Source organism: Thermocrinis ruber, assembly GCF_000512735.1.
Lineage (GTDB): Bacteria > Aquificota > Aquificia > Aquificales > Aquificaceae > Thermocrinis > Thermocrinis ruber.
In genome coordinates this window covers 610286-663946 of sequence record NZ_CP007028.1, presented here as the reverse complement: position 1 = coordinate 663946, position 53661 = coordinate 610286, and the positions used below count along the sequence as shown (strand labels likewise).

Here is a 53661-nt window from a genome sequence, read left to right as displayed (position 1 = left end):
AAGCCCTCAGCTTTTACCCTGAAGACCCAAAGCTAACATCCAACTGGCTCTTGAACGACTTTTTGGGACAACTAAGAGACCGTGGGCTGAACCTTGAGGACTCGCCCGTAGACCCAGAAAAGTTTTCCAAATTAATAAAACTCATAAAGGAGGGTGTGCTCTCTTCCAAGCTTGCCAAAGAAGTGCTTGCCCAGATGTTTGAAACTGGAGAGGACCCAGATACGATCGTGGAAAAGAAGGGTCTCAAGCAAATAACCGATGAAAGTTCTCTTAGGGCAATAGTACAAGAGGTCTTAAACGCCCATCCAAAGGAGTACGAAAGGCTCAAAGCAGGAGAAACAAAGCTTATAGGCTTTTTTGTAGGACAGGTGATGAAGGCTACAAAAGGAAAGGCAAACCCTCAACTGGTAAATAAAATCCTCAACGAGGTGCTGTCTCAATGAAAATAGCCATAGGTTCAGACCACGCGGGCTTCAGACTAAAGGAAAAAATAAAAGAGTTTTTGCTATCCAAGGGCTATGAGGTTTTAGACTTTGGAACTAATTCCACTGAATCAACCCATTATCCCATCTTTGCCAAAGAGGTGGCAAGGGCAATCCAAAGAAAGGAGGCGGATTTTGGCATCCTCATCTGCGGAAGCGGTATAGGAATGTGTATAGTTGCCAACAAGTTTAAGGGTATTCGGGCAGCGTTGTGTCTGAACGAATACATGGCACGCATGAGCAGAAGGCACAACAACGCTAACGTACTCTGCCTTGGAGACCGAGTATTGGGAGAAGAGTTAGCCCTTTCCATAGTGTCCGCTTGGCTCAGTGAGGAGTTTGAGGGCGGAAGGCATCAAAAGAGGCTGGAACTCATACAAGAGATAGAAGAAGGTATGTGTTAAAATACCTCTTCAGGAGGCTAAGATGGAAATACAGCAAGCCCTTTATCCGAACGTAACATTGTTCGTGCAAGCTTTCCTTTTTCTAATCTTCCTGTTCATAATAGGGCAGATCCTTGTAAAGCCCTACAGTGCGGTAATAGAGGAGAGGGAGAGTATTACCGCAAAGAACTACGAAGAGGCAAAGAAACTCCAAGAGGAAGCCAGTAAGTTCTTAGAGCTGGCAAAGGAGGAGTTGGAAAAGGCAAGCTTGACCTCCAAAGAGATATTAAACTCTGCCAAGAGGGAAGTGGAAAAGATCAAGGCGGAAAGAATTGCACAGGTGGAAAAGGAAGCCCAGGAGGAGACAGAAAGGGCAGTGGAGGAAATAAGGAAAAAACTTGAAGAAGAAAAACAAAAACTTCAAGAAAGGGTAAAGGACATTGCGGAAGAAATCGTGAGAAAAATAGAAGAGGAGGCGGCGTAATGGCAGAAGGGCACCACACCATAGAGCTAGTTTGGAAGGGGCTCAACATACTGCTCTTTTTGGCGATAGTCTATTACTTTGGTAGAAAGCACATAAGCCAAGCCTTTGAAGGCTTTTTCTCCAAACTAACGGAAGGTCTGGAAAGCTCCGAGAGGGAACTGAAGGAGGCAAAGGAGACCTTAGAAAGGGCAAAGGCAGAGTATGAGGATGCCAAAAGACGCCACCGTGAGCAGATAGAACTCGCCAAGCAAACCGCCCAGCAGATGAAGGAAGAGGAGCTCAAAAAGGTAGAAGAGATTGCAAGCAGGATAAAGGAAAAGGCAAAAGAGACCATTGAGTTGGAGACCAAGAAAGCAAAGGAAGAACTCCTGCGGTTTGGAATGAGGCAGGCAAAGGAGCTTGCCCTCCAAAGGCTATTTCAAGACTTTGAAAACCCAGACATCCAGAAAAAATACGCAGAGAAAATGCTCAGGAAACTGGAGGTACAAAAATGAACAAGGAGCTTTCAAAAAAGCTGGCTAAATCCCTGCTGAGCAAACTTCCTAAAGAAAGGTCTGTTTTGATTCAAGTCAGCGAGTTTCTCGGCTTTGTTTATAGCCTATACCGGAAAGAGAGGCTCTTCAGGGACTTTATACTGAACCCACAAGTTCCCAACGAAAAAAAGGTGGAGTATTTAGTAAGTCTTTCTTCAAAATTTTCCCTGCCCTCGGAAGTAAGGGAGTTTATAAATTACCTGGTGGAGCTCAACGCAATGCCTATGCTGGGAGAAATTAAAAGGCTCTATGATCACGAAGTGGAAAAGCTCCTAAGGCTTTCCAAGGCTTTCATACTCGTTGCCAAAAAGCTTGATGAGAATACCTTAGAGTCCATAAAGTCAAAGGTTCAACAGATCCTCAACAGGGAATTAGAGTTTGAGGTACAAGAGGATCCATCCCTCATAGGGGGCTTTGTGGTGAAGACAAGCGGTTTTGTTTTGGATGCTTCAGTAAAGAGGGCTTTAGAAAAATTAACATAGGAGGTTCCAGATGGCGGTGGAGAGAACCTTGGTAATTGTTAAACCCGATGCCTTTGAAAAGGGAGCAACCGGTAAAATAATAGACAGGTTCCTATCAGAAGGCTTTAGGATTGTTGCCCTCAAGCTTTTCAGGTTCACCACAGAGCAGGCGAAGGGCTTTTACATAGTGCACAAAGACAGACCCTTTTATAGGGAGCTTGTGGAGTTTATGACCTCGGGACCTGTGGTCGCCATGGTTTTAGAAGGAGAGGATGCCATAAGGAGGGTAAGGGAGATCATAGGTCCCACCGACAGCGAGGAAGCAAGGAGGGTTGCTCCAAACTCCATAAGGGCACTGTTTGGAACCGATAAGGGTAAAAATGCGGTGCACGCCTCAGATTCAGTAGAATCCGCCCAGTATGAGATTCCCTTTATATTCTCAAGGTTGGAGATGGTAGAGTGATGTATGACTGGAAGAAATATAAAGAAAAGCTCTTGGCTTTGAGGGAGCTTATTGAAAGGGAAAGACCCTTTGGTGCGGATGTGGATGTTGAGCTTGTGCTTCCAGAGGATCCTCAGTTTAAGCTACATAAGGAAATTCCTTATCTCCTGGTGCGGTTTGAGGTTTCAGAAAACATAACCAAGGAGAGGAAGATAGAGCTCTTTGACTACTACCTGGAAAAGGACACGAACGAGCTTATAAAACTTATAACCGATATGATAGAAGAGTTTGTGGCTGAGTCGGAAAGCTCCGAATACGGCGGTGGCTAACATGCGCAGTATGACAGGGCTCGGAAGGGCTACCGCGGAGGATGAAGAGAGAAAGGTAACAGTTTTTATAAAGACCTTAAACGGGAAGGGACTTGACGTCTCAATAAGGTCCAACATAAACCTTTATGAGTTTGAGTTTGAGGTAAGGAATAAGATAAGGGAGTATCTGCAAAGGGGAACCGTTAGCGTCCTCGTGCAGGTAGAAGCAAAAAAGCCAAAGGGAAACGTGGTAAATCCTGACGCCCTGGTTAGCACTTTCCAGTTTTTTAAAGATTTAGCCCAGCGTTCTGGGTTCAATCTCTCCGATGATATGGCTTTTTACGCCTCTTTAAGGTATGTGGAGATAGCAGAGGAGGAGCTAGAAGAAGAGACCAAAGCACTCATTATTCAGGCATTGACCGACGCACTAAAGGAAGTTGTAAAGAGCAGGGAAGAAGAAGGGGCAAAACTAAAGGAGGACCTTCTTTCTAGGCTGAGGATTATAAGGGAGCACCTAAGAAATATTCTTGAAAACAAGGATAGCATTCTAGAAAGGACAAAGAAAAGGGTTTTGGAGAAGGCAAAGGAGTTAAACCTCCCGGAGGGAAATCCCACCGTTCTCAATGAGATCAGTCTTATCCTTTCAAAGATGGACATAGAGGAGGAAGTAACACGTTTTAAGGTTCATCTTGAGAGGTTTGAAGGACTGTTGGACGCACAGGGAGAGGTAGGAAGGAAGCTGGAGTTTTTGCTCCAAGAGATGCACAGGGAGATAAACACCTTAGGAAACAAAATGCCCGAGCTTTCCCAATGGGTGGTGGAGATAAAAACAGAGGTTGACCGGTTAAAACAGCAGGTGGCAAACATAGAGTAGTGTTATAATATATTCTATATTCTATAGCGGGCGTAGCTCAGAGGTGGAGCGGCTGCTTGCCATGCAGCAGGTCGCGGGTTCGAGTCCCGTCGCCCGCTCTTAGGCAACGTGGCCGAGTGGCTAGGCGAGGGACTGCAAATCCCTTCTACGGCGGTTCGAATCCGCCCGTTGCCTTAAGAAAAATCCACCAACAATGGAAACCTACCTAATACCAATCCTTGCCTCCATCGTAGCTGGTTTTATAAACGCCATAGCTGGCGGTGGAACCCTTATAACCTTTCCCGCTTTGGTCTTTGCAGGCTTAGACCCGCTCTCTGCCAACATAACAAACACCGTAGCCCTATGGCTTGGACCGTTTACCAGTGCCCTGAGCTACAGAAAGACTCTGAGGGAAAACTTCTCTACTCTTAAAACCTTTTTGCCTCCATCCTTGCTTGGTGCCCTGCTTGGTGCCTTTTTGCTCATACACACTCCGTCCGAGACCTTTAAAAAGGCTGTTCCCTTTTTGATAGGTTTTGCCACCCTTCTGCTTGCCTTCAGTGAGTTTATTCTCAAGTTCATAACAAGGCTTGGCAACTCCTCAAAGTTTCTTCCTATCTTGCTTCAGTTTCTCACAGCCATCTATGGGAGCTACTTTGGGGCGGGTATAGGCATAATGATGGCATCCTCTATAGTGCTTTCTGGTGTTTCAAACATGCAACTGACCATAGCCCTCAAGAATTTTTTGGGTTTTGTGATAAACCTTTTGGGTGCCCTTATCTTTTTGTTTAGTGGTAAGGTTGCCTTTAATTTTGTGCTTGTTATGATGCCAGCCTTTATGCTGGGTGGATACTTGGGGGCGGTGGTAGCCAAAAGGTTAAATCAGAGAACCGCCAAAGCGGTGATCGTCGCTTGGGGATTTTTGCTTAGCTTTGTGTTCTTCATAAAGGAATTTGGGCTTCTTTGAAGGCTTCTTCTCTCTCTTTGCACTTTATACATATTCCACAATGAAGGATCTTCCCATTTCGTAAAACTGGATTGACGCAGGAAAAGGTCCGATGCAGTGGAACCCACTTTGAAAATCTCTTTACAACCTCGCCCTTTTCCATGCCAAAAAGGGGAACCTCTACTTTTAACCTTTGCTTTGAACCTTCTGTGATCAGCCTTTCCACCTCTTTAAGGTAGGCAAGGTTGTTATCGGGAAAGGGATACAGTCCCAAACTGCCTATGCTAACGCTTTCTGCCCTCTTTGACAGGGCGTATCCTGCCACTGCAGTTAATAGTGTTAAGTTTCTCAGAGGGATAAACAATTCCTCTTCTGTCTCTATGGCTTTGTACTTTTTATGGTAAGTTTTTAGAGGCAGAACCTTTATAGGCATCAACTTTGAAAACTTTCTTTTTGTCTCTTGCCAGAGCTCAGTAGCTTTCACATACTCAAGCCTTTCCCAGGGCATTCCGCATTTAACATAAACCGGATAGACAACCTGCCCTTCCAAGAGCTTAAGGTATAGAACACACGTGCTTTCCACTCCTCCACTAAAAAGAACAACACTTTTTTTCATGGCTTAACCACCGCCAAATAGACCACCACTAAACCACCCACCAGCAAGGGCAGGGCTACGATGTAGTTAAAAAGGTCGTATCTTTTGTATGCCTTTTCTTTGTCTTGGCTCTTTGGGATGTATACATTCACAAACCAGAAGTTTAGGACCTCCAAGGGCAAAAAGAGGAGCAGTACAATAGGCAGTTTGTAGTTTAACCAGTTTATGTCAAAGCGATATTTAAGTAAATGTAGCATATAAAAGCCCATAGCAAGGGCAAGAACAAAGCCGGCTATCTCAAGGTTTGTCATCCATCGGTAAAAGTTTCTGAGAATGTGCTTGTCGCACTTGGTATCTTTAAAGTTTCCGTAGATCATAAAAAGCCCTAAGGAAGAGGAGGACGCAACCCACAAAAAGACGCCTATCAGGTGGAAGAACTTGGCTGTTGTGTATTCCACTTTGCCACCCTTTTTATGTAAGGATATAGGATTTTACCAATATAGGGAACCCTTTTAATGCGTACTAAGTCCCTTTTTGAAGACCTAACCAAAAAGAAAACAGCCAACAGCACAAAGGGAACCGTTGGAAGCAGTGGCAAAAAGACGCCCAAAACAGCAAGCAGTAGTAAAATCCCAGCAATAGTTCTATAAAGTAACTTTCTCATGTTTGCACGCCAATCATACTTATGCAAAAATGAATATAGCCACAAATAAAAGCCTTTCAAGTTTTCCTTGGGTTAGAAACAAGCGCCTTTTCGAAGACCTGGTCTAGGTCTTTGACAAAGTGAAAGGTCATTTTGTCTCTCACGTAGGCGGGCAAATCTTCCAAAACCTCATCCTTATTCTTCTCCGGAAGGATCACTTCATATATGCCAGCCCTCTTGGCGGCGAGGATCTTCTCCTTTAGCCCACCCACCGGCAAAACCCTTCCGCGCAGTGTAACCTCTCCGGTCATGGCGATGTCAGACCTGACGGGTATATCCGTAAACAGAGAGAGTAGGGCTGTGGCAATGGTAATACCCGCAGAGGGTCCATCTTTGGGCACAGCTCCCTCCGGCACATGTATATGCACATCCCAGTTGGAAAACTCCTCCGGGTTTATTCCGTAATCTTCCGCCTTAGACTTTATGTAAGACATTGCCGCTTGGGCAGACTCCTTCATCACATCTCCAAGGGAACCGGTAAGTATGAGATTGCCCTTGCCTTTGAACCGAGTTGCCTCTATTAGCATGATCTCACCGCCCACCTCCGTCCAAGCGAGACCTATTGCCAAGCCAACCATTGGTGTATCTTCCTTATCTGTAAATCTCTTGGGCACTCCCAAGAACCCTTTAACATCTTGGGCTTTTACCTCAAAGGGTGGCTTTTCGCCCCTTAGCTTTCTGAGGGCAAGCTTTCTTAGGATGGTTCCCAACTGCCTTTGGAGGTTTCTAACTCCAGATTCGCGGGTGTATCCCCTTATAACCTCCAAAAGGGCTTCTTCTTGGAATATAACCTCTCCCTCTTTAAAGCCATGCAAGGGCAAAAGCTTGGGCAACAGGTGATTTTTGGCTATAAATACCTTCTCTTCCTCCGAATAACCAGAGAGGTAGATCACCTCCATCCTATCAAGGAGAGGTCTTGGAATTGTATCCACCCTGTTGGCGGTGCAGATAAAGAACACCTCCGACAGGTCAAAGGGCAAGCCTATGTACAGGTCTGTAAAGGTCTTGTTTTGTTCTGGGTCCAATACCTCCAACAGCGCTGCGGCAGGGTCCCCTTGGAAGGATATGGATATCTTATCCACCTCATCCAGAACGATCAGAGGGTTTTTGGTGCCCGCTTGCTTTATCGCCTGAATAATCCGACCCGGTAGGGCACCCACGTAGGTTCTTCTATGTCCTCTGATCTCCGCCTCATCCCTTATACCACCTAAGGATATTCTCACAAACTTTTTACCCAAGGCTTCCGCTATGGATTTTCCAAGGGATGTTTTGCCCACGCCCGGAGGACCCACAAAGCAGAGGATCTGCACCGCGGTGCTTTTACCTTTTGTAAGCTTCTTAACCGCCAAATACTCTATGATCCGCTCCTTTACCTTCTCTAAGTTGTAGTGATCCCTGTCCAAGATCTGTTGGACCCTTTCTAAGTTGTATCTGTCTTTGGTTTTTTTGTTCCAGGGCAATTCCAAGACCCAATCAAGCCAAGTTCTTATCACTCCAGCCTCCGCAGATTCTGGATGCATTCTCTCCAGCCTCTTTATCTGCTTTTCTATTTCCTCCCGCACCTCTTTTGAAAGCTTCAACTGGGCTAACTTCTTTCTGTAATTCTCTATTTCTTCCTTTTTCTCATCAAGCTCTCCGAGCTCCTCTTGGATAGCTTTTAGCTGTTGCCTGAGGAAGTACTCCCTCTGCTCCTTCTCTATTCTTTCCCTTGCAGTGTTTCTGATCCTGCTCTGGACTTCCAGCATACCCACTTCGTTGGATAGATACTGATGTACCAGCTTTAGCCTTTCGATAGGATCCAAGCTTTCTAAGACCTTCTGGGCTTCGTGGGACTTTATGTCCGAGATGGACGCTACGAGGTCCGCCAGCTTTCCGGGGTCCTCCAACTCCCTTATTACCATCAAGAGGTCCGGTATCACTTGCTTTCCTAGGGCTACTGCCCTATCCAAAAGCTCCTTTACAGCGGAAATGTACGCCCTGTCTTCCCTGCTAAGTTCCTCTGGGTTTATCTCCTTTTCATCTATAGCTTTAACCAACGCCCAGTAGTGGTCCTCCTTTTTGTAGTAATCCTTTATATGCGCCCTCTTTATGCCCTGCACGAGTATTTTTAGCTTTCCTTCCTCCAAAGGTGTCGCCCGGATGATGTGGGCTATAACGCCCATAGAGTAAATGCCTTCTTTGTCTGGCTCCTCCACGCTCTTTTCCTTTTGCAAGACCAAGAGGATTAGCCTGTCCCTTTTGAGGGCGCTCTCTATGGCTCTGACGGAAAAGTCCCTGCCCACAAAGAGAGGAACAACCATGGCGGGAAAGACCACCAGGTCCCTCAGGGGCATGGCGGGCAGTTCAAACTCCTCCGACGGAACCTCCGGCAATTTGAAAAAGTCCTCCATCATCAACTTGTCAGCTCCTCCACAAAGGTTTTTGGATCAAACTCCTGCAAATCTTCCAAACCCTCACCTACCCCCAAAAGCTTTATGGGAATTTTTAACTCACTGCATATGGGCACCACCGCACCACCCTTTGCAGAACCATCCAACTTGGTAAGCACTATACCGCTAACGTCCACCGCCTCCTTAAAGACCTTAGCCTGTGAAAGAGAGTTCTGTCCTATTGTGGCATCTAACACCAAAAGGGTTTCGGTGAGCTCCTCTGGGTAGAACTTCTGAATGACCTGCTTTATTTTCCTTAGTTCCCTGATGAGTGGCTCCTTTGTGTGTAGCCTTCCGGCGGTATCTATTAAAACCACATCGTAGTTTTCTTTCTGAGCCTTTTCCAAAGCCTGATAGACCACCGACGCAGGGTCTGCACCCTCCTCCTTATAGACTATATCCGCTCCGCTCCTCTGAGCCCAAACCTGCAACTGCTCTATTGCTGCAGACCTGAAGGTATCTCCAGCACATAGCAGAACCCTTTTCCCTTGACTTTTGAACCTATAGGCGAGCTTTCCTATGGTGGTGGTTTTTCCAGAGCCGTTGACTCCCAAAAAGAGATAAACCTTGCCTTCCTTTAACTCTCCTTTACAGTTTCCTATGTAGCTCAGCAACTTCTCCCTCAGCACAGGTAATAGTTCTTCCCAAGTTTTTATGTTCTTTCTTATAGCTTCCTTTCTTAGCTCCTCCACCAGTTGCTCCGCAGTCTTTACTCCAATGTCTGCTCTTATGAGCCTCTCTTCAAGCTCTTCCAACAGCTCCTCATCCACCTTTCTCCCTGCAAAGATAACGCCAAACTCAAGGAGTTCCCTCGTTTTTCTTAAACCTTTGCGGAGCCTCTCCAAAAAGCCCTCTTTTTTTACCTCTACAAGACCGAGCTTTTTCTTTATCTCCAAAATGTGTTCTTCCAACTCCTTCTTTTGGATTTCGTTTGCCAGCTTAAAAGCCCTCTCAAAAAACTCAAGGCTTTCTTTGGGCTGTGCCTCCTTCAAAAGCATCCCAGCCCTATAGAGGCTCTCATAGTCTCCCACCTTGGAGTACTCCTCCACCGCCTTTTGGATCTCTCCCACCTTTTCGTAGAGAAGTGCCCTTTCTTTGGCGGTGGCTAAGTTTTTGTCGTAGTATTCCACCAGTTGGTAGGCATAGTAATATTTGCCCTCCTCCATGTAAAGCTTAAAGAGAATGGGTCTTAGTTCAGGGTCTTCTTTGAATCTTTCTAAGATTTCTATAGCCTTGTCCTTTTTACCCTTTTCTATGAGCTTAAGAATGGCAGATTTATCTCCCTTTTCCGCTAACTTCTCCTCTTCTGACTTTTTGAAAAAGCCAAACATTTCACTTCATAGCTTCCACTGCGTTGACTATATCTATAAGCTCGTAGGTTATGGACTCTTGCCTTACCTTGTTGAAGATCAAGGTCCATGTCCTTATAAGTTCGTCCGCGTTGCGGGTAGCATTATCCATAGCCACCATCCGGGCAAAGTGCTCCGCTGCGTTGGACTCAAGCATAGCCCTGTACAGTTGATAGTTCAAATAAAGGTCAATGAGCTTGTTTATGAAGGTTTCCGCATCTACCTCAAACTCGTAGGAACTATAGTCTTGCTCTTTTTGCTCTATCCTTTCAAAGGGCAAGAACCTTCTAACTACAGGTTTGTAGCTTGCCCTTGTGATCATTTCATTGTTTATTAGATACACTCCGTCTGTCTCCTTGTTTTGGTATCTTTGCCGGACTAACTCGCCCACCTCTTTGACCACTTCAAAGTTAATTTCCTTTCTAAAGACCTCCTCGTAAGCCTTTAGAACCTTCCAGCTTCTCTTTTGGAAGTATTGAGCACCCTTGCGTCCTATGAGTATGAGGGATACCTTTATGCCATTCTGATTTTTTTCTGCGATAAGCTCTTCTGCTTTCTTTATTGCGTTTGAGTTGAAGGCACCAGCCAAACCTTTATCTGCAGTTATAAGGATGATATCAACCTTTCTTTCCTCTCTAACCTCCAAAAGGGGATGCGCGCTCATATCCACATGGGCAGAAAGATGAGCAAGCACCTCGTAAAGCCTTTCTGAGTAAGGTCTTGAGGCGTATATTGCCTCCTGAGCCTTTCTCAGCTTGGCGGCGGAGACCACCTTCATAGCGTTGGTGATCCTTCTGGTGTTCTTTATACCTTGGATCTTTCTTCTTATATCCCTCGGAGAAAGCTTTGGCATGGCATTTAAATTATAACACAGACTCCTTCCCTCTGCTACTTTGTGTTATAATTCTAAATAGCCTACGTAAGGGAGCTTGAGGGTCCCACGAGGACCCTTGTCAACTTGGCAACTGAATAAGGAGGGTGTAGTCTTCCTAAGTGAGATAGTCCTCTGCCTTTACAACTCCACCGTATTTTTGCTTGTATTCTTCCAACTCCCTTAGCTTTTGGACGATGAGTTCTCCCATGGACATTTTCTTGGTTATGGCTTCTATGCGCAGGGCTTGATGCACATCGGAAGGTAGCAAAATTGTGGTTTTTACCACTTTCTTCTTTTTGCATCCCATAGGTTTTAATTATATACTCTCGCCGTAAAACCGTAAAGCCGTAATTATGTAATGCCGTAATGCCGTAATTATGGTCAGTGGCGGAAAACATTGAGAGACAGGGATTTAAATTTGATAATAGCAGACTCAACTTTGCATGATCTCGGATTTCGGAAAATTAACTTCATTTGAAAGGGGTGCCCTCTTGACAAAATTATTGATATGTCTTATCTTAGTTAATGCGGTCGTTTGGGGTTCCTAATGTACCGTGTGGAGTTGAAAGTAACCGCCCAAATCTCAAGTTTAGCCACCTCTAACAGTTCCTAATGTACCGTGTGGAGTTGAAAGTTTTAAGGAGGTGCAGGCTATGGAAAGGAATATTAGCGTTCCTAATGTACCGTGTGGAGTTGAAAGATCATACTCCGCCATGCTTCCTGGTCAACCAAAGTGTATGTTCCTAATGTACCGTGTGGAGTTGAAAGAAGTGTGTTCTTATCTTTGTTTTTTGTTATTGTGGGTGGTTCCTAATGTACCGTGTGGAGTTGAAAGAAAGTAATGGTTTAGGTAGGTAAAGAAACGTGTTGCGGTGTTCCTAATGTACCGTGTGGAGTTGAAAGTCTTAACCTTCTTTAGGTAAGCCCTCATCCTCCGAAGGAAGGTTCCTAATGTACCGTGTGGAGTTGAAAGGTGCTTTTTTCTTTGTTGTTCTTATCTCCTTTGTCTGGTTCCTGTTCCTAATGTACCGTGTGGAGTTGAAAGATATGGTCCCCCAGTTGGGTCTGGCTGGTGGATGGTGTTCCTAATGTACCGTGTGGAGTTGAAAGATACGGTCCCCCAGTTGGGTCTGGCTGGTGGATGGTGTTCCTAATGTACCGTGTGGAGTTGAAAGATACTCAATCATGGTATGCAAGTGTTCAGGGACTACGTTCCTAATGTACCGTGTGGAGTTAAAAAAGAATTGTCAGAAACTGCTTAATTTTTGTGTTTTATAAACTATATGAAGTTTCTTGTGTTTTTTAGACCAGTTTCTATAAGGCTTTTTGAACCTTACTGCCCAGACAGGCTTGAGCTTCAGTACGATAGAAAGTTTATGCCCATACTCAAAAAGGCACTAAGGCGAGCCTTGGAAAGAAGGCACGAGTTAAGACCTATTAGACCGATGGACTTTTACAGGCTGGAGAGGGGAAAAAGTAAGGATTTCCGTCTTGTGGTTAGTTTTTATCTTGCAAAGCAGATAGAGAACATCCCACCGGAGTTAAAAAGGCACTTTTGGTTTATCCTTCACGAAGAACTGAGCAACACTATAAAGGAAGAGTTCGCTATGATGAGCTGAGGTCAAAAGGGTTTTATTCTCTTCCAAAAGCTCCAAAGCAAGTCAAGGCTTATGTGGGTAAGTTCAGAGGCTATTAGACCTAAGAGGGCGTAAAAGGTCCATTCTTTGTATGCGAGCTCCTCCACAAGAATAAGAGGGTGGAGTTGGGATATTTTTTGGGTGCCCTCCTGCCAATAATAGGAAAGGAAAAAGTAAAGCAGGTAATAAAGGGCTGTGATTATAAGGAAGATGTATAAAAGCCTTGTGAAGGTGCCCAAGATGGGAATGTGAGAAATGCCTCTGTGTTTTGACTTTTTTTGATAGGGGTGCCAGAGGATTTTTAGTGCTTTCCATCTTTTGGAAGGTTTGGAGTGCTTTAGGTCCAAATCGGGGGACAGAAAAAAGGTGCCCAGCACGTAGCCAACGCTAAAGGGCAAATAAAACTCTTTTGGTAAAAAGTAAAGAAAGCCCGGGAGGGCAAGCAGGTTTATAAGTTCGTGAGTCCTCCCAAGAGCCAAGGCTCAATGCCCGTGGTGATGGTGATGCATACCACCCATTCCCTTTTTGATGGGCGCTTGAACTTTTATCTCTCCTGACTTTTCAAACTTTAGGGTAATTTCCACCGTTTGACCTTCCTTGAGGGGCTCCTTGAGTTCTATGAGCATTACATGGAGACCTCCGGGCTTTAGTTCAACGGTCTTTCCTGCGGGAACTTCTATGGCTTTTACTCGGCGCATTTTGCCCTCCACCGTCTCGTGAAGCTCGGTGATCTTGGAAACATTGCTGGACGCATCCACCAGCCTGTCTGCTTCTGTCCCCTTGTTTTCAATCTTCATGTATGCGGCGGTGGCTTTTGCGTTGGGTGGGACAAGCCTGACCCATGGATCCTTCACCTCAATCTTCGGTTGGGCTAAGGCTAAGGCAACCGCACTTAAGCCAAAGAGCACTGCCCTGACCATGAGATCACCTCCTTGAGTTGGATTTGTATTAAATCTATCACAAAATTCACTCAACATCAAGCACATGTTTATCGGGCACCACGCACAGGAACTCTCCCAAAAAGACCAAATCTTGGTTTCTATAGACCTTTACCTCTACCCACCGCTTTTTGCCCTCTGCCCTTAGAAGCCTGCCCTCTGCCCGGAGGGTGTCTCCTACCACCACGGGTTTTTTAAAATCCACCTTGGCGGATGCTAAAACAACGGTGGGTTCATTGACCGTCAGCATGGCGCAGTAGTCCGCAAGGCTAAAGATAAAACCTCCATGCACCAAGTTTTTCTCATCCGCACGCATGTTTTCCTTTGTCTTTAGCTCCACCACCGCATAACCTTCTCCCACCTCTATGGGAGTCCCACTCAGCTCCTGATCAATCTTTACATGGGTTCTCAACTGCATGGATGAATTCCTCCATCTTTTTGTGGTCCTTTACACCGGGCTCCTTTTCTATGCCCGAGGATACATCCACCGCATAGGGTTTTACTTGTTGCACCGCAAGGGAAACATTCTTCGGGTTCAAACCTCCCGAGAGAAAAACCTTAAAGCCCTCTTCCACCAAAGCTTGGGCTATGCTCCAATCAAAGCTCTTTCCTGTACCACCGTAAGCTTTGTCTGAGTAGGTGTCCAAAAGGATCGCGTAAGCTTGCTTCCACGCTTCTTCCACATGGATTTGGTCTTTTACTCGAAAGGCTTTTATCACCCTCTCCAATCCTACCCTTTTTGCAAACTCAAAATCCTCCTCTCCGTGGAGTTGCACCAAATCTATGCCAAGCTCAAAAGCCTTCTCTATCTCTTCAAAGGTGGGATTGACAAAAACGCCCACTCTTTTCACTCCTTGGGCTAACTCCAAAAGCCCTACCAACCTTTCCCAACCTACAAACCTTGGGCTCTTTGGATAGAGTATAAAACCCACGTAATCTACCTTTAACTCCAAAGCCTTTTTTATATCCTCCTCCCTTTTGATCCCGCAGAATTTTACCTTAACCGACCGTTCCATCAACATCCGCTCTCCTGTATTGCACCTCTCTAAGGGCAGACAAAAGCTCAGCACCCTCCAAATAAAGCTTAAGGGCTTCCTTCCACACCTCTTCCTCCTCTACCTTAAAAAGAGGGTCCTCTAAGAGAGTTTTCAGCACCTTTGCCACCCTTTCCCTGCTCAGCCCATAGACAAACTCAAGAAGATAAGCCAATTCCAAAAGGGTATAGTTGGACACATAGACCTTTTCTTTTCTCTTCTCTATCTTTCTTAACTCCTGTTCTATCTTATGCCCTTCCTCTTTGCCTTCCAAAAGCTTGAGGATGGAGGAAACTTCTATGGCTTTCACGATTTCAATTATATGTTAAAATAGTGGCTATTATGAAGGGGAGAATTGTTCAGGTCATAGGTGCAGTTGTGGACGTAGAGTTTCCTGATAAGAATTTGCCACCAGTTAGGCATGGTCTAAAGACCATAAGGCGTTTTATTGATGATAGGGGTAATTGGACACAGGAGGAGCTATACTTTGAGGTAGCCCAGCACATAGGAGAGAATAGGGTAAGAACCATAGCCATGGGTCCCACCGACGGTTTGGTGAGGGGGCAAGAGGTGGAATACTTGGGCGGTCCTATAAAGGTGCCAGTGGGAAGGGCAACCTTGGGTAGGATCTTCAATGTGGTGGGACAGCCCATAGACGAAGCAGGACCTGTAAATGCGGAAGAGTATTGGCCTATGTTCAGAGAGCCTCCACCCTTGGAAGAGCAATCCACAAAGGTGGAGATTTTGGAAACGGGTATAAAGGTAATAGACCTTCTGGAGCCCTATGTGAAGGGTGGTAAGGTTGGTCTCTTTGGTGGTGCAGGAGTTGGTAAGACGGTTCTTATGCAAGAGTTGATCCACAACATAGCTAAGTTCCACAAAGGCTTTTCGGTGGTAATAGGCGTGGGCGAAAGGACAAGGGAAGGAAACGACCTTTGGCACGAAATGAAGGAATCGGGAGTTCTTCCATACACGGTTATGGTCTATGGTCAGATGAACGAGCCTCCGGGTGTTAGGTTCCGGGTGGCACAGACGGGCATAACCATGGCAGAATACTTCAGGGATGTGGAAGGACAGGACGTTCTTGTTTTCATAGACAACATCTTCAGGTTTGTGCAGGCTGGTTCTGAGGTTTCCACACTGCTCGGAAGGCTTCCTTCTGCAGTTGGATATCAGCCCACCCTCAACACGGACGTAGGAGAGGTTCAAGAGAGGATCACCTCCACCAAGAAGGGTTCCTTGACATCCATTCAAGCGGTATACGTGCCCGCAGACGACATCACAGACCCTGCACCTTACTCGGTTTTTGCCCACCTTGATGCCACCACAGTGCTTGCAAGAAGGCTCGCAGAGCTTGGTATATATCCAGCAGTGGACCCGCTTGAATCTACCTCCAAGTATTTGGCACCGGAGTTTGTGGGAACAGAGCACTACGAGACCGCCATGGAGGTAAAGAGGATCCTCCAAAGGTACAAAGAACTTCAAGAGATCATCGCCATCCTTGGAATGGAAGAGCTTTCCGAAGAGGACAAGGCAATAGTCAACAGGGCAAGAAGGATCCAGAGGTTCTTGGCTCAACCCTTCCACGTGGCGGAACAATTCACCGGTATGCCCGGAAAGTACGTCAGGCTTGTGGATAACATAAGGAGCTTTAAGGAAATATTGACGGGCAAGTATGACCACCTGCCAGAGCAAGCCTTTTACATGGTGGGCACCATAGAGGAGGTGATTGAAAAAGCCAAGGCTATGGGAGCCAAGGTTTGAGGAAGGACGGCAGAAAGCCCAACGAACTCAGACCTATAAAGATTGAAAGGGATTACCTAAAATACGCAGAAGGTTCTGTTCTGGTAGAGTTTGGCAATACAAAAGTGATATGCGCAGTCTCGGTTCAAGATGGCGTTCCACCCTTTTTAAAGGGAAAGGGTCAGGGTTGGATCACTGCCGAATACTCCATGCTACCAAGGGCGGGGCAGACAAGAAACATAAGGGAATCCGTTGCGGGTAGGATTGGCGGTAGAACCCACGAAATTCAACGGATGATAGGTAGGGCTATGCGCACTGCCTTGGATCTTACTAAGGTTGGCGAGAGGACCTTTTGGGTGGATTGCGATGTTTTGCAAGCGGACGGTGGCACCCGCACCGCATCCATAACTGGTGCTTTTGTAGCCCTGGCGGACGCGGTCATAAAGCTATACAACGAAGGCATTTTGAACTCCACTCCCATAAAGGATTTTGTGGCTGCGGTTAGCGTGGGTATAGTGGGGGATGAGGTGCTTTTGGACCTTAACTTTGAAGAGGATTCCTCCGCCAAGGTGGATATGAACGTGGTGGCTACAGGTCAAGGTATGATATCCGAAATTCAAGCTATGGGAGAAGAAAACACCTTTACAAAGGAGCAGTTTGATAAAATGTTCGCCTTGGCTATGGGTGGTATAAAACAGCTTGTGGAACTTCAGCGCAGTTTTTTTGAGATAAAGGGTGGCATTTGGTTTAGAAAAGACATAAAGCAAGCTAGGTTAGAGTAAAGGTTTCGTCCATCAACCTTAGTTTTTCGTTCTCTATTGCCTTTCCGAGCTCTTTTCCTTTCAAACCTGAAAACCTGGAGACATCCACCTTCAGCTTGCTGAGCTTTTCCATGTAAAGGACGATCTTTGGTCTTAGGCTCTCCTCTATCGCCAAAAGCAAATAAAAGGGCTCGCTGAACCCTTTCAGGGTCAAGTAAACCTCCGAGGGCTTTTTGGCTTGGTGGAGTTTTCTTATCACCTCTTTAGCCTGCTCCTTGTAGGTGCGGTATAGCTCCCTAACCCATGCGGGCGCGCTCATGTCTCTTAAAAACTCCTCTCCCTTTACCTTTTCCAAGAGAATCACCAGGTAAAGCCAGCCGTATTCCAGTTTTTTATCCGGAAACTCAATTTTGTGCCAAGAGACCACCTCCTTTAACTTTTCCAGCTTTAGTTCTAAATCTTGGCTCCACTGAAAGCCATCTATTAGCTCCTCCAAAACCTTGTACTGCCTGTAAAGCTTAAGTATGTCAAGGAGTTTTTCCTCTCGGAAGGCTAAGGTTAGCTCCTTTAGAAGTCTGCCTCTTGATGCCTGCTTTAAAAGATGCATAGAGAGGGCGTTTAGCATTGCCTTTTCTGTGCTTTTGGAAAGCTTAAAGTCAAACCTGCCTGCAAAGCGTAGGGCTCTGAGGATTCTGACGGGGTCCTCTACAAAGCTGAGGGGATGGAGTATTCTTATAAGCTTGTCCTTTAGATCCCTGAGTCCTCCAAAGTAGTCTATGAGGGTTCCAAAGTCCTCCTCCATCACCGATATTGCCATGGCGTTGATGGTAAAGTCCCTTCTAAAAAGGTCTTCCTTTAAAGAGGCGGGCTCTACCACTGGGTAGGCACCGGGATGAGGGTAGGTTTCCCTGCGGGTGGTGGCAAACTCAATCTTAAAGTCTCCCACCTTTAAATGTGCGGTGCCAAACTCTGGAAAGGGATGGACATTCACGCGGTAATGTTGGGCAAACCTCTCCGCCACCTTTATTCCGTCTCCTTCCACCACAAAGTCCAAATCCCAAATGCGCCTTCCCATAAGTATGTCCCTTACCACACCACCCACCAAGTAGCCCTTAAAACCAAGCTCCTGACAGATTTTTCCCACAACCCTTGCCAACTCCTCCACCTCTTTTGGAAGTTGCACCTTACGGTGGGAGGGCTTTAAGGGCTCCGTCTGCTTTATCAGGGTTTGCATAAGGTCCAAGCGTGTGATCACACCCACAAGCTTTTGGTCTTCCACCACGGGTATTAGCTTTTCTCCGTAGGTGGATAAAATAGCCTCCGCATCCCAAACAAAATCCTCCGGGCTCAGGGTGTGAAACTGCGTCTGCATAAAGTCCTTCACCTGCTTTGAAGGAAAAAGCTTGGCAACCTTTAAAAGGACTTTTTTATAAACCACACCCACAAGCCTTCCCTCTTGGTCCAAAACGGGCGCACCAGCAAAGTTTCTCTCCGCAAGGGAAATCAGAGCTTCCTCCACGGTCATATCTTCCCTCAGGGCAAAGGGTGGATAGTTCATCACATCCCTAACCCTTATGGCTGGATTTTCTCCCTTAAGGAGTTGCACCAATAGGGTTTTTAGCCTTTCTGCGGACACGTTTTCTAACTTTACCGCACTGGCAAAGCTGTGCCCTCCACCACCAAAGGCTTCCAAAATTTTTGAAGTGTCAAAGCGACCCTTTAGTCCTCTGCCAAAGAGGTAGGTTTTACTGCCAACGGAAACAATCACGAAAAAAGCATCCGCATCTTTTACATCCTCCAAGCGATAAGCCACCTGCAAAAAGTCCGGGTTGTATTCCTCCGACCTTAGCACAAAGACCACCACCTTTGAGCCATCAATAAACAGCTTTTCAAGGGCAACCAAGCTTTTAGACAAAAAGTCTATCTCCTCCTTACTCAGGCTCTCCCTGAGAAATTCCCTTATAGTTCTTAGATTTGCACCCTTCTTTAAAAGCCAAGCTAATGCAAGGGCATCCCGTTCAGTGGTTCCCTCGTAAGTTAAACTCCCAGTGTCTTCGTAGATGCCCAAAGCCAAAAGGGTTGCATCCTCCGGAGATATATCTACGTTTAGCCTTTGGAGTTCTTCCACCACCAAGGTGGTTGCACTGCCCACCTCATCCACCTTTCCCTTGAACCCTTTGGGTGCCTTTGGATGATGGTCAAATATGTAAATTTCCTTCACTCCCGGAAGCTTGTATTCCTCCACATGGTGGGCATCCACCAAAACCAGGTCAAACTCCTGCGGAAGTTCTTCCAAAATTCTGAACCTTTCTTTAAACCTTTTGAAAACCTCGCTTGCCCTTCTTGAAAGTAAAGAGGGCTTTAGAAGGTATGCGTCCTGATAAAGAAGGAGCACGCCGTAGGCACAGGAGAGGGCGTCCAAGTCCGCCCCTTCTTCTAAGATAATGACTTTCACTGTGTTATAATTATACTCAGGTTATGAGAAAGTTAGCTACCCTTCTGCTTTCCTTTCTTCTGGTCTTTGTGGATTTTAAGACCGCAGAGCACCATCACGAAGACCACCAATTCCACCAAGACTGTGAGCTCTGTATAATCCAGCATCAACCCCAGCACAAGGAGGATGTAAAACTTCAACCAAGGCTTGAAAATCCTGTCCTTTTTGTAGAGAAAGAAAAAACCCAAGAGACCGCACCAAAGCTTGAAATTCCATATAACCATCCCATTCGGGCACCTCCTGTGGGCTAAGGCTTTTCAAAAAATCCCTTAAACCCAAAAAACCAAAAAACCACAGGAGGTGAAAGCCATGAAAAAAGCTGTGCTTTTACTATCCATCTTTAGCTTTACCTTTGCCCAAGAAGTTAAAAAAGAACAAGAGTCAGCACCCGCCGACAGAGGCTTACAGCTAAGGAGCAAATACGACGAGAGGCTAAAAGCCCTTCAGATTACTCCTGCCGGTCAGAGGAGCCTTCTCAACCTTTCTTTGATCGTGGATACCTCTTTTGTGGCAAGGAACAAAAACGACCAAGAATTCAAGCACTTAGAGATCCCAGGGCTATATCATAGGCACGAAGGCAACGGACACGGACACGGAGCCCTAAACGAAAAGAGAGGTTTTAACCTCAACTACGCAGAGCTTTATCTGTATGCCCCCGTAGACCCATACTTTGACCTGTATGCAACCATTCCCTTCTCCGAAGATGGTGCAGAGGTAGAGGAAGCCTACGCAGTTACCAGAGGACTCCCCTTTGGCTTTCAGTTCAAGGTTGGAAAGTTCAGAAGTTCCTTTGGAAGGCTAAACGCCCAACACCCCCACGCTTGGGACTTTGCCAACCAACCCCTCGTTTATAAAGTCTTCTTGGGAGATGACGGACTAGTAGAAAAAGGAGTTCAGTTAAACTGGCTGGCACCCACACCCTTCTATTTACTCTTTGGCGTGGAAGTCTTGCAAGGAGAAAACGAGCAGAGCTTTGGAACGGAAGGGTTTAGATTGGTTGATAACATCAACACACCTACAACCTCTATAACCATAGGCGACACCAAAAAGCCAAACCTCTATTTGGGCTTTGTAAAGACCTCCTTTGATGTGGGTAATCTCTCTTTCCTGACTGGGCTTTCTTTTGCAACAGGGCACAGCAGAGTTAACCACCTTGATGCAGAACATCCTCACGCCTTTGCAGGAAAGACCAAGCTTTACGGCTTTGACCTCACCGCCAAGTACATGATAGACTCTTACAGGTATATCTCCTTCCAAGGAGAGTATCTCTACAGGGACCAAAAGGGAACCAAGTACGAATATGACAGTGCGGGAGACTTAGAAACAGAAAAGCTCAAAAAGAAGCAAGGAGGTTTTTATACCCAATTGGTCTTCAAGTTTGACAGAAGGTGGAGGGCTGGCATTCAATACAACCTTATAAACAAGAACGATGTTAAGAAAAACGGGGTAAATCTCAATTTACCAAACAACCTCCCTGCCTACTACGCCATGCTGGAATACAACCCCACCGAGTTCTCCCGCATAAGGTTCCAAGTGGGACAAAACAGGGCATTCTTCCATGATGGAAAGCGCAAAACCGTCAATGAATTCATCCTGCAGTTCAACTTTGCCATAGGTGCCCACGGTGCCCATCCATTCTAAAGAGGTAAAGCCATGAGGGTTTTGGTTCTTTTCCTGCTTTTTCTTACCGTCAGCTTTGCCAAGCTAAAGGTGGTTGCCACTTACCCTTGGATCGGAGAGCTGGTGAAGGAAGTTGGCAAAGACCGGGTGAGCCTTTATGTGATCGCCAGAGGAACCGATGACCCCCACTTTGTGGTGCCAAAGCCCTCCCACATAGCCAAAATGAGAGATGCAGACCTTCTTATAGTTCAAGGGGCAAGCCTTGAGGTGGGCTTTTTGCCCCCTCTTTTACAACAATCCAACAACCCCAAAATCCAACCCGGAAGGCAGGGCTACTTGGACCTCTCCCAGTTTGTGGAACTCATAGAAAAGCCAGCAAATATCTCAAGGGCTATGGGGGATGTCCATCCGGAGGGAAACCCCCACTATCAGCTTGACCCTCACAACATTCCCCCATTGGCAAGGGCAATAGCGGAAAGGCTATGCCAGTTGGACAGTCCAAACTGTGCTTATTACAGAGGAAACCTTGAGGACTTTTTAAAGAGATGGAATGCAAAGCTAACAGAGTGGGACAGAGAGTTTGCAAAGCTCAAAGGCATAAAGGTTATCCAATACCACAAACTCTACGACTATCTCCTGAGAAGATATGGCATGGTGTTGGTGGGCACTTTGGAGCCCCTCCCGGGCATTCCTCCCACTGGAAAGCACATAGAGGGTCTTATCTCCCAAGCCCAAGGAGTAAAGTTTATACTTCAGGATGTATATCACGAAAAAAGGACTGCCCAATTTGTAGCCCAAAGGCTAAACGCCAAGGTGGTTATTTTGCCCCACGAGGTGGGTGCGGTGCCAGAAGCCAAAGACCTTTTCTCTCTGTTTGACGAGATTCTAAGAAGGCTCAGCCAATGATGGATGTTTTGCTCAACGCCCTGCTGCTCTCCTTTGTGCTTTTGGGCATCCATGCATACTTTGGAATGGAGGTGGTAAGAAGAGGGATCATCTTCACAGACATTGCCATAGCCCAAGCGTCTGCGGTGGGGCTCGCCCTCTCCCTCTTTCTCTTTGATAGACCTTCTTACCTTCTTTCCCTTTTATGCTCTTTGCTCGCCGGTGTGCTTGTTCTACTTTCCCAAAGGTTAAGGGATTACGCGGAAGCCTTTATAGGGCTTTTGTATGCCCTTGGCTTTTCTTTGGTGGTTTTGGTGCTTTCTAAGTCTCTTCATGGCATGGAGGAGTTTTTAAAGCTAAGTGCTAAGGATATTCTCTTTGTGCCAAGGGAGGAGGTTATAAAAACGGGCATCCTTTACGCGGTTTTTGGACTTTTTCTTTACCTGAGGAAGAAGTTTTTAAAGGGTTTTTGGTCTGAGTTGGCGTTCTTTGTACTTTTTTCTTTGACTATAACCAGTTCTGTTAGCTTGGTGGGTGTTTTGATTGTTTTTTCAATCCTTGTGGCACCAGCCTTGGTTTCTTTGCTTTTAAGAAAGGGACTTTTGTTTGCGTGGGTTTATGGGGCTGTTATAAACACTGCGGGCATAGTTTTGTCCTTTTATTTAGACCTTCCCACGGGCTTCAGTTTGGTCTTTTTGCAAGCCCTCTTTGGGATTTTGATGTTCATTTCTGTCCTGTTTTTGAAAGGGTTCAGAGGCTAATTACAAGCTCAAACGACGAAACTTTTGGAAATCAGAGAAAGAAGCACTTCCTCCTTTTCCTTGGTATCCACCCGGAGGGAAAGGTGAGCCTTGGGTAAAAGGTAATGCTTGCTGAGATGATAAACCAGCTTGTCCGGTGGGAGATGTTCTAAAAGATAGCTAACCACACCGCTCGGAACCTTCCAGAGAACAAGCCTTTTAAAGTGAGAATTCTTTAAATCCTCGCAGAACTTTTTTATGTCTGAAAATCCCTTAAAGCTCAATGCCTCTCCCGAAACAAAGAGGAAATCCTCCTCTTCCAACTCTTCCAAAAGCCTCTCCGCAGTTTCAAGCTCACCCGCCAAATTACCCTTTATGTACCCTACGCCTTCCCTTGCGTCAAAATCGCAGAGGGGAAAACACTGTTTTTCGTGTATGTAGCTGAGCCTTTGAGGCTTTGGAAATGCTTCAAAGAGTTTATGGTCTATCTTGTCTCCTATGAACACCAAAAAGGGCTCCTCTTCCACCTCAAGCCTTTCCCAAATTAGGTTTCCAAAGCTGTAGTTGAGAGACAGTGGAAGGGGGCTTTCCAAACAGTGAATTATACCCTTTGCCCTGTATATATTTCTGGGAAGCTTTCTGAAAAACTCCTCCACCTCCAACTTTGAGTAAAAGCCCTTCAGCCTTAGGGTATAAGACTCAAAGCTTTGGTGCTTTCCACCACTTCTTGGCTTTTCTTGAACCTGCCCAAATAGGCTCTCTATGTCCTCCTCCACATAGCCTTCCTTTGCCAAAAAGGTGGGCTTTTGCCACTCAAGAAAGGGCTTTAGCTTTCTTAAAACTTCTCTCTCCGGTAGCAGGTCTGCCTTGGTAAGAACAAAGCAGTGGGATGCATCCATTTGGGCTTGCAGAAGGGGGTGCTTCAAAAGTCCTTCCTCTATATCCAGGGCAAAGACGCCCATTATTAACTCTACACTAAAGCCTGAAGACTCCAAGCTGTAGTAGATGGGGGATGGGTCCGAAACGCCCGAGGTCTCCACCACCAAAAATTCAACGCCCTGCCTTTTTATGCTGGCAAGGGTGTTTAAAAACTCTCCACCCAACTCACAGCAAAAGCAGTTTCCCTCTATACCATAGACCTCCAAACCCTCTTGGTATAGCCTGATCTTATCGTAGTTGACCTCTCCAAAGTCATTGACTACTACGGAAATTTTCCTTCCTTTTAGGCGGGGCAGGAGAGACCTGAGAATAAAGGTGGTCTTCCCACTGCCCAAGAAACCGCTTACAACTACCGCCGGAATTTTTGCCATTATGCCAAGTATGGATTTACAACCCTTTCAAAGACGCCGTAAAAGTGTCTTACCACCTGTCCCTGTGCCTGTCCGCCCTCTGCGGTCTGTATTCTTTTGATAATCTCAAACTTCTTTCCATCTATCACAAAGACCGAATCTGCCACCCTGTTGGTGACGTAAAACTTGCTACCATCCTCCATAAAGACCACATGTCCCATGTGCCGTCCAACTCCCGTGTCTATAACCTTGATGGTCTCAAAGTTCTTCAGGCTCACGATCTCAATCTTAGTGTCTCCGTATTGAGTTATTACCGCATACTCTCCGTTGGGAGAAACGTAAGCGTGTCCTACGCCTTTGACCGCAGATTTTATAGCTTTTACCAGCTTTCCGTCGTTGGTATATACCCTAACGGTGGTTCCTTCAAAGGGGGAAGCTCCTCTGTTGCAAACCATAAAGTATTTTCCGTCGTTGGTAAAGTTTCCATGGTGCCCTTCTATGCGTGCAGTGTTGGAGATTTCGTTGGTGTCAAGTTCCACCTCAAGAACCATCATCTCCCTGGGCTTTGCGGGGTTGGAGATGTCATAGACGTATACCATTGGTTTGGATGTTTCCTTCTTTGGTTCGTTGAATTCTACCGTCACCCAAAGAGTGTTTTTGTAGCAGTCAAAGTAGTGGGGATTGCCCGCCACATCCACATGGGCTACCACCGAAAAGTCCGAGGTGGATATGATGAAAAACCTGTTGTCTGAATAGCTTCCTACGAAGTAGTATTTTCCATCGGGGCTAAAGGTGCCGTGCATGCTAAAGTCTCCTTTGTGCCCTGTGTTCAAAACGGGCAGTTCTACTGTATTTATAACCTCCAAGTTCCTTGTGGATATAAAGGCTACCCGGTTTTTGCCATCATCAATACCCGAGTGATTTACCGCAACCACTCTCCCATTGGGAGAAACTAGGGGATGCTTTGGTCTGGCACCCGTTTCTATATCCTTTACCTTGCGAAGATTTACCGCATCTATTACGCTCACCGTCCTTTGGTCTGGTGCATTGTTGGCTACAAAGAGATATTTTCCATCTTTCGTTATAGAGCCCAAGGTTCCACCCTTCCCACCGGTGGATATTTTGGCTATCACCTCATCCTTCCTTGGGTCAATAACCACCACAGAACCATCACCCCTTAGGGCAAAAACTGGATTCACCCTCTCCTGAGCAAGGGCAAAACCCTTATAAAAGGTGGCATAAACCACCCCAAAGCCCGCCAACTTGAGAAGCTCCCTTCTCGTTGTCATAGAAACACCTCCTTTTGAAATTTTACCCATAGTTTAGCAAAAAGTTAGAGAAAAAACCATAAAAAGTTTTTTGTGGGTTTATAAGAAGGGATTATGTTAGTTATTTAGTATATTCTTATATCCTAAAAGGTAGCCTTGGAATACCAATTGGACCCTTGGCGTTCTTTAGCTTTTTCATAAGTTTTTTCATTTCTTCATACTCTTTGAGAAGTTTATTCACATCGGAAATGGTGGTTCCACTGCCTTTTGCTATTCTCTGTTTCCTGCTCATGTTTATTATGAGTGGATTTCTCCTCTCTTCCTTAGTCATAGACTGGATTATAGCCTTTTTCTTTTTTATAATTTTTTCGTCTATTTTTAAGTTTTTCAGTTGGGCAGAAAGACCGGGGATCATTCCAAGGAGTTTATCAAGGGGTCCCATTTTTTCCATAAACTCAAGCTGTTTTAAAAGGTCCTCCAAGTCAAAACTGCCCGTTAGAACTTTGGTGGCAAGCACCTGCGCCTCATCCTCCGGTATAGCCTGCTGTGCCTTTTCTATAAGGCTTTGGATATCTCCAAGCCCCATAATCCTTTGAGCTATTCTGTCCGGATAGAAGGGTTCTATGTCCTCTAACTTTTCTCCCACACCCACGAACTTTATGGGTATGCCAAGGGCAGACCTCAAAGAGAAGGCAACACCTCCCCTTGCGTCTCCGTCCATCTTGGTTAGCACCGCACCCGTAAGTCCAATCTTTTCGTGGAAAACCTTGGCAATTCTAAGGGCTTCTTGTCCTTGCATAGCGTCCGCTACGTAAAGCACTTCCGAAGGAGACACTGCAGATTTTATGCTACTGAGCTCTTCCATTAGCTCCTCATCTATATGTAACCTTCCCGCAGTGTCCAAAAGAAGGTAATCCACACCATCTTCCTTTGCCTTTGCCTGAGACCTTTTGGCTATCTCAAGGGCAGAGAGTCCTTCATCAAAGTGATAGTATGGAACTCCTACCTTTTCCGCCAACCTCTGGAGCTGGAGCATGGCAGCGGGACGCCTAACATCGGTGGAGGATACCGCCACCTTAAAGCCCTTGTCTTTTAGATATTTTGCCAGCTTTCCTATAGTGGTTGTCTTTCCCGTTCCCTGAAGACCCACAAAGAGAACGGTCCCCTTTTTTAACTCGGATACCGTCTCTCCTAAAACCTTAACCAACTCCTCATAAACGGTCAAAAGCAGGTGTTCAAAAGGTGAGACCTTCTTGGTAATGTCCTCCTGTAGTGCCTTTTCCCTCACCCTCTTCAGAAAATCCTTTACCACATCGTAATCCGCATCACTTTCCAAAAGGGCAGACCTTATCTCCCTTAAGAAGTCGTTTATTTGCTTTTCCGTTAGCTTTCGGCTGTTTTCTACTTTAGCAAAAGCTTTGCTAAACCTCTCGGTCAAAAGTTCTAACATAATGGTAAAATTATAACCAAGCCTAGAGGCTGTTCTAAAAAATCCCTCATCGGGACGCCCCTCCAACCTCTAGAGGGACTAACCTACTCCTCACCCTATCCCACGCCCCTTCCACCAGTATGGGCTTCAGAGGAGAAAGGTCTCTTGGTAAGACCCTTCCAAGGATAGGGAAGAGGAGGGCTACCTTCAGAACTTGCCAAGCTACAGAAGAGGCTTTATCACCTCTTCCCTGTTCGGGATTCCTTCCATTGGCTCCCTCACAAGAACTTGGTTCGCTCTGAAGGCTTTGTAGGAAATTAGTTAATAGCTTTTTTGCATTCTCTACACTCCTTAGCTCGCTTTCTAAGGCATTCCCCTTGTATTCGTTAGTTTCCTTCTCTATAAGTTCTCTAAGTTCCTTTTCTCTCTCTTCATACCTCTTTAGGGCAAATTCCAAATATGCTTTATCTTTTAGTAGTCTTTCGTAATTCTCAGGCATGTCCTCTTTAAATCCCAGTGCCCTTCTCCCTATCACATAAGCACCAGCTATGTCTTTATCTATGCTTAACTGCGGTGCATACTTTAGCATGCCTATGATTGATGTATGGGCGGGATTGACCTCTACTACTTCCACTCCCTTTAACATCGCAACCCTCTTAATCTTTTGCAAAAGCTTTTTAGCGTTCCATTTGTGAAGTCTTTTTCGTAGCTTAGCTTTCCCATCTCCACGGGTTCCCTTTTTGAGTTTCTTTAGATTTTCCACTGCTATAGCTTTGCCTTTCTCAATAGCCAAATCCACTATCTTGTGGGCTAATATCCACTCCTGATGGTCCTTGGCGTTTTTGGAAAGTCCTAAAAGGTGATGTAGGCTAATAGTCTGATAGCTTAGTAGTTCTCCAGTCTTTGAAACTTCAGCTATGGCTAAGTGGATGGGTGATGCGTTTGTATCTATGGCTATTACTCCATTTTCTTTTGTGTATTTCACTTTAGGTGTTGGGATTTCAAAGGATACATTTCCATAGACTTCTCCATCTCTTAGCTTTAGTTCTACTGTGTAGGCAAAGTAGTTTTTTGTTTGCCAGCTTTCCAAAAGCATAGCCATAAAGGTTATCCACTTGTCTTTACTATTGCTTGGTTCCCTTAACACTTTGGCATAGATGAACTCCCTATTTCCTGTGGTAATTCTTAGATGTAGTTCCCCATCCAGTTCTATAAACCTGAGTAGTAGATTGCCCTTTACTGTTTCATGTCTTGAACCTATGCTGATCAATGTTCCTTGTCTTAGTTCTCTCCACTGCTTTTTAAGTCTTTCTCTCAATTTTCCTGTAAGGTGATTTTTACAAAGCTTTTCAAAAAGTCTTTTGCCTCCAAAGACAACTGATTTGTCTGTGGGATATTGTTTAGCTTTGTATATTGCTGAGTCAATGTATTTGGTAGGTAGGTCAGGGAATAACTGTCTCAGTCTTTGGTAGATTTGAGAATGTGGATTTTTTGTTTTCTCTTTTCCCAGCTCCTTTAGCATATTGTATGCTACTCGGATAGCGGAGGATTGCTTACGCATTAGCTGGATGAGTTTTTCTTTGTCTTCTCTTTTCAGTTCAAGCTTGAATTGAAGGCTAACAAACATCAGGGTTAGATTTTAGAGGAAATACCTTTTTGTGTCAATGGGTTTATATTTTTAGAACAGCCTCATGAAACTGTGTTTTGTATCTACCAGAGGTAATGTAAGGGCTGCAATGGCAAAGTCCATATTTACAAAACTTTCGCGCATTGCCCTTTTGAACATAGAAGTCTATTCTGCGGGTGTGCAGACAGAAAGGGAAGTTCCCCAGGCAGTCCTTGATGTACTCTCTGAAAAAGGCTACCCCACCCAAGACCTTGAACCCCTTGATTGTTCCCTTGTGCCCTACGAAAAGCTAGACATACTCATTACCTTATCTTCCGAGGCAAGGGATCAGTGCCCTTACCATATAAACCACAAAAGAAGGGAACACTGGGTTTTGGAAGAGGTGAAGGACCTAACAGACCTGAGGGCGTTGAGAGATCTTAGAGACAGCATAGAAAAGTCTGTAAAAGAATTCCTCAAAATAAGTTCTACTTAAACTCGTTATAATTTTGTATTATATTTTAATCTGATGATTGATATAACAAAATTGAAGACCTTTGTGGCGGTTGCGGACCTTGGGAGCTTCTCAAAGGCATCCGAGATGCTCTACATCACCCAACCCGCAGTTACCCAACAGATAAAGTCCCTTGAAAAGATGGTGGGTGCCAAGCTCTTTCAGAGGCAGGGTGGGCGTATAGTGCTAACGGAAGAGGGAAAGCGGATTTACGAACTTGCCAAGGCACTGCTAAAGGACTACGAGAACCTGCTAGAGGAAATGGCAAAGATCAAAAAGGATTTCAAAGACAGCCTCTTTGTGGGTATAAGCACCACTCTAAGCGAGTATAAAGTCCCAGAACTTTTGGTGGAGTTCCATTCCCAAATGCCTGGCATTTACATAAGGGCTTTTGTGGAAAACTCCCAACAAATAGAGGAAGGGCTATCTTCTGGCATTCTAAACATTGGAATAATAGAGAGGGAGCCCTCAGAAAAATTCCGTGCCATTCGTTGGTTCTATGACGAGATCATCTTCTTTACCCATCCCTCCCACCCTTTTGCCAAAGAGGGAGAAATAGAACCAGAAGACCTATATTCCACAGAACTTATCTTCAGAGAGGTTAGTTCTGGCACCAGAAAGGTGGTTAAGGAGGAGCTGGAGAGGTTGGGGGTGATCTTTGAGAAATTAAACATAAAGATTGAGATCAACTGCGGAAGGTCCATACTCAGAATGGTGAAATGTGGCTATGGCTGTAGCTTCCTGTCGAAAGGTCTTTTGGAAAAGGACCTGCAGGAGGGCAACATAGTAGAGGTAAAAATAAGAGGTTTTAACGCAAGAAGGTGGTATTACATAGTATTCCCAGATGATAGTAAGATGACCTTCTTAGCAAATAGCTTTGCCAAGTTCTTGCTGTCCAAAACACAGGAGAACATAATAAAGGATGAGGAAAGGGTTAATCTTTGATGTGGATGGTGTGATAATAGACGTTAGCCATTCTTACCATTACGCTATAAAAAATACTGCGGAAAGGTTTTTAAGCAAGTATCTGGACATAGATTTGGTCAGAGAGATAAAGTTCAAAAAGGGCATTAACAACGACTACTTGGCTACCCTGGAAGTCATAAAGACCTTTGGTGGTTCCGCAAGCTTGGAAGAGGTTGTTGAAGTCTTTAACCAAGAGTATGAAAAGCTAAAAGAAATGGAGAGGCTCATTCTCAGCAGGGATTTTTTCAAAAAGTTGAGGGATTTAAAGGTTCCACTTGGAGTTTTAACGGGAAGACCAAGACAGGACCTAAAGGATGCCTTTGATAGGTTTGAGCTTTGGGAGTTTTTTGATGTGGTCGTGGACGATGACACCATAGAACAGCCAAGTCTCAGAAAGCCCAATCCTTACGCTTTGAACTTCTGCATGGAAAGGATGAACCTAGACTATGCAGTTTACGTGGGAGATAGCTTGGCGGACTATCAGATGGTGGAAGGCTTTAAAAGGCAGTACACAAAGAAGGTGGATTACATACACTTTGGTGATCGCGTTCTTCCACCCTCCGTTAAGGTTGTTCGCTCGGAGGAGGAACTTTTCCAAGCTCTGAAAGAGGCTTTGCAGAATCAGGAAGAAGTATAGGAATATCATCCACTACTTGGTAAAAGACTCCACACTTTTCACAGATTAAGACGTAGAAACTCCCCTCCCACTTTAAATCACCCTTACACAGAGGACAAGCCAAAATTTCCAAAAGCTCTTTGCTAATGCTCACTTCCCATCAAGCCTCTTTATAACTTCTGTGGTTATATCTATCTCCGGAGCATTATATACAAAAACCGAACAGTCTAAAACACCGGTAAAGCCATTTTTCTTTGATATATCCTGCGCTATGTCCTTTACTTTCTTCGTGAGTTCATCTTCAAGCTTTGCCTTCATCTCTGCCAACTCCTTCTGTGCCTTTTGCTGAAGCTCAAAGGCTTCTGACTCTATCTTTTGATACTCCCTTATCTTTTCTTCCCTTGCCTTTTGGTTTATAGACTTACTTTCTATTTGCTTTTTCAACTCTTCAAGTTTCTTGGCTTTTTCATCAAGACTCTTTTGGTAAGATTGGACTTTTTCCCTTAGCTCACTTTGAGCCTTTTTGGCAGTCTCCGATTCCTGAAGTATCCTGTTTGCGTCTATGCAGGCAAACTTCTGCTGGGCAAAAGAGAGAGTGCTTAGTATTGCGGACAAGAGAACGAGTCTTTTCATAATAACCTCCTTGTGGAAAATTATAAACCAAAATTATAGGGCTAAAAAATTTAAATCTTCTTACGATATACTAATTAACCATGGACATACTTACTATAGTTGGTATAGTAGGGGGACTTATTGCACTATTAATAGGTGCTGTATTAAAGGGTGCAAGCATTCTGTTTTTGATCCAGCCAGCCGCCTTTGTTATAGTTGTTCCTACAACGCTCTTTGCAAGCCTGATAACAGTTCCTTTATCCAAATTTTCTCTGATAATCCAAGGTTTGAAGATGGCTTTTTCTGGTGGTGGCAACGAACTTTTGGAAACAAAAAATCAGCTAGTGGAGCTCGCCAACCTTGTAAGAAAGGAGGGCGTGTTAGCCTTGGAAACCAAGGCAGAAGAAATAAGAGACCCATTTTTGAAGAGGGCCATTGATCTTATGGTGTTGGGGGTTGAAGAGCACGTTTTAGTTGAAAGCTTGGAGGCGGAGATTGCTAAAAAGGAGGAAGACTTTGAAATAGCGGTTGAATATTGGAAGAACTCCGCAGAGAGTGCACCCACCTTTGGACTTGTGGGGGCAGTCTTTGGTCTTATGAAAGCCCTGAAAAGTTTGGACAATGCCCAGGAATTAGCCCATGGTATATCCGCCGCCTTTGTGGCAACAGTCTATGGAATAACCTTTTCCTACCTTATATTCGGTCCCATAGCAAAAAAGATAAAGATCAAATCAAAAGAGGAGATTGCCAGGATGTATATGATCGTTGACGCGTGCAGGATGATGGTGAGGGGCGAAAACCCAAGGCTCATAGAAGAACGCCTCAACTCCTTTGTGGAGGTTAAGTAGTGGCAAAAAAGAAAAAGTGCCCCGAAGAAGTCTCCGAAAAGTGGGCAATTCCTTACGCAGACTTTTTGACACTACTGCTTTGTCTTTTTATAGCTCTCTTTGCTATGGCTCAAGCGGGAAAGCAAGCGGCGTTGGAGTATGCTCAAGCCTTTGCCAAAGCCTTTGGTATGCGACTTGTTCCCTTTCAGGAGAGCCTACCAAAGCAGATATTGCCTCAACCTGTGGTGCCAAGGAGCGAGCCTACAGAGAAGGGAAGAAGGATCCAAAGACAAATTAGGGAGTTGGAGGAGATGCTAAAACGGATGGGTTTGGAGGGTGAGTTTAAAGTCTCATACGAAGTTATAGGTATTAGGTTGATATTGCAGGAGAAGATCCTCTTTCCATCCGGCAGTGCAGAGCTAAAACGGGAGACTTATCCTATATTAGACAAACTCTATGAAATATTGAAGGATTTACCAAACCCGGTAGAGGTGGAGGGTCATACAGACAGCATACCCATATCCACCGAAAAGTTTCCTTCCAATTGGGAGCTTTCAACCGCAAGGGCTTCTTCCATAGTTAGATACTTTATAGCCAAGGGTATTAACCCTGAAAGATTGAAGGCGTCCGGATACGCAGACACTAGGCCAATAGCTTCCAACGCCACGCCAGAGGGCAGGGCTCAGAACAGGAGGGTAGAGATCGTAATACTCAACATAAAGGGCTCAGAGCTTACTAAACAGGAACCTCAACAGCCTTGAGGGTTTCTATTATAAAATCCACCTCTTCATCCGTAAGGTAGGGATGGACGGGTATAGAGAAGACCTCTTCTTTAAATACCTTTGCCCTATCCACCGGTAGATGTTCAGCATTTCTCAACTCGTTCAAAAGATAACTATAGTAAACGCGGGCATCTATGCCCCTCTCCTTTAAAAACTTTATAATGCGGTCCCTTTCCTTGTGCCTTAAGGTGTAAAGATGGTAAACGTGGTAGGCACCTTCCCTTTCTGCAGGATGGACAAAGGAAGAGTTTATGTGCTCTTTATATTTCTGGGCTATTTCCCTTCTTCTCTTGTTCCTTTGGTCCAAGTATTTAAGCTGGATGTAGCCCAGGGCAGCTTGAAACTCAGTTATCCTAACATTAAAGGCGGGATGCTCCCCAAAGTCTATCCACTTTTTTACCTCTTTGGCAAGCTTGTCGTCATCCGTGGCTATAACTCCTCCCTCTCCCATGGGCACGTTTTTTGAGGCATAAAAGCTAAAGGCGGATAGATGTCCTAAGCTACCCACCTTTTTTCCCTTGAACTCTGCACCGTGGGCTTGGGCGGAATCCTCAAGCACATAAAAGCCATACTTTTCAGATAACCCCATTATGGCATCCATGTCTGCAGGCTGGCCGTAAAGATGGACAGGGATTACCACCTTTGGGTTGTATTTCTTTACCGCATCCTCCAACTGGTTTGGGTCTATGGTGTAGTATTCATCCACATCCACCACCACTGGCACACCACCCGCCAAATAAACTGCGTCTATGGTAGCCATAAAGCTCATGGCAGGAACAACTACCTTCTGCCCTTCCACTCCAAGGGCTTTTAGGGCTATGAAGAGGGCAACGGTGCCCGAGCACACCGTAAAGGCGTGCTTCACCCCCAAGTATTTGGCAAAGGCTTCCTCAAAGGCTTTTGTCCATTCACCCCTAGTGATCTTACGGCTTCTTAAGATGCTGAGAATAGCCTCTTCTTCCTCTTCAAAAAACCTAGGTTCTATTATGTTTATCACGGCAAAAAATTATAAAAGAAAATCCTCTCTGTAGCCTTTCAAAAACTCTTCCCCGGAGACCCTTTTACCCTTTTGATTTACAAGCTCCAAAATTTCCACCGCACCTTCTCCGCAAGCTACCACAAGCCTTTTGTTATCCAATATCTGCCCTTCCTCCCCTTCCAATCCTTCCACCTTCTTAGCTTTCAAAATCTTTAGCCTCTCTCCTTTGATATTAAAGCAGTAAGCGTTGGGATAGAACGCCCTTATGCGGTTTATCACACTCTGTGCGGATGCCTTCCAGCATATCCTGAGTTCTTCCTTGCTGACGGGTGGTGCGTAAGTAGCCGGACCCTTTTGAGGCTTTGGCTTGATCTCTCCTCTGAACCAACCTTTTAGTGCTTGAATTAGAAGTTTTGCTCCCTCTTTGGCGAGCTTTTCAGACAGGGTCTGATAGTTATCCTCCTCTTGTATCTTTATCACCTGTCGGAGGAGCACAGGACCCGTGTCCATGCCTTCATCCATGAGCATTACTGAGTTGCCCGTTAAAAGGTCTCCCGCCAAAAGGCTCCTCTGTATAGGAGACGCCCCCCTATATTTGGGAAGCAAGGACGCATGCAGGTTTATACAGCCAAAGTTTGGAAGCTCAAGGACCTCTTTGGGTAGTATTCTTCCGTAGGCTACCACCACCACGCACTGAGGCTTTAGCTCCTTCACTATGGCATATATCTCTCCCTTACTTTCTGGCTGGAAGCACCTTAGTCCCTTCCTGAGGGCATATTCCTTTACCGGTGGAGGTGTGAGCTTTTGCCCCCTACCCGCAGGCTTGTCTTGCTGAGTGATCACGCCCACCACTTCAAAGTGTTTTAAAAGTTCCTCCAAGGATGGAAGTGCAAAGGAAGGAGTGCCCATAAAGACAACTCTCATTCTCTAACCATCTCCAGATAGATGTCCCCATCAAAGAACTTAAGCTCCCTTCTTTTTAACCTTATAGCATCCTCCACCCTTTTTATTCCCAAGTCTCCAAGCCTTACTCCCTCCCCGATAAAAATGGGCGCCAAGAAGATGCAGACCCTATCGTAAAGATCCTCCCGGATAAAGCTGGTAAGCGTGCGGGCTCCACCTTCCACCAAAAGATGCATAACCTCTTTAAAGTACAGCTCTCGGAGAACTTCCCGAAGGTTCAAAAGTCCATCCCTGTATTCAGCCAAGAGAACCTCCACGCCCTCCTCCTGCAGGGCGTTTATCTTGTCTTTGTCCTCCACCGCCGTTATAACGATGGTTTTAGCCTTTTTGTCCTTTACAAGGTTGCAATCCATCGGTATTCTTAGCTTTGGGTCCAAAACTATCCTTGTGGGATTTCTTTCCCACTCAAAAGCCCGAACCGTCAGACTTGGGTTGTCTCTGAGGACGGTGTTTATTCCCACCAACACCGCCGATGCCTCAGCCCTTAGCCTGTGAGCATATTTCCTACTTTCTTCAGAACTGATCCATTTGCTATGGAAATCCTTTGTTGCCAGAGAACCATCAAGGCTCTGGGCAAACTTAAGGGTTATGTATGGTCTTCCCTTGGTTATGTATGTAAAAAAATCTTCGTTTAGCCTCTTTGCCTCTTCTTCCAAAACTCCCACCTTTACCTCTATGCCCGCTTCCTTTAGCCTTTGAACCCCCTTTCCGGAAACCAAAGGGTTTGGGTCCAAGGTGGCAATGACTACCCTCTTTACGCCCGCTTTTATTATGGCATCCACGCAGGGAGGAGTTCTTCCAAAGTGGGTGCAGGGCTCAAGGGTAACGTAAAGGGTAGAGCCCCTGGCAGATTCACCGGCAATAGAGAGTGCCTTTGCCTCCGCGTGTGGCAGTCCTGCCCTTTCGTGGTTCGCCTGGGCTATAACCTTTCCCTCTTTGACTATTACACAACCTACAGTAGGATTAGGGTGGGTAAGCCCCTTTCTCTCCTGAGCCAGCCTTAGGGCTAGCTCCATAAAGTGTTGATCATCCATCAAATAGACTCTTGGATGATCTCCTTCATCAACTTTTCCACTTCCTCCGCCACATCCTTGAGCTGAGGCTCTTGAAACATTTCAAGCATAGCGGTGGGTGCCATGGTGCTAACAACCGTCTTGCCATCCTTTTGGAATATAGCTATTCTGCATGGCATGGCGGTGGATATGAAGGCATTTTTGGAAAGCACTTGACTGGCGTGCCTTGGAGAACAAACCTCCAATATGACGCATTCGTAATCTATAGGCACCCCTTTGTTTTTGAGAATGTTAGAGACCTCATGCACAGCCATTACACCAAAGCCCTTAGCCTTTGCTTTTTCTTCCAAAGCAGTCCTTACCTCTTGAACACTCTTTTGGGTTTCAAAGTTTATAAGCATGGTTTCACCTCCTGATTAAGTCTTCTATTAGCCTTGGATATATTATACCAAGGGCATCCTCCAAGGCAGAGCGCTTTGGCAAATCTCCCTGCCCCCAGGAGGGCAAAAAGTAGGGAACCGCTACACTGTATTTATAACTTTTACTTTGTGTTTTTAGCTCAAAGCTTAAAAACAGATTGTAACTGTTTACCCTCTGAAAGGGCGAAAGCCCCGTGGGAATGTCTTTATACTCAAGAACCTCCACGGTTACTTTTTCTGAACCCTCTCCACACCTTAGCCTTTCTCCCGCCTGAAGGAAAGCCCTTTCCACAGTCCTTCTCAAGGCATAGTCCAAATAGTCGTCAGGGTAGGGATTTTTCAATTCACTGAGGCATACCTCTCCACCAATGGCGGTTTGGAAAAGAACCAGCCCGAGGATTAAGCCTTTAAGGATTGCTTTGCTTTCCACTTGAGGTATTCCTCTATGAAGGGGTCTATGTCTCCGTCCATGACCCTTTCCACATCACCTACCTCTAAGCCTGTGCGAAGGTCCTTGACCATCTGGTAGGGTTGGAACACATAAGACCTTATCTGGTGTCCCCATCCTATTTCCGTCTTTTCTCCTTCCAAAGCCTTCTTCTTCTCCTCCAACTTCTGAAGCTCCAACTGGTAGAGCTTGGCTTTTAACAGCTCCAAAGCCTTCATCCTGTTTTGGTATTGGGACCTTTCCTGCTGACATGTAACCACAATGCCCGTGGGTTTGTGTCTTATTCTAACTGCTGTGTCCGTTTTATTCACATACTGCCCACCCGCACCGCTGGCACGGAAAGTCTCCATCTCAAGGTCCTCTTCCCTGATCTCTATTTTTATCGTCTCATCTATCTGAGGCATCACAGAAACCGATGCAAAGGATGTATGACGCCTTGCGTTGGCATCAAAGGGAGATATTCTAACAAGCCTGTGCACACCGCTTTCACCCTTCAGATAACCATAAGCGTAAGGTCCCTTTATTAGCATGGTGGCGCTCTTTATACCCGCCACATCGTCGGGCTGATAGTCTATCATCTCCACCTCGTAACCCTTCTTTTCAGCCCATCTTCTATACATCCTAAAGAGCATTTCCGCCCAGTCGCAAGCCTCTGTCCCTCCAGCTCCAGCTTGGACGGTAAGATAGGCGTTCTTTTGGTCCATCTCACCGGAGAGAAAGACTTTTATCTCAAGCTCTTCTATTAGCTTCTCTGCGGTTTTTAGCTCCTCTTCTATCATCTGAAGGCTCTCAAGGTCCTCTTCTGAGGTGATCTCCAAGAGCTCCTCCACATCCCGTAGGGACCTCTCCACGCTTTTTATAGCCTTTATGTTTTCCTCAAGCACTTTTCTCCTTTGGGTTAAGCTCTTTGCTTTTTCTCCATCACTCCAAAAGTCGCTTTCTGCCATTTTTTTATCTATCTCCTCCAGTTCCCTTTCAAGGGCGGAAGGATCCAGGCTAAGCTTGACATCCTCAAACCTCTCCCTTAGCTCTTTTAGCTTTTCTTTGGACTCAACCAGTAGCATAAGGAATAAATATAATCCATAAACTACCATTTAGGAAATGCGAATATTTGCATGCTTTATAGGCATATAAAAAGTTTTTAAGTCCTTTCCTTTGGGTTTGCGTTATCTTTCTATTGAAAAAAACTTTGGGAGGTGAAAAGATGAAAAAGACAATTCTTCTTTCTTTAGTCTTAGTTGGTAGTGCCCTGTCCGCCAATGTTTTTATGGGTCCCGAGTATGCAAAGGAACTGTGCGAGGTTTGGAACAAGACGCCAAGGCTAATGGAGGAACTTGGGAAGAGCGAAAGCTGGATGGCGGTGCCGGAGAGAAAGATATTCCTGTATAGGGAAGACTGTTCGCCCGATAAGCAGATCCAACTTACCATAAGAAACGAAGGGAACAAGGCTGTATGCGTTTACGGAGGACCGGCGAAGGATAAGAGAGGCAAAGATGACTTTTTGATGTATGCAGAAACCAAAAGATGGGAAGAGATGGGGAAGGGAGCATATGGACCCATGAAGGCAATGATGCTCGGAAGGCTCAAGTTTGAAGGTCCCAAGGGTGTTGCCATGAAGAACATGGGACCCTTTGAAGCCTTTCTGACCGCCTTGGGCAAACCTTCTTACGACGCCAGCAAGTGCCCTTAACTGAGAATATCAAAAGTAGCGCTGGTGCCTATGCGTTCCGCACCAAGGGACAGGAACCTAAGCGCCTGTTCCTTGGTTCTTATACCACCGGACGCCTTGATCTTTAGCCTACCCTTTGAGGCAGAATAAAGCAGTTTAACATCCTCCTCTGTGGCACCGGAGAAAGAAAATCCTGTGGAAGTCTTTACAAATTCCATGCCACTTTCTGCTATAAGCTCCACCGCAAGCTTCTTTTCCTCTTCGTTAAGGTAGCCCGCCTCAATTATTACCTTCCTTACAAAACCCTCCGTGTTTCTGCCGATGGCAAGGAGCTCTTCCCTAACATAGGGAAGATGACCGCTTTTTAGGGCGGAGAAGTTCATAACAATGTCCAGCTCCTTTGCACCCCTTTCCAAGCTTTCCAAACACTGGAACAGCTTTTGCTCTTTGGTATCCATTCCAAAAGGAAAGCTAACCACCGCACACACCACCAACTTCCCTCCCGCCAGTTCTACCGCCCTTTTTACCCAGTAAGGATGGACGCAGACCGCATAGACCTTTAGCTCTATGCATCTTTTGATTTGTTCTTCTAAATCCTTTTCGGTGGTTTGAGGTTTGAGTATGGAGTGGTCTATGAACCTGGCTATATCCATGAGCTCACGCCGTAGGTAAGGTCGTGGTATATAGAAAGTAGAGCCTTTGCCCCATCCCCTGCGGCGGTAATGATCTGTTTCGCAAATATGTTTGTGCAATCTCCCGCCGCATAGACACCCCTCTCGGAGGTTCTGTTGTTGCAGTCTATTATGATCTCGCCCCTACTGTTAAGTAATACTCCCAGCTTTTGAGCCAGCTTGGTGTTAGGCTCCAGCCCTATTTCCACAAAGAGCCCTTCCACATCCAACCGGTAAGTTTTGCCCTTTTCCAAGTCTTCCACCACAATAGCCTTGAGAAACATACCATCCCCTTCCGCAGACACAACCCTGTGCCTGAGGAGAGGAATGACCTTCTCGTTCCCTAACACCTTTTCCCTCAGCACCTCATCTGCCCTGAATTGGTCGGAGATCTCCAAAAGGTAGATGGTACTTGCATAATTTAACAACTGCTCTGCCGCCTCAAAGCCCGAGTTCCCTCCACCTACCACAGCCACCTTTTTGTTCTTGAAGAAGGGCGCATCACAGGTGTAGCAGTAGGATATACCCCTACCGGTGTATTCCTTCTCTCCGGGCACGTTTAGCCTTCTGTGCTCTGAACCCGTGCAAAAGAGTACGGTTTTTGTCTTGAAAGATTGTCCAGACGCAGTTCTCACTTCAAAGCCCTCGGATAGCCTTTCCACATCCACCACCTCGTCCAATATGGGTTCCACTTCCAACTTTCTCATGTGCTCCATCATCTTTTCCACAAGGATGATGCCATCTACCATAGCGTAGCCCAAGTAGTTTTCAATGTTGCCCGCCTTTATCACCTGCCCTCCCACCTCTTTGGTGATCAGTACGAAGTCCATCTTCTTCCGTGCTGCGTATATTGAAGCAGAAATGCCCGCAGGACCTCCGCCTATTATGGCCAGTTGCTTCATAGGTCTATCCTTGCGAACCTCCTTCTGCCCTCTTCAAAGATATCCCCGCCGTAGATGTCGTTGGCAACTATTACAGGGAAATCTTCCACAATAAGCCTTCTTATGGCTTCCGTGCCAAGGTCCTCATAGGCTATTACCTCGGAGGATTTTATTGCCTTTGCCAAAAGGACTGCCACTCCGCCCACCGCCGCAAAATAAACCGCCTTATATTTAACCAAAAGCTCCTTCACCTGAGGACTTCTATAACCTTTACCTATCATGCCCTTTAGACCCAGTTTTAGAAGAGGTTCCACGTACTTGTCCATCCTTATGGCGGTGGTGGGTCCAGCAGAGCCTATTACCTGTCCGGGCTTTGGTGGAGTAGGTCCCACATAGTATATGATCTGTCCCTTTAGGTCAAAGGGTGGTGGCTCTCCCCTCTGCAGTGCTTCTACCATTCTCTTGTGTGCCGCATCCCGGGCAGTGTATATAACACCGCTTATGAGTACCCTGTCCCCCGCCCTTAGGCGTTCTACGGTTTCATCTGTTAAAGGCGTTTCAATTCTTATCATGTGGTATAATTTTAATACCAAAGAGGCCCGGTAGCTCAGTTGGTAGAGCACCCGGCTGAAAACCGGGGTGTCGGCGGTTCGAGTCCGCCCTGGGCCATTTTACAAAGGGAGGTTTTCATGCGCCGTATAAACGTAGCCATTGCAGGCTTAGGTAGGGTGGGAAGTCAATTTCTTGATGCCCTCCTCAGCGTTAGCACGGACGCGGTAAAGGTTATAGCGGTAGCGGAGCCAAGGGAAGAGCTAGAAAGTGTTAAAAAAGCAAAGGAGAGGGGAATAGCCTACTACAGGGATGCCAGAGATATGCTGAGGTCCCTTGAGGATGCCATAGATGTCCTTTTTGACTTGACAGGGGATGCAATAGTTAAGACGGAGCTATACGAGATCTTAAGTCAAACCGCCAACAAAAAAACCATAATAGTTCCCGAACCCGTAGCCTTCCTTATATGGAGCTTGCTTAACTCAAAGGCATAAATTTATACTTTATGCTCAAGGAAAAGAGCACTTACTACTCCTTAAAGGACTATTTAAAGGAAAAGTACGGCAAAAGGGTTCAGAAGATCACCGTAGCCTTACCCTTCACTTGTCCTAACATAGACGGCACGAAGGCAGTGGGAGGTTGCACCTACTGTTTTTCTGGCACAAGACCCGCCCACCTCAGCCCCAGCGTACCACTGAAAAAACAGATAGAGGAGGGTATCCTCCGGGCAAAGGAAAGGTACGGCAAAAACATACTCTTTTTTGTTTATTATCAGTCCTACTCTAACACCTACGGAGAGAGGGATTACCTAAAGAGCATTTACGACACCGCCTTAGAGTTTGACGAGGTGGTAGGGATTGACGTGGGAACAAGACCCGATTGTGCCCCCGAGTGGGTGTTGGACCTTTTGGAAAGCTACACCCAAAAAGGTTTAGAGGTGTGGGTAGAGTATGGGCTTCAGTCTGCCAACTTTACTACCCTCAGAAGGATCAACAGGGCGCACGGAGTTTCGGACTTTGTGGATGCGGTCCTGAGGACCAAAAGGAGAAACCTAAAGGTCTGTGCCCACGTGATACTGGGACTTCCCGGAGAGGATGAGGAGGATATGTTAGAAACTGGAAAGCTCCTGTGCGCCCTACCCATAGACGGCGTTAAAATACACCCGCTCCATGTTATAAAAGGAACCAAGATGGCACAGCAGTATCTGAACGGAGAGTTTGAGGTTTTGAGCCTTCAGGAGTATGCAAAAAGGGCGGTGGACCTAATAGAGATCCTGCCTCCCAACGTGGTGATCCACAGGCTAACGGGAGAGGTGGAGGAGGACAGGCTCATCGCTCCAGATTATTGCACCTACAGGAAAAAATCGGAGGTCCTTCAGGCTATCCAAAGGGAAATGGAAAGTAGAGGTAGTTATCAGGGCTGTAAGTCTCCTTTCAACCGATGAGCAAGGAACACTGGGCTTTAATCGCACTTTTGGTTAATCTACTGCAGTCTCTTGCCAAGTTTGTAGGTGGTGTTTTATCCGGTAGTTTGTCTCTGATCGGAGAAGCGGTTCATTCCCTCTCGGACTCCTTTGCCTCCGTGATCACATACATCTCCATAAAGTTCTCTAACAAAAAGAACGAGAGATTTCCCTACGGGCTTTACAAGCTGGAAAACTTAGCCTCTGTGGTGATCTCCTTCTTTTTATTTTTGGCAAGCTACGAGATAATAAAAAGGGCTTTTTCCCAAAGGGTGGAGATAAAGGAGGAGTTTTGGGGCATTGGTGCGGGGGTTGTGGTCTTTTCTCTCCTTGGCTCCCTTAGCCTTTCTATGCTGGAAAGGTGGGCGGGCAAAAGGTACAACTCTCCAGCCCTCATAGCGGACTCCTATCACACCCTAACGGATGCCTTTGGCTCCTCTTTGGTGCTTTTGAGCTTTGTAAGTGCTAAGCTTGGGTACCAGTTGGACAGATACTTTGCGATGGCTGTGAGCCTTTTGATCCTTTGGACTGCCATAAGCATACTCAAAAGGGAGTTTGCGGTGCTTTTGGATGTTTCTGCCGATGAAAAGACCTTAGAGAGAATAAGGCAGATCATACTGGATTTTGAAAACATAAAGGAAATAAAACATCTTTATGTTAGGTCCTCTGGCGGAAGGCTCTTTGCGGATATTACAGTAGCGGTAGAGGGTTGGAACTTCCATCACATCCATCAAACGGTGGATGCTTTGGAAGAAAGGCTAAAGAGGGAGATCCCTGAGTTGGAGATGGTCTTTATCCATTACGAGCCGGTGGGAGGAATGAAGCCAAGGGTGGGTGTGCTTTTGGACGAGGAGCAAAAGGTTTCTTCCCACTTTGAAAATACCAAATACTTGGCCATATTCTCCGACGGAAAGAGGGAGCTTTTAAAGGAGATCTCCGGCGATGAAAGGGAGATATCTCAAATATTGGCAGAAAGTGGAGTGAACATTGTAGTGTGCGGGTGGCATCCCGAAGATCAAACCGCCAGGCTTAACCTGAGCAGGGCGGGTATATTTGTGTGGGAAACAGAGGAAAAAAACCCATACATAGCCCTCTCTCAAATAGCCAAATGCATAAAGGAGTGTAAGGATGGATGAGATCTTTTTGAAGGACGAACAAGAGACTATAAACTTTGGAAAAGAGTTTGCCAAAAGGCTAAAGGGGGATGAAGTAATATGCCTACTTGGAGACCTGGGGTCGGGCAAAACCACTTTCGTAAAAGGTTTGGCAGAGGGTTTAGGAATAAGGGAGGGCTATCAGGTTAGAAGTCCCACCTTTACAATCGTCAATGAGTATCCCACCCAAAGGGGAAGGTTAATACACATAGACCTGTACAGGGTGGAGGACTTTGACGTGGAGCAGTTTGTGGGAGAAGGTATAGTGGTGGTGGAGTGGGCAAGGAACCTAGAGCTTTGCGATTGTATTATTGAGTTTCTGTTTGAAGGAGATGGAAGAAGGGTAGTGTTAAAATTTAACAAAAAGGAGGTGCGCTATGGACTTTCTGGGTAGAGATCAATCACCCCTTACGCAGGAAGAGTGGTCCGCCTTAGAGGAGGCGGTTATAAGGGTAGCAAAAAATACATTAGTTTGCAGAAGGTTTATGCCTGTAGTTGGTCCAATAGGTGCAGGGCATCAGGTTATATCCTACGATGTGTTTCTTGGTGTGGAGCCCGGTAGCTGTGAGGTAAGACCCGGAGAGGAAGCCCAAACCTGCGAGCCAGTTAGGGTAGGTAAAAGAATACACATAGTTCTTCCTACCATCTACAAACCTTTTTCCATAAGCTGGAGGGACCTTGAATACAGCAGGCAGTTTAGCTTGCCCATAGATACATCCACCGCGTCCGCCGCAGCCTTTGCCACCGCAGTGGCAGAAGACACCCTTATAATACACGGCAACAAAAAGCTAGGCATAGAAGGGCTCTTGACGGCGGAGGGAAGGCAAAGCATCTCAATGAGCGATTGGGATGTGATGGGAAATGCCTTTAATGATGTTTCTTTGGGTGTGGCAAAGCTCAGTGAAAGCGGATTTTTTGGTCCATACCATCTTCTTTTGAACCCAAAGGATTACTTCAAGCTAAACCGCGTCTATCACAACACAGGGCTCCTTGAGATAGAGCAGATAAAGAAAATAGTCAGCGAAGTTCACACCTCCCCCATAGTGCCAGAGGGGAAGGCTATACTTGTCTCCGCTGGTCCTCAGAACATGGACATAGTGGTAGCCCTTGATGTGTCCCTTGCCTATGTGGAAACCACCAACATGGTTCATGAATTCAGGGTAATGGAGATTTTGGCACCAAGGATAAAAAGGCCAGGTGCTATACTCGTTATTGGTAAGTAATTGCCTTCCAGAGGACTTCTGCCAACTCCTCCTCCAAGCCCGCCTCCCTTTCTATTATTCCACCCTCCACTAAAAGGAATGTCCTTTCCAAAGTGCCCACCACCATGGCTAAAGCCAACTCCCTTCTGACCTTGATAATTCCCTTCTTGAAACCTTCATCCATGAACTTCATCAGGGCGTCTTTAGGGAGGTTTTGAAAGTTCTTTACTTCCTCAGCCCTCAGATAGTGGAACAAGTTTATGAACTTAAAAGCTTGTGGGTTATCAAAGCAAAAGTTTAAGAATGTTTTCACAAGCTTAAAAAACCTGTTTTCTATTAATGTTTTTTCCTCAACTACCGAGATCAGCTCTTCATACAGCCTTTCGGCATACGTGGAAAAGAGGGTGCTAACAATCTGATCTTTACTAACAAAGTGTCTGTATATGGCACCTTCTGTTATGCCCACATCTTTAGCAATATCCTTTATGGTGGTCTCCCTTATGCCCTTTTCCGAGAACAGCTTGAGGGCGGATTCTAAAATTTTTTCTTTGGTGTTTTGATGGCGTGGCATATTTATCTATTGTACCTTTTTCTCCTTACAAACTCCTTTATTTCCTCCACAGTTCTTGTGTTTAAAATGTCCTCTTTCTTTGCCCATCCCCTTCTTGCCAAACCTAAACCAATCTTTAGATATCTTAGGTGGCTCGGTGCGTGGGCGTCGGTTACGATGGCAACGAGCGCGCCCTTTTCAACACACTTTCTAACCATTTCTGGGGAGAGGTCTGCCCTGAATGTGTTTAGCTCCAACGCGGTTCCTGTCTCCTTTGCCAAGTTTATTATCTGTTCCATGTCGAGAGGGTAGCCCTCTCTGCTTCCGTAAGCCTTCCCAGTAGGATGTCCTATTAAATTCACATAGGGATTTTCTATTGCTCGTAAAATTCTATAGGTGTTATCCTGTCCAAAGCGTGTATGTATGGAAGCTACCACAAAGTCAAACTCTTCTAAAAATTCATTGGGAAGGTCCAAACTGCCATCGGGAAGTATATCCACCTCGCACCCCCTAAGTATATAAAAGCCCTTCTTGTTATAGTAGCTGTTTAACCTCTCTATTACCTTCCACTGTTCTCTGTATCTTTGTATGTCTAAGCCCTTCGCTACCCTTGCGGAGGGAGAATGGTCTCCTATGACGATGTACTGCAATCCCAGCCTGTAGGCGGTCTCCGCCATTTCCTCAATACTACCAAGCCCATCGCTCCAGTTGGTATGCATGTGAAAATCACCCTTTATGTCTTCCCATTCCACAAGCCTCGGTAGCTTCCTCTCCAGGGCAAGCTCTACCTCTCCCACATTTTCCCTTAGCTCGGGTGGAGGACAATCCATACCAAGAAGTTCATAGACCTCTTCTTCCGTTCTTCCACCCAACCACTCTTCTGTGTCTGCCCTAAAGACGCCGTATTCGCTCAACTTTAATCCCTTAGCTTTTGCTATATCCCTTATCCTAACATTGTGCTCCTTTGAACCAGTGAAGTATTGGAGGGCAGAGCCCCATTGATGGGGTTCAACAGTCCTGAAATCCGCCTGTTTTCCGTTTTTTAAAATCACACTGGATTTTGTTTCTCCTTTAAGTAGAACATCCTGAACTTCATCAAATTTAGTAAAGTGCTCGTGCAGTGTGGACCAAAACCTTTTATCCGCAGAAACCAAGAGGTCTATATCTCCAACGGTTTCCTTTTTCCTTCTTAGGCTTCCTGCCAGTTCTATATTTTGGTAAAGCTCCCCAACTTTTTTCATATGTTCCAAAAGCCTTTCGCCCAATTGATAAGCTTCTATAAGGGACATACGCTCTTTACTCTTTTCATACAGTTCAAGCCCTCTCATTATGTTCTGTAATTTTTTCTCCCTTATACCGGGCAAGGTAGCAAGCATTCCACTTCTGACTGCCCTCAAAAAGTCATCCTTAGTTCTGACATGTAGCTTTTCGTAGGCTAACCTTAGGGTTTTCGGACCAATGCCAGGCACATCAAGGAGTTCAAGCAGATCCTCCGGCACCTGCTTTTTCAGCTCCTCGTATTTAGATATTTTCCCAGTTCTTAGATACTCCAATATTTTGCTTATAGAAGATTCTCCTATTCCGGGTATCTGGTATATCTTACCAGTTTTAACCAACTCCTCCACATCCACTCCTAACTCAGAAAGGACCTCCGCCACCCTCCTGTAAGCGTTTATCCTGTAAGGATTCTCCCCCAAAAATTCCATAATGTCTGCCATCTTAGAGAATATTTCTGCGATCTCTTTATTCTTGGACATCTTGTATTATCTTAAAAGCTTTTTTGTTCTTTGAATGGCCTAACACGCCCAAGAACTTTTTAATCCCCTCCACGTAGATCTCCACCGGTTCTCTTGTGGGCTTGTCCAAGGTTATTGTATCTCCTACTTTAAGGTTGTATAGTTCTCCTAAGGTGATTTTGGTATAGCCAAGTTTCACACTTATATGCAAAGGCACTCCGAGTATAGCCTTCAGTAGCTTTTCATAATCCTCGGGACTCCTTTCAAGGATACCCTTTAGCATTTCCTTATAGGGTTCTATTCCTTCCTGAGGTATGGCAAGCAATATGTAGCCGTCTCCCCCTTCCAGACTAACCGTAAGTCTTAAAACTATGTATTTCTCTTTCGGTCTTGCAAACATGAGTATAGCTGGGTTTGTTTCTATGCCTATGGGAATCAATTGCACATTCATAACAGTTCGCCAGGCTTCTTCCAGCTCCGCATACATAACCCTAAGCATTCTTTCTATTATTCTCATCTCCACCTTCGTGAATTCCTTTCCCTCAATCTTGTAAGGCTTGGCAGAACCACCAAAGACATTGCTTACGACCATGTATATTAGCTTCGGGTCAAGGATGATCATAAAATTGCCTTTGAAAGGATGGAGGTTGAAATAACCCACCGCAGATGGGAAGGGAAGTCTTGAAACAAGTTCACTGAATTTCACAGAGCCTACGCTCTCCTTTATTATTGTTGGCACACCCACTATCACTGAAACCAACCCCCTCTTCAAACCGCTGATCCATCTTTCAAAGACAAACTCCAAGCTTGGCAATCTTCCTGCGTATATACGCTCTAAAGCTGATACGTCAAAGGGCTGAACCTCTTTGTCAGTTTTTACCTGTTTTTTCTCCTCCTTTCCAAGGGTCTTTAGTAGTAGGTTTATCTCCTCTTGGGACAGAAGTTGTTCATCCATGATCAACCTTTACTCTTTAACCAGGCTTTTATGATCTTGGCTACCTTTTGGGGTTCTTCCTTTGCCAACTTGGAGATGGCTTCTATACTTGCCACTTCTTTTGCCTTTATCCTTATCTCTTCAACCCCTGCCAATTCCTCAAGCCCAGAGGGAACTGATGTAGGAATGGGTGGTATGTAAGCAGTGGGGGCTGGCTTTTTCTTTAGTTTCTTCAAGGCAATGAAAAGGGCTATAAAGGATACCAAACTAAACACAAGCAATGCAACCCACTTTATATACTCTGCGTAAGAAATGGGTGGCTTTTCCGCCTCAGGTTTCCTGAAGGGGACAGAAACCACACTCAGTACATCACCCCTGTTTGGGTCTATGCCTGCGGATGCCTGAACCATCTGTTTTACCTTTTCCAAATCTACGCCTTTAAGGTTGCTGTCTATCATTACACCCACGTTCAACCTTCTGACCTTTATCAGAGGGTCTTGGGTATATACCTCTTTCTTGCTAACTTCGTAGTTGGTTATGGTTTCACTCTTTTCTGAGGTTAATGGTCCTCCGGCACCCTGCACTGCACCCGTACCCGGTGGAACATTGGCACCCGTACCCGGTACTCCTCCAACAACCGCCCCAAATGTTCTCTCCTTTTTCTTCTGCTGACTGACTATGGCCGTCATGTCCGGGTCGTAGATCTCTTCTTTTTGTTCCCTCTTGGTAAAGTCTATGTCTGCGGATACCTTTACCTTAACGGTGCCCACGCCTAAGGCTTCCTCCAAGGTCTTTTGGATCTTCCTCTAAAGGTTCTTCTCAAACTCCGCCTTTAGCTTGAGTTCTTTATCCTTTAAAATCTCATCCTCTTCAAGCAATGCGGTAAGGTCTCGCCCTTTGTCATCCACCACAACCACATTCTTTGGGCTCAGTCTTGGGACGCTCAGGGCAACCAAGTTCCTTATTGCCTTCACCTGCTCGGGCGACAGCTCATGTCCGGGCTTTAACCTTATTAAAACGCTGGCAGTGGGCTCGTCCTCTTCCCTCAAGAATATGGACTTTTCTGGCATGCCAATGTTTACCTTTGCGTAATCCACCCCTTCAATTCTCATTATGGTTTTTGCCAACTCTCCTTCCACCGCCCGCTTGAAATTCACCTGATTTTGAAAGTCCGAGACACCAAAACTTCCCTTATCAAAGACTTCATAGCCTACTATGCCTTTGCTTGGAATTCCCTTGGCAGCAAGTTTTAGCCTCAGGTCTCTTGCCTTGTCCTCTGGCACAAAGATGGTGGAACCATCTGGGCTCAGCTTGTATTTAATGCCCTCTTTATCCAGCTCAAAAAGAACTGCGTTCAGATCCTCACCGCTTAATCCTCCGTAGAGGACCACATAGTTGGGCTTTCCCGCGTAGAAAAGGAGTAAAGAAAGTAGGGTCAAAACCGCAAGGGGCACACCAATAACGAGAGCCTTTTGGGAAGTGCTAAGGGAGAGAAACTTTTCCTTCAACTGGTTCAGGGTGTCTTGCCAAGCCATAGCTTAAACCTGCATCCTGTTTAACTCTTGGAAGGCTTCCACCAGCTTGTTCCTGACCTGGATGAGCAGGTTCAGGGCAATGCTCGCCTTTTCAAACTCTACCACCATTTGATGCAGGGGTATGTCCGCACCTTTTAGCACCGCATCCTTTATAGCTTCAGCCTTCTGCTGTTCCTGATTTACCCAGTGAATGAACTTGGAAAGTTCGTCCAGAAAGCTGGAGGAGCTTGCCTTTATCTTTTCTCTCTCTGGGCTGATCGTGAGATTTATAGGCCTTATCTCCATAGCTCTAAGGTCCTCTGGGCTATTTCCTTGGTGGCTGAAAAGGCGTTTAGGTTTGCCTCATAACTTCTAACTGCGGTTATCATGTCCACCATTTCCTTTACAAGCTCCACGTTGGGCTTTTGTACATAGCCTTCCTGGTTTGCCCTTGGGTTTGTAGGGTCGTAGACCAATCTAAAGGGCTCGTTGGATTCTCGGATTTCCACCACCCTTACGGGCACCTCTCCCTTGGATAGATTTTTTGGATCCTCAAGGGCTTGAAAAACAACCTCCAGCTTTCTGAAGGGTTCCCCGTTTGCCCTGTAAGATTCGTAGTTTGCCAAGTTGGAAGCTATCACGTTCATCCTCACCCTCTGGGCATACATACCGCTGGCGGATATGCTAAAGGCCCGGAAAAGATCGTTCATTGCCTACCCTCCTTTATTATGTTGTTTAGCTTATCCACACTACCCCTTATCATCCTCATGTATGCTTCGTAAGCGATCCTGTTTTGGGTGAGCTTTGCCATCTCCTCCTCAAGACTAACATTGTTAAAATCATTACCCACGAGCCTTCTTTGAATCTCTATTACCCTAAACACCTCTCCACTTTTGGGGCTTATATGCTTTTCCCTCGTGATTTTTAGCTTGCCTACGCTTTCTTCCTCCATGACCACGTCCTTTGCCCTGTAGTTGGGTGTGTCTGCGTTGGCTATGTTGCTCAGGATCACCTTATGCCTTTTCCATGCAAAGTTCAGGTGTGGCAGGACCTTGTCAATGCCCTTAAAAATATCCATATCATCCTCCCCAGAGGCTAACTATAAGCCTACCTAATATATTATCTGTTTTTTCAGCTTTTTTGACAACCCACTGGAGTGTTTCCTCATCCTTGGTTAAACCGCTCAGCCTTGCCAGCCTAAGGGCGGTAAGCCAATATAGATTATCCTCTTCATCCGATCTCTCCAAATAGCCTTTGTAAAATTCCTTAGCCTTTGTGAAGTTTCCCAGCGAGTAGTAATAATCTCCAAGCTCAAGAAGGGCGGTGGGTATGTATCCCTTCAGCCTTTGGGATTTTTCTAAGTCTTTGGTTTGCAAAGCTGTCTCAAGAAGTTTTTTGTTATCGGAGAAAAAGCCCAGGAGAAAGAGTGCCTCAGTGTGATCCTCTCCAGTAAGCTGGTCCTTGACCTTACTCAAGAGCTCCACTCCTTCCTTTTCCTTGCCTGTTGGCAAAAATTCCTGCGCCCTTAGAAAGCTCTTTGTGGGTTCTCCAACCACATCCAAAAGCCCCACATAATCCAGCTTGCCCCTGTAAAGGGAACCCCTCAGCAGTGCGGAAGCGTCAAAGAGGGTTAGGAAGTTCCTTTCATTGACCTTGTATAGGGCTTCAATAAACTCAAAATCCTTATCTTCATAAGGGTCTAGCCTCTTGTATTGAGCCTCCAAGCTTTTATAAAAAGGTTCCATGTTTATTTTTATGTCCTCCATCGTTAAATAGCCCTCCCTTGAGACCTTTGCCCTTTTCAAAAGCTCCACGTACATAAGCTTTTTGTCCTTTAAAGAGTAATAATAGACACCCAGCAGGGAGGGTAATCCGTAGCTTTTGGCGTAATCAATCCAGGCTATCTTCAAGAGTAACTGTTTGTACCAACTGAGTTTGTATTTATCAATGAAATCTTCATAAAACCAGAGCTGTGATAGTGCAAGCCTTAGGGTCAGGTCAGTTAGTGGGTCCCTATCTTTCATAAGCTCTTGCAATCTTTCCATAGCCTCCGAGTAGTTTTTGTTGTCCAGGTTTATAAAAAGCAAGAAATAGCTACTTTTGTCTGCGTACCTCCTGTATAAGTCCTTCCTTCGCAGTAGCTCAAAGTAAAAGAGACTGTTTCTCCAGTCTTGGAGCATGTAATAAGACAAGGCTAACCTGTATAAGAAATGAGGGTCCTCTTCCAAGTCTCTATTCTGAGCCCTTGCATGTGTCAGCTCAGAGAGGGCTTCTTTAAACCTACCCTGGTTGTAAAAGTAATACCCCCTTATGAGGGAAAGCATGGAGGGGTCCACACCCTCCTCCGATACCCTAAGGTTCTCTAAAAGCTCTATGTTCTTTGTACCTCCTTCCAAGGCATCCGCATACAAAAACTTCACCAAATACTTTTTCTGATAGCTGTTTTTGTATAGACTAAGGTAGAGCTCCTTGGCTTTGGAGTACTCTTCCAAGAGTAGATATACGTCTCCCAGAAATTCTCTTTGAAGGTCTATATAGTTTGCCCTTTTAAAGTAATAGGGATACATGTTCAAAAAGGCGATGGCGGAGAGAAGACCCCTTTTGTCAGCCTTTGAGTAGGCAAGAAGAGCGTATGCCCTTCCGAGCCAAAGATAAGCAAGTTCTCCATAATAACCGTTTCTATCCAAGTTAAAGGCACTTGTTAGATCTCTTATCGCATCTTCATAGTTGCGATTTTCCAAGTTTATGGAACCACTGTAAAACTTTCTCTGGGCTAAGGCGGTGTTTTCGGAAAGCCTCTCTTGGGAAAAGGAAAGCAGTAGGCTAAAAATGACCAGTAGCAGTTTAGCCCACAGCCACCGATAACCTTTCCAGCCAACCCTTTCTGTAGCTGTCAAAGTTCCCCTCCTCTATTGCCTTTCTTGCACCTTCCATAAGCCTGTGGTAGAAATGGAGATTGTGGATAGTGTTTAAAATGTAGGCGGAGATCTCTTCCGCGTGGAAAAGGTGCCTCAGATAAGCCCGAGAGAAGTTCTGGCAGGTATAACAGTCGCACTCTGGGTCCGGTGGAGAAAAGTCCTTTTTGTAAATTTCCTTTCTTATGTTCAACTTTCCTTGGGAGGTAAATAAGGTCCCCGTGCGTGCCATACGGGTGGGTGCCACGCAGTCAAACATATCAACGCCCACTCCTATTGCCATCAAAAGATCCTCAGGCATACCTACTCCCATTAAGTAGCGTGGCTTTTCCCAAGGAAGTTCCTCGCAAACCAACTGTGCCATCTCTATCATAATTTCTTTTGGCTCTCCCACCGATAGACCCCCTATGGCATACCCAAAAAGTTCCCTCTCCATAGTCCTCAAGGCGGACTCTCTTCTTAGGTCCTCAAAGAAAGCCCCCTGAACTATGCCAAAGAGCACCTGATCCTCCCTCGTCTTTGCCTTTATGGACCTGTCAAGCCACCTCAGCGTCCTCTCTAAGGCAGACTTGGCGTAGGCATAGGTGGTAGGATACTCCACGCACTCATCCAAGGGCATGATTATGTCCGAGCCAAATATTTCCTGAGCCTTTATCACAAACTCGGGCGTGAAAAAGTGGGTGTCCCCTGCCAGATGGTCTTTAAAGTACACGCCGTCTTCTTCCACCTTCACCTTGGACCTTCCGTCCTTCAGCCGATCCTTAGCGAGAGAAAAGACCTGAAAGCCTCCACTGTCTGTAAGTATGGGTTTTTTCCAGCCTATGAAGTTGTGTAGTCCTCCCGCGCTCTCTATCACTTCAAGCCCAGGGCGCAGGTAAAGGTGGTAGGTGTTTCCCAAGATTATTTGGGTGCCAATATCTTCCAAAAGCTTGTGGATCATAGCCTTCACGGTTCCCTGAGTGCCCACGGGCATAAACACGGGCGTTTCTATAACTCCATGTGGTGTGTAAAGCCTTCCCCTCCTTGCCTTTCCGTCTGCCTTTAAAACCTCAAACTTAAACATCAGAACATTCCGCCGTTTACGTGTATGACCTCCCCAGTTATGTAATCTGCCATGGACGAGCACAAGAAGGCTACCACACCCGCCACATCCTCCGGCTTTCCAAACCTCTGCAAGGGTATGTTTTTAAGATACTCCTTTTTTAGATCCTCCGAGAGTACTGCGGTCATGTCTGTCTCTATGAACCCGGGTGCGATGGCGTTGACCGTTATGTTTCTGCTTGCCAGCTCCTTTGCCAAGCTCTTGGTAAAGCCCAAAAGGGCAGACTTGGTGGCAGAGTAATTAACCTGACCCACATTACCCATAAAGCCCACCACGGAGGAGATGTTAATGATCCTTCCCCAGCGTTTTTTCAGCATGCCCTTTACCACCAGGGAAGTTAGCAAAAAGGTCCCTGTAAGGTTTACCTTAATCACCTCCTCCCAGTCTTCCAAAGACATCCTTATAAAGAGCTTGTCCTTTGTAATGCCTGCGTTGTTGATGAGGATATCCATAGGACCCACTTCCTTTTCAATCCTTTCGTAGGCAGACCTTATAGAATCGGGGTCCGAAAGGTCCATGGCAACGCCGATGGCTTTATCTGAGATAGATTTGGCAACCTGCTGAGCCCTCTCCTCATCCCTGCCGGTGATCACCACAAAGGCACCCGCCTTAGCCAAATACTCCGCTATGGCCCTTCCTATGCCTCGGGTGGAGCCGGTAATGAGGGCTTTTTTGTCCGATAGGTCTATGCAAAGCATGAAAAAATTATAATTCCTTGAACTCCTCCCGGGTGATGTATTTTTGAACCCTTTCTATGCGCAAGCATTTGCCCGAGCTCTCATCTATCTCCGCCAAAATGCCGTTAAAGACCACATCCTCTTTTTCTTCCACCTCAAACCTCTGGGGCAGTCCTGTAAGGAATTTCCTTATCACATCCTCCGACTTCATACCTATGGC

Annotated in this window: 67 protein-coding genes, 3 tRNA genes and 1 CRISPR repeat array (2 of these 71 only partly in view); of the genes, 30 read left to right on the top strand and 40 right to left on the bottom strand. The window is 45.8% G+C overall.

Going from position 1 to position 53661, the window contains the following annotated elements:
- The 11 genes from gatB to THERU_RS08445 all read left to right on the top strand — a co-directional run.
- Positions 1-443 carry the 3' portion of an Asp-tRNA(Asn)/Glu-tRNA(Gln) amidotransferase subunit GatB gene (gene gatB, locus THERU_RS03635; protein ID WP_025305917.1) on the top strand. 973 nt of this gene lie to the left of the window's left edge, so the window shows 443 of its 1416 coding nt (coding positions 974-1416); the start codon falls outside the window, past its left edge; it ends in the stop codon at positions 441-443.
- The gene (gene rpiB, locus THERU_RS03630; protein ID WP_025305916.1) at positions 440-886 is read left to right on the top strand and encodes a ribose 5-phosphate isomerase B; all 447 of its coding nucleotides are present in this window, start codon (positions 440-442) and stop codon (positions 884-886) included. Before gatB ends, rpiB begins: the two co-directional genes overlap by 4 nt.
- Positions 887-908: 22 nt before the next feature.
- The gene (locus tag THERU_RS03625; RefSeq protein ID WP_025305915.1) at positions 909-1349 is read left to right on the top strand and encodes a F0F1 ATP synthase subunit B family protein; all 441 of its coding nucleotides are present in this window, start codon (positions 909-911) and stop codon (positions 1347-1349) included.
- Entirely contained in the window at positions 1349-1843 is a 495-nt protein-coding gene (locus THERU_RS03620) for a F0F1 ATP synthase subunit B (protein ID WP_025305914.1), read from the top strand. Before THERU_RS03625 ends, THERU_RS03620 begins: the two co-directional genes overlap by 1 nt.
- Positions 1840-2364 (top strand): ATP synthase F1 subunit delta, encoded by a 525-nt coding sequence (gene atpH / locus THERU_RS03615; protein WP_038532081.1) that lies wholly within the window; start codon positions 1840-1842, stop codon positions 2362-2364. Before THERU_RS03620 ends, atpH begins: the two co-directional genes overlap by 4 nt.
- A gap of 16 nt (positions 2365-2380) precedes the next feature.
- Complete coding sequence (gene ndk / locus THERU_RS03610) at positions 2381-2806, top strand: nucleoside-diphosphate kinase (RefSeq protein WP_025305913.1); 426 nt, start codon at positions 2381-2383, stop codon at positions 2804-2806.
- On the top strand, positions 2806-3114 hold the full coding sequence (locus THERU_RS03605) for a hypothetical protein (RefSeq protein WP_025305912.1): 309 nt from the start codon (positions 2806-2808) through the stop codon (positions 3112-3114). Before ndk ends, THERU_RS03605 begins: the two co-directional genes overlap by 1 nt.
- Positions 3115-3124: 10 nt before the next feature.
- A complete protein-coding gene (locus tag THERU_RS03600) occupies positions 3125-3967 on the top strand; it encodes a YicC family protein (RefSeq protein WP_025305911.1) in 843 nt (280 codons plus the stop codon).
- 26 nt (positions 3968-3993) lie between these two features.
- Positions 3994-4065, top strand: a tRNA-Gly gene (locus THERU_RS03595).
- 4 nt (positions 4066-4069) lie between these two features.
- A tRNA-Cys gene (locus tag THERU_RS03590) sits at positions 4070-4141 on the top strand.
- 19 nt (positions 4142-4160) lie between these two features.
- A complete protein-coding gene (locus THERU_RS08445; protein ID WP_025305910.1) occupies positions 4161-4913 on the top strand; it encodes a sulfite exporter TauE/SafE family protein in 753 nt (250 codons plus the stop codon).
- Here THERU_RS08445 and THERU_RS03580 read toward each other — a convergent pair.
- The 7 genes from THERU_RS03580 to THERU_RS03550 all read right to left on the bottom strand — a co-directional run bounded on the left by THERU_RS03580 (position 4888) and on the right by THERU_RS03550 (position 11149).
- Positions 4888-5508 (bottom strand): 7-cyano-7-deazaguanine synthase, encoded by a 621-nt coding sequence (locus THERU_RS03580; protein WP_025305909.1) that lies wholly within the window; start codon positions 5506-5508, stop codon positions 4888-4890. The genes THERU_RS08445 and THERU_RS03580 overlap by 26 nt on opposite strands.
- Positions 5505-5945 (bottom strand): hypothetical protein, encoded by a 441-nt coding sequence (locus tag THERU_RS03575; RefSeq protein WP_169727086.1) that lies wholly within the window; start codon positions 5943-5945, stop codon positions 5505-5507. The genes THERU_RS03580 and THERU_RS03575 overlap by 4 nt, the downstream gene beginning before the upstream one ends.
- Positions 5912-6151, bottom strand: coding sequence for a DUF454 family protein (locus THERU_RS08295; protein ID WP_051402151.1), 240 nt, complete (start codon positions 6149-6151; stop codon positions 5912-5914). Before THERU_RS08295 ends, THERU_RS03575 begins: the two co-directional genes overlap by 34 nt.
- Positions 6152-6207: 56 nt before the next feature.
- The gene (gene lon / locus THERU_RS03565; RefSeq protein ID WP_425427076.1) at positions 6208-8583 is read right to left on the bottom strand and encodes an endopeptidase La; all 2376 of its coding nucleotides are present in this window, start codon (positions 8581-8583) and stop codon (positions 6208-6210) included.
- The gene (gene ftsY / locus THERU_RS03560; protein ID WP_025305905.1) at positions 8583-9950 is read right to left on the bottom strand and encodes a signal recognition particle-docking protein FtsY; all 1368 of its coding nucleotides are present in this window, start codon (positions 9948-9950) and stop codon (positions 8583-8585) included. The genes lon and ftsY overlap by 1 nt, the downstream gene beginning before the upstream one ends.
- Position 9951: 1 nt before the next feature.
- The gene (locus tag THERU_RS03555; protein ID WP_025305904.1) at positions 9952-10821 is read right to left on the bottom strand and encodes a F0F1 ATP synthase subunit gamma; all 870 of its coding nucleotides are present in this window, start codon (positions 10819-10821) and stop codon (positions 9952-9954) included.
- Positions 10822-10957: 136 nt separating this feature from the next.
- Positions 10958-11149, bottom strand: a complete 192-nt coding sequence (locus tag THERU_RS03550) for a hypothetical protein (protein WP_025305903.1) — start codon at positions 11147-11149, stop codon at positions 10958-10960.
- 233 nt (positions 11150-11382) lie between these two features.
- Positions 11383-12082: direct repeats of the CRISPR family, unit length 29 nt; unit sequence GTTCCTAATGTACCGTGTGGAGTTGAAAG.
- A 43-nt stretch (positions 12083-12125) separates the two neighbouring features.
- On the opposite strand from THERU_RS03550, the gene THERU_RS03545 reads away from it, so the two are divergent.
- Positions 12126-12461 (top strand): hypothetical protein, encoded by a 336-nt coding sequence (locus THERU_RS03545; protein ID WP_038532073.1) that lies wholly within the window; start codon positions 12126-12128, stop codon positions 12459-12461.
- Positions 12462-12463: 2 nt separating this feature from the next.
- On the opposite strand, the gene THERU_RS03540 is transcribed toward THERU_RS03545, so the two are convergent.
- Genes THERU_RS03540 through THERU_RS03520 form a run of 5 tightly spaced genes read right to left on the bottom strand, consistent with a single transcriptional unit; the run spans position 12464 to position 14761 of the window.
- Entirely contained in the window at positions 12464-12958 is a 495-nt protein-coding gene (locus THERU_RS03540) for a metal-binding protein (RefSeq protein WP_025305901.1), read from the bottom strand.
- 3 nt (positions 12959-12961) lie between these two features.
- The gene (locus THERU_RS03535) at positions 12962-13399 is read right to left on the bottom strand and encodes a copper chaperone PCu(A)C (protein ID WP_025305900.1); all 438 of its coding nucleotides are present in this window, start codon (positions 13397-13399) and stop codon (positions 12962-12964) included.
- Between the two features lie 46 nt (positions 13400-13445).
- Entirely contained in the window at positions 13446-13835 is a 390-nt protein-coding gene (locus THERU_RS03530) for a PaaI family thioesterase (protein ID WP_025305899.1), read from the bottom strand.
- Positions 13807-14433, bottom strand: coding sequence for a phosphoribosylanthranilate isomerase (locus tag THERU_RS03525; protein WP_038532070.1), 627 nt, complete (start codon positions 14431-14433; stop codon positions 13807-13809). The genes THERU_RS03530 and THERU_RS03525 overlap by 29 nt, the downstream gene beginning before the upstream one ends.
- Positions 14417-14761, bottom strand: coding sequence for a PIN domain-containing protein (locus THERU_RS03520; protein WP_025305897.1), 345 nt, complete (start codon positions 14759-14761; stop codon positions 14417-14419). Before THERU_RS03520 ends, THERU_RS03525 begins: the two co-directional genes overlap by 17 nt.
- A 32-nt stretch (positions 14762-14793) precedes the next feature.
- On the opposite strand from THERU_RS03520, the gene atpD reads away from it, so the two are divergent.
- Positions 14794-16215 (top strand): F0F1 ATP synthase subunit beta, encoded by a 1422-nt coding sequence (gene atpD, locus THERU_RS03515; RefSeq protein ID WP_084326247.1) that lies wholly within the window; start codon positions 14794-14796, stop codon positions 16213-16215.
- Positions 16212-16976 carry a ribonuclease PH gene (gene rph / locus THERU_RS03510; protein ID WP_025305895.1) on the top strand — a complete coding sequence of 255 codons (765 nt, stop codon included), beginning with the start codon at positions 16212-16214 and terminating at the stop codon, positions 16974-16976. The genes atpD and rph overlap by 4 nt, the downstream gene beginning before the upstream one ends.
- On the opposite strand, the gene THERU_RS03505 is transcribed toward rph, so the two are convergent.
- Positions 16963-19410 (bottom strand): CBS domain-containing protein, encoded by a 2448-nt coding sequence (locus THERU_RS03505; protein ID WP_025305894.1) that lies wholly within the window; start codon positions 19408-19410, stop codon positions 16963-16965. The genes rph and THERU_RS03505 overlap by 14 nt on opposite strands.
- A 23-nt stretch (positions 19411-19433) precedes the next feature.
- Between THERU_RS03505 and THERU_RS08545 the strand changes: the two genes are divergently transcribed.
- The 4 genes from THERU_RS08545 to THERU_RS03485 are packed head-to-tail and all read left to right on the top strand — an operon-like array spanning position 19434 to position 22715.
- Positions 19434-19700 carry a hypothetical protein gene (locus THERU_RS08545; RefSeq protein WP_156916185.1) on the top strand — a complete coding sequence of 89 codons (267 nt, stop codon included), beginning with the start codon at positions 19434-19436 and terminating at the stop codon, positions 19698-19700.
- Between the two features lie 58 nt (positions 19701-19758).
- Positions 19759-21090: a hypothetical protein gene (locus THERU_RS03495; protein ID WP_025305892.1), complete on the top strand. Its 1332-nt coding sequence runs from the start codon at positions 19759-19761 to the stop codon at positions 21088-21090.
- Between the two features lie 12 nt (positions 21091-21102).
- A complete protein-coding gene (locus THERU_RS03490; RefSeq protein WP_025305891.1) occupies positions 21103-21975 on the top strand; it encodes a metal ABC transporter solute-binding protein, Zn/Mn family in 873 nt (290 codons plus the stop codon).
- Complete coding sequence (locus tag THERU_RS03485) at positions 21972-22715, top strand: metal ABC transporter permease (RefSeq protein WP_025305890.1); 744 nt, start codon at positions 21972-21974, stop codon at positions 22713-22715. Before THERU_RS03490 ends, THERU_RS03485 begins: the two co-directional genes overlap by 4 nt.
- 8 nt (positions 22716-22723) lie before the next feature.
- Here THERU_RS03485 and THERU_RS03480 read toward each other — a convergent pair whose 3' ends face one another.
- The 4 genes from THERU_RS03480 to THERU_RS03465 form a co-directional block, all read right to left on the bottom strand.
- Complete coding sequence (locus tag THERU_RS03480) at positions 22724-24004, bottom strand: CobW family GTP-binding protein (protein WP_025305889.1); 1281 nt, start codon at positions 24002-24004, stop codon at positions 22724-22726.
- A complete protein-coding gene (locus THERU_RS03475) occupies positions 24004-25272 on the bottom strand; it encodes a cytochrome D1 domain-containing protein (protein WP_025305888.1) in 1269 nt (422 codons plus the stop codon). Before THERU_RS03475 ends, THERU_RS03480 begins: the two co-directional genes overlap by 1 nt.
- A 115-nt stretch (positions 25273-25387) precedes the next feature.
- On the bottom strand, positions 25388-26701 hold the full coding sequence (gene ffh / locus THERU_RS03470; protein WP_025305887.1) for a signal recognition particle protein: 1314 nt from the start codon (positions 26699-26701) through the stop codon (positions 25388-25390).
- A 46-nt stretch (positions 26702-26747) separates the two neighbouring features.
- Complete coding sequence (locus THERU_RS03465) at positions 26748-28307, bottom strand: IS200/IS605 family accessory protein TnpB-related protein (protein ID WP_025305886.1); 1560 nt, start codon at positions 28305-28307, stop codon at positions 26748-26750.
- A 64-nt stretch (positions 28308-28371) separates the two neighbouring features.
- On the opposite strand from THERU_RS03465, the gene THERU_RS03460 reads away from it, so the two are divergent.
- The 3 genes from THERU_RS03460 to THERU_RS03450 are packed head-to-tail and all read left to right on the top strand — an operon-like array spanning position 28372 to position 30403.
- Positions 28372-28782 carry an arsenate-mycothiol transferase ArsC gene (locus THERU_RS03460; RefSeq protein ID WP_025305885.1) on the top strand — a complete coding sequence of 137 codons (411 nt, stop codon included), beginning with the start codon at positions 28372-28374 and terminating at the stop codon, positions 28780-28782.
- 33 nt (positions 28783-28815) lie between these two features.
- Positions 28816-29745 carry a LysR family transcriptional regulator gene (locus THERU_RS03455; RefSeq protein ID WP_025305884.1) on the top strand — a complete coding sequence of 310 codons (930 nt, stop codon included), beginning with the start codon at positions 28816-28818 and terminating at the stop codon, positions 29743-29745.
- On the top strand, positions 29723-30403 hold the full coding sequence (locus THERU_RS03450; protein ID WP_025305883.1) for an HAD family hydrolase: 681 nt from the start codon (positions 29723-29725) through the stop codon (positions 30401-30403). Before THERU_RS03455 ends, THERU_RS03450 begins: the two co-directional genes overlap by 23 nt.
- Here THERU_RS03450 and THERU_RS08440 read toward each other — a convergent pair.
- Together THERU_RS08440 and THERU_RS03445 are read right to left on the bottom strand one after the other, a co-directional pair.
- On the bottom strand, positions 30330-30536 hold the full coding sequence (locus tag THERU_RS08440; protein WP_084326241.1) for a Trm112 family protein: 207 nt from the start codon (positions 30534-30536) through the stop codon (positions 30330-30332). The two genes, THERU_RS03450 and THERU_RS08440, sit on opposite strands and share 74 nt — an antisense overlap.
- Positions 30533-31015: an OmpH/Skp family outer membrane protein gene (locus THERU_RS03445; RefSeq protein ID WP_025305882.1), complete on the bottom strand. Its 483-nt coding sequence runs from the start codon at positions 31013-31015 to the stop codon at positions 30533-30535. Before THERU_RS03445 ends, THERU_RS08440 begins: the two co-directional genes overlap by 4 nt.
- Positions 31016-31095: 80 nt before the next feature.
- Here THERU_RS03445 and THERU_RS03440 point away from each other — a divergent pair, with 80 nt between their 5' ends.
- Positions 31096-31842, top strand: a complete 747-nt coding sequence (locus THERU_RS03440) for a motility protein A (protein WP_025305881.1) — start codon at positions 31096-31098, stop codon at positions 31840-31842.
- Complete coding sequence (locus tag THERU_RS03435) at positions 31842-32582, top strand: OmpA/MotB family protein (RefSeq protein ID WP_025305880.1); 741 nt, start codon at positions 31842-31844, stop codon at positions 32580-32582. Before THERU_RS03440 ends, THERU_RS03435 begins: the two co-directional genes overlap by 1 nt.
- Here THERU_RS03435 and THERU_RS03430 read toward each other — a convergent pair.
- The 6 genes from THERU_RS03430 to prfB are packed head-to-tail and all read right to left on the bottom strand — an operon-like array spanning position 32557 to position 37489.
- Positions 32557-33600 carry a DegT/DnrJ/EryC1/StrS family aminotransferase gene (locus THERU_RS03430; RefSeq protein ID WP_025305879.1) on the bottom strand — a complete coding sequence of 348 codons (1044 nt, stop codon included), beginning with the start codon at positions 33598-33600 and terminating at the stop codon, positions 32557-32559. The two genes, THERU_RS03435 and THERU_RS03430, sit on opposite strands and share 26 nt — an antisense overlap.
- 9 nt (positions 33601-33609) lie before the next feature.
- The gene (gene fmt / locus THERU_RS03425; RefSeq protein WP_025305878.1) at positions 33610-34506 is read right to left on the bottom strand and encodes a methionyl-tRNA formyltransferase; all 897 of its coding nucleotides are present in this window, start codon (positions 34504-34506) and stop codon (positions 33610-33612) included.
- Complete coding sequence (ribD, locus tag THERU_RS03420; RefSeq protein ID WP_038532065.1) at positions 34503-35579, bottom strand: bifunctional diaminohydroxyphosphoribosylaminopyrimidine deaminase/5-amino-6-(5-phosphoribosylamino)uracil reductase RibD; 1077 nt, start codon at positions 35577-35579, stop codon at positions 34503-34505. The genes fmt and ribD overlap by 4 nt, the downstream gene beginning before the upstream one ends.
- A complete protein-coding gene (locus THERU_RS03415) occupies positions 35579-35959 on the bottom strand; it encodes a DUF302 domain-containing protein (RefSeq protein WP_025305876.1) in 381 nt (126 codons plus the stop codon). The genes ribD and THERU_RS03415 overlap by 1 nt, the downstream gene beginning before the upstream one ends.
- Positions 35960-35963: 4 nt before the next feature.
- A complete protein-coding gene (locus tag THERU_RS03410) occupies positions 35964-36407 on the bottom strand; it encodes a hypothetical protein (RefSeq protein ID WP_025305875.1) in 444 nt (147 codons plus the stop codon).
- Positions 36377-37489: a peptide chain release factor 2 gene (prfB, locus tag THERU_RS03405; RefSeq protein ID WP_025305874.1), complete on the bottom strand. Its 1113-nt coding sequence runs from the start codon at positions 37487-37489 to the stop codon at positions 36377-36379. Before prfB ends, THERU_RS03410 begins: the two co-directional genes overlap by 31 nt.
- A gap of 140 nt (positions 37490-37629) precedes the next feature.
- Here prfB and THERU_RS03400 point away from each other — a divergent pair, with 140 nt between their 5' ends.
- Complete coding sequence (locus THERU_RS03400) at positions 37630-38115, top strand: SCP2 sterol-binding domain-containing protein (protein ID WP_025305873.1); 486 nt, start codon at positions 37630-37632, stop codon at positions 38113-38115.
- Here the strand turns inward: THERU_RS03400 and deoC are convergent.
- From deoC to THERU_RS03385, 3 genes are read right to left on the bottom strand one after another with little or no spacing between them, the layout of a single operon-like run.
- Complete coding sequence (gene deoC, locus THERU_RS03395; protein WP_025305872.1) at positions 38112-38747, bottom strand: deoxyribose-phosphate aldolase; 636 nt, start codon at positions 38745-38747, stop codon at positions 38112-38114. The genes THERU_RS03400 and deoC overlap by 4 nt on opposite strands.
- The gene (locus THERU_RS03390) at positions 38738-39667 is read right to left on the bottom strand and encodes an NAD(P)/FAD-dependent oxidoreductase (protein ID WP_025305871.1); all 930 of its coding nucleotides are present in this window, start codon (positions 39665-39667) and stop codon (positions 38738-38740) included. Before THERU_RS03390 ends, deoC begins: the two co-directional genes overlap by 10 nt.
- Positions 39664-40218 (bottom strand): Fe-S-containing hydro-lyase, encoded by a 555-nt coding sequence (locus THERU_RS03385; protein WP_025305870.1) that lies wholly within the window; start codon positions 40216-40218, stop codon positions 39664-39666. The genes THERU_RS03390 and THERU_RS03385 overlap by 4 nt, the downstream gene beginning before the upstream one ends.
- A 24-nt stretch (positions 40219-40242) precedes the next feature.
- On the opposite strand from THERU_RS03385, the gene THERU_RS03380 reads away from it, so the two are divergent.
- The 6 genes from THERU_RS03380 to THERU_RS03355 all read left to right on the top strand — a co-directional run bounded on the left by THERU_RS03380 (position 40243) and on the right by THERU_RS03355 (position 44034).
- Positions 40243-40315: transfer RNA gene (locus tag THERU_RS03380), tRNA-Phe, on the top strand.
- 20 nt (positions 40316-40335) lie between these two features.
- Positions 40336-40689 (top strand): Gfo/Idh/MocA family oxidoreductase, encoded by a 354-nt coding sequence (locus THERU_RS03375; RefSeq protein ID WP_025305869.1) that lies wholly within the window; start codon positions 40336-40338, stop codon positions 40687-40689.
- 11 nt (positions 40690-40700) lie between these two features.
- The gene (gene mnmL, locus THERU_RS03370) at positions 40701-41639 is read left to right on the top strand and encodes a tRNA modification radical SAM protein MnmL/YtqA (protein ID WP_025305868.1); all 939 of its coding nucleotides are present in this window, start codon (positions 40701-40703) and stop codon (positions 41637-41639) included.
- Entirely contained in the window at positions 41636-42793 is a 1158-nt protein-coding gene (locus THERU_RS03365) for a cation diffusion facilitator family transporter (protein WP_025305867.1), read from the top strand. The genes mnmL and THERU_RS03365 overlap by 4 nt, the downstream gene beginning before the upstream one ends.
- The gene (gene tsaE / locus THERU_RS03360; protein ID WP_025305866.1) at positions 42786-43205 is read left to right on the top strand and encodes a tRNA (adenosine(37)-N6)-threonylcarbamoyltransferase complex ATPase subunit type 1 TsaE; all 420 of its coding nucleotides are present in this window, start codon (positions 42786-42788) and stop codon (positions 43203-43205) included. Before THERU_RS03365 ends, tsaE begins: the two co-directional genes overlap by 8 nt.
- Positions 43189-44034, top strand: a complete 846-nt coding sequence (locus THERU_RS03355) for a family 1 encapsulin nanocompartment shell protein (protein WP_025305865.1) — start codon at positions 43189-43191, stop codon at positions 44032-44034. Before tsaE ends, THERU_RS03355 begins: the two co-directional genes overlap by 17 nt.
- Here the strand turns inward: THERU_RS03355 and THERU_RS03350 are convergent.
- The 12 genes in view from THERU_RS03350 to THERU_RS03300 are tightly spaced (at most 18 nt apart) and all read right to left on the bottom strand, a layout consistent with a single transcriptional unit that may run on beyond the window.
- Positions 44021-44584: a TetR/AcrR family transcriptional regulator gene (locus tag THERU_RS03350; protein WP_025305864.1), complete on the bottom strand. Its 564-nt coding sequence runs from the start codon at positions 44582-44584 to the stop codon at positions 44021-44023. The genes THERU_RS03355 and THERU_RS03350 overlap by 14 nt on opposite strands.
- A 2-nt stretch (positions 44585-44586) precedes the next feature.
- On the bottom strand, positions 44587-46320 hold the full coding sequence (polX, locus tag THERU_RS03345) for a DNA polymerase/3'-5' exonuclease PolX (RefSeq protein ID WP_025305863.1): 1734 nt from the start codon (positions 46318-46320) through the stop codon (positions 44587-44589).
- Positions 46307-47254, bottom strand: a complete 948-nt coding sequence (locus THERU_RS03340; RefSeq protein WP_025305862.1) for a flagellar motor switch protein FliM — start codon at positions 47252-47254, stop codon at positions 46307-46309. The genes polX and THERU_RS03340 overlap by 14 nt, the downstream gene beginning before the upstream one ends.
- 2 nt (positions 47255-47256) lie before the next feature.
- Positions 47257-48021, bottom strand: a complete 765-nt coding sequence (locus THERU_RS08685) for a flagellar M-ring protein FliF C-terminal domain-containing protein (protein WP_245565851.1) — start codon at positions 48019-48021, stop codon at positions 47257-47259.
- A gap of 18 nt (positions 48022-48039) precedes the next feature.
- On the bottom strand, positions 48040-48768 hold the full coding sequence (gene fliF, locus THERU_RS08680) for a flagellar basal-body MS-ring/collar protein FliF (protein ID WP_245565850.1): 729 nt from the start codon (positions 48766-48768) through the stop codon (positions 48040-48042).
- Between the two features lie 3 nt (positions 48769-48771).
- Positions 48772-49053 carry a flagellar hook-basal body complex protein FliE gene (gene fliE / locus THERU_RS03330; protein ID WP_025305861.1) on the bottom strand — a complete coding sequence of 94 codons (282 nt, stop codon included), beginning with the start codon at positions 49051-49053 and terminating at the stop codon, positions 48772-48774.
- Complete coding sequence (gene flgC, locus THERU_RS03325; RefSeq protein ID WP_025305860.1) at positions 49044-49457, bottom strand: flagellar basal body rod protein FlgC; 414 nt, start codon at positions 49455-49457, stop codon at positions 49044-49046. The genes fliE and flgC overlap by 10 nt, the downstream gene beginning before the upstream one ends.
- Positions 49454-49825 (bottom strand): flagellar basal body rod protein FlgB, encoded by a 372-nt coding sequence (gene flgB / locus THERU_RS03320; RefSeq protein WP_025305859.1) that lies wholly within the window; start codon positions 49823-49825, stop codon positions 49454-49456. Before flgB ends, flgC begins: the two co-directional genes overlap by 4 nt.
- Before the next feature lies 1 nt (position 49826).
- Entirely contained in the window at positions 49827-51644 is a 1818-nt protein-coding gene (locus THERU_RS03315; RefSeq protein WP_025305858.1) for a tetratricopeptide repeat protein, read from the bottom strand.
- Positions 51592-52725, bottom strand: coding sequence for a tRNA guanosine(34) transglycosylase Tgt (tgt, locus tag THERU_RS03310; protein WP_025305857.1), 1134 nt, complete (start codon positions 52723-52725; stop codon positions 51592-51594). The genes THERU_RS03315 and tgt overlap by 53 nt, the downstream gene beginning before the upstream one ends.
- Positions 52725-53462 (bottom strand): 3-oxoacyl-[acyl-carrier-protein] reductase, encoded by a 738-nt coding sequence (fabG, locus tag THERU_RS03305; RefSeq protein WP_038532062.1) that lies wholly within the window; start codon positions 53460-53462, stop codon positions 52725-52727. The genes tgt and fabG overlap by 1 nt, the downstream gene beginning before the upstream one ends.
- Before the next feature lie 7 nt (positions 53463-53469).
- A protein-coding gene (locus tag THERU_RS03300) for a TIGR00282 family metallophosphoesterase (protein ID WP_025305855.1) crosses the window boundary here: on the bottom strand, positions 53470-53661 show its 3' portion. 606 nt of this gene lie beyond the right edge of the window; only the last 192 of its 798 coding nucleotides appear in the window; its start codon lies beyond the right edge, outside the window; the stop codon is at positions 53470-53472.

What these genes read in the sequence shown, in the direction of transcription:
- rpiB (WP_025305916.1), top strand. Translation starts at nt 440, where the DNA reads ATGAAAATAGCCATAGGTTCAGACCACGCGGGCTTCAGACTAAAGGAA.
- THERU_RS03625 (WP_025305915.1), top strand. Translation starts at nt 909, where the DNA reads ATGGAAATACAGCAAGCCCTTTATCCGAACGTAACATTGTTCGTGCAA.
- THERU_RS03620 (WP_025305914.1), top strand. Translation starts at nt 1,349, where the DNA reads ATGGCAGAAGGGCACCACACCATAGAGCTAGTTTGGAAGGGGCTCAAC.
- atpH (WP_038532081.1), top strand. Translation starts at nt 1,840, where the DNA reads ATGAACAAGGAGCTTTCAAAAAAGCTGGCTAAATCCCTGCTGAGCAAA.
- THERU_RS03605 (WP_025305912.1), top strand. Translation starts at nt 2,806, where the DNA reads ATGTATGACTGGAAGAAATATAAAGAAAAGCTCTTGGCTTTGAGGGAG.
- THERU_RS03600 (WP_025305911.1), top strand. Translation starts at nt 3,125, where the DNA reads ATGACAGGGCTCGGAAGGGCTACCGCGGAGGATGAAGAGAGAAAGGTA.
- THERU_RS08445 (WP_025305910.1), top strand. Translation starts at nt 4,161, where the DNA reads ATGGAAACCTACCTAATACCAATCCTTGCCTCCATCGTAGCTGGTTTT.
- THERU_RS03580 (WP_025305909.1), bottom strand. Translation starts at nt 5,508, where the DNA reads ATGAAAAAAAGTGTTGTTCTTTTTAGTGGAGGAGTGGAAAGCACGTGT.
- THERU_RS08295 (WP_051402151.1), bottom strand. Translation starts at nt 6,151, where the DNA reads ATGAGAAAGTTACTTTATAGAACTATTGCTGGGATTTTACTACTGCTT.
- lon (WP_425427076.1), bottom strand. Translation starts at nt 8,583, where the DNA reads ATGATGGAGGACTTTTTCAAATTGCCGGAGGTTCCGTCGGAGGAGTTT.
- ftsY (WP_025305905.1), bottom strand. Translation starts at nt 9,950, where the DNA reads ATGTTTGGCTTTTTCAAAAAGTCAGAAGAGGAGAAGTTAGCGGAAAAG.
- THERU_RS03555 (WP_025305904.1), bottom strand. Translation starts at nt 10,821, where the DNA reads ATGCCAAAGCTTTCTCCGAGGGATATAAGAAGAAAGATCCAAGGTATA.
- THERU_RS03550 (WP_025305903.1), bottom strand. Translation starts at nt 11,149, where the DNA reads ATGGGATGCAAAAAGAAGAAAGTGGTAAAAACCACAATTTTGCTACCT.
- THERU_RS03545 (WP_038532073.1), top strand. Translation starts at nt 12,126, where the DNA reads ATGAAGTTTCTTGTGTTTTTTAGACCAGTTTCTATAAGGCTTTTTGAA.
- THERU_RS03535 (WP_025305900.1), bottom strand. Translation starts at nt 13,399, where the DNA reads ATGGTCAGGGCAGTGCTCTTTGGCTTAAGTGCGGTTGCCTTAGCCTTA.
- THERU_RS03530 (WP_025305899.1), bottom strand. Translation starts at nt 13,835, where the DNA reads ATGCAGTTGAGAACCCATGTAAAGATTGATCAGGAGCTGAGTGGGACT.
- THERU_RS03525 (WP_038532070.1), bottom strand. Translation starts at nt 14,433, where the DNA reads ATGGAACGGTCGGTTAAGGTAAAATTCTGCGGGATCAAAAGGGAGGAG.
- atpD (WP_084326247.1), top strand. Translation starts at nt 14,794, where the DNA reads ATGAAGGGGAGAATTGTTCAGGTCATAGGTGCAGTTGTGGACGTAGAG.
- THERU_RS08545 (WP_156916185.1), top strand. Translation starts at nt 19,434, where the DNA reads ATGAGAAAGTTAGCTACCCTTCTGCTTTCCTTTCTTCTGGTCTTTGTG.
- THERU_RS03495 (WP_025305892.1), top strand. Translation starts at nt 19,759, where the DNA reads ATGAAAAAAGCTGTGCTTTTACTATCCATCTTTAGCTTTACCTTTGCC.
- THERU_RS03490 (WP_025305891.1), top strand. Translation starts at nt 21,103, where the DNA reads ATGAGGGTTTTGGTTCTTTTCCTGCTTTTTCTTACCGTCAGCTTTGCC.
- THERU_RS03485 (WP_025305890.1), top strand. Translation starts at nt 21,972, where the DNA reads ATGATGGATGTTTTGCTCAACGCCCTGCTGCTCTCCTTTGTGCTTTTG.
- THERU_RS03480 (WP_025305889.1), bottom strand. Translation starts at nt 24,004, where the DNA reads ATGGCAAAAATTCCGGCGGTAGTTGTAAGCGGTTTCTTGGGCAGTGGG.
- THERU_RS03475 (WP_025305888.1), bottom strand. Translation starts at nt 25,272, where the DNA reads ATGACAACGAGAAGGGAGCTTCTCAAGTTGGCGGGCTTTGGGGTGGTT.
- ffh (WP_025305887.1), bottom strand. Translation starts at nt 26,701, where the DNA reads ATGTTAGAACTTTTGACCGAGAGGTTTAGCAAAGCTTTTGCTAAAGTA.
- THERU_RS03465 (WP_025305886.1), bottom strand. Translation starts at nt 28,307, where the DNA reads ATGTTTGTTAGCCTTCAATTCAAGCTTGAACTGAAAAGAGAAGACAAA.
- THERU_RS03460 (WP_025305885.1), top strand. Translation starts at nt 28,372, where the DNA reads ATGAAACTGTGTTTTGTATCTACCAGAGGTAATGTAAGGGCTGCAATG.
- THERU_RS03455 (WP_025305884.1), top strand. Translation starts at nt 28,816, where the DNA reads ATGATTGATATAACAAAATTGAAGACCTTTGTGGCGGTTGCGGACCTT.
- THERU_RS03450 (WP_025305883.1), top strand. Translation starts at nt 29,723, where the DNA reads ATGAGGAAAGGGTTAATCTTTGATGTGGATGGTGTGATAATAGACGTT.
- THERU_RS03445 (WP_025305882.1), bottom strand. Translation starts at nt 31,015, where the DNA reads ATGAAAAGACTCGTTCTCTTGTCCGCAATACTAAGCACTCTCTCTTTT.
- THERU_RS03440 (WP_025305881.1), top strand. Translation starts at nt 31,096, where the DNA reads ATGGACATACTTACTATAGTTGGTATAGTAGGGGGACTTATTGCACTA.
- fmt (WP_025305878.1), bottom strand. Translation starts at nt 34,506, where the DNA reads ATGAGAGTTGTCTTTATGGGCACTCCTTCCTTTGCACTTCCATCCTTG.
- ribD (WP_038532065.1), bottom strand. Translation starts at nt 35,579, where the DNA reads ATGGATGATCAACACTTTATGGAGCTAGCCCTAAGGCTGGCTCAGGAG.
- THERU_RS03415 (WP_025305876.1), bottom strand. Translation starts at nt 35,959, where the DNA reads ATGCTTATAAACTTTGAAACCCAAAAGAGTGTTCAAGAGGTAAGGACT.
- prfB (WP_025305874.1), bottom strand. Translation starts at nt 37,489, where the DNA reads ATGCTACTGGTTGAGTCCAAAGAAAAGCTAAAAGAGCTAAGGGAGAGG.
- THERU_RS03400 (WP_025305873.1), top strand. Translation starts at nt 37,630, where the DNA reads ATGAAAAAGACAATTCTTCTTTCTTTAGTCTTAGTTGGTAGTGCCCTG.
- deoC (WP_025305872.1), bottom strand. Translation starts at nt 38,747, where the DNA reads ATGGATATAGCCAGGTTCATAGACCACTCCATACTCAAACCTCAAACC.
- THERU_RS03390 (WP_025305871.1), bottom strand. Translation starts at nt 39,667, where the DNA reads ATGAAGCAACTGGCCATAATAGGCGGAGGTCCTGCGGGCATTTCTGCT.
- THERU_RS03385 (WP_025305870.1), bottom strand. Translation starts at nt 40,218, where the DNA reads ATGATAAGAATTGAAACGCCTTTAACAGATGAAACCGTAGAACGCCTA.
- THERU_RS03375 (WP_025305869.1), top strand. Translation starts at nt 40,336, where the DNA reads ATGCGCCGTATAAACGTAGCCATTGCAGGCTTAGGTAGGGTGGGAAGT.
- mnmL (WP_025305868.1), top strand. Translation starts at nt 40,701, where the DNA reads ATGCTCAAGGAAAAGAGCACTTACTACTCCTTAAAGGACTATTTAAAG.
- THERU_RS03365 (WP_025305867.1), top strand. Translation starts at nt 41,636, where the DNA reads ATGAGCAAGGAACACTGGGCTTTAATCGCACTTTTGGTTAATCTACTG.
- tsaE (WP_025305866.1), top strand. Translation starts at nt 42,786, where the DNA reads ATGGATGAGATCTTTTTGAAGGACGAACAAGAGACTATAAACTTTGGA.
- THERU_RS03355 (WP_025305865.1), top strand. Translation starts at nt 43,189, where the DNA reads ATGGACTTTCTGGGTAGAGATCAATCACCCCTTACGCAGGAAGAGTGG.
- THERU_RS03350 (WP_025305864.1), bottom strand. Translation starts at nt 44,584, where the DNA reads ATGCCACGCCATCAAAACACCAAAGAAAAAATTTTAGAATCCGCCCTC.
- polX (WP_025305863.1), bottom strand. Translation starts at nt 46,320, where the DNA reads ATGTCCAAGAATAAAGAGATCGCAGAAATATTCTCTAAGATGGCAGAC.
- THERU_RS03340 (WP_025305862.1), bottom strand. Translation starts at nt 47,254, where the DNA reads ATGGATGAACAACTTCTGTCCCAAGAGGAGATAAACCTACTACTAAAG.
- fliF (WP_245565850.1), bottom strand. Translation starts at nt 48,768, where the DNA reads ATGGCTTGGCAAGACACCCTGAACCAGTTGAAGGAAAAGTTTCTCTCC.
- fliE (WP_025305861.1), bottom strand. Translation starts at nt 49,053, where the DNA reads ATGGAGATAAGGCCTATAAATCTCACGATCAGCCCAGAGAGAGAAAAG.
- flgC (WP_025305860.1), bottom strand. Translation starts at nt 49,457, where the DNA reads ATGAACGATCTTTTCCGGGCCTTTAGCATATCCGCCAGCGGTATGTAT.
- flgB (WP_025305859.1), bottom strand. Translation starts at nt 49,825, where the DNA reads ATGGATATTTTTAAGGGCATTGACAAGGTCCTGCCACACCTGAACTTT.
- tgt (WP_025305857.1), bottom strand. Translation starts at nt 52,725, where the DNA reads ATGTTTAAGTTTGAGGTTTTAAAGGCAGACGGAAAGGCAAGGAGGGGA.
- fabG (WP_038532062.1), bottom strand. Translation starts at nt 53,462, where the DNA reads ATGCTTTGCATAGACCTATCGGACAAAAAAGCCCTCATTACCGGCTCC.